Here is a 55,845-nt window from a genome sequence, read left to right as displayed (position 1 = left end):
GGAGCCCTTCTGCGTCAGCGCCTCGTCGAGGTGGTCGCGCAGCCCCATGCCGCCGTTCACGCCGTTGATCGCGGCGATCCGGTCGAGCCACACACCGGTGGGCTGGTTCGCGATGCGGGAGCCGCCGGGTTCGGCGGCGGCCTTCTCGGACCACTCCGGGTTCACGTAGACCTTGGCACCGTCGTAGGGGTTGTTCACCCGGTCGGACGGGCCACCGGGGTCCGGCGGGTCGGTCGGGTCCGGGTCGGTCGAACCGCCGTCGTCGACGTTGCAGGTCACGCCGTTGAGCTTGAAGGTGGCCGGGACGGCGTTGCTGCCGCTGTAGGTGCCCTGGAAGCCGAAGCTCGCCGAACCCCCGGTGGAGAGCGTGCCGTTGTAGGACTCGTTGGCCGCCGTGACGGCGGCGCCGCTCTGACTGACCTTCGCGTTCCAGCTGTTGGTGACCTTCTGGCTGCCGGCGTAGGTCCATCCGAGCGACCAACTGGAGGTGGCCGCACCGTTGTTGGTGACGGTCACGGCAGCGGTGAAGCCGCTGCCCCAGTCGTTCTGCACCTTGTAGTCGACGGTACAGGGGACGGCTGCCGCGCCGGCGCTCGCGGAGTGGGCGGCGAGAGCCGTGCCGGACGCCCCGGCGACCAGCGTCAGGGCAGCGAGCATCGCGGTTCTGCTACGGGTCATGAGTGCGCAATCCTTCTTTCGTGGGGGTGCGGGTGCTGTCGTCCGGGACCGCGCGCCGTCACGGGCGCGGCCCGCTGCCGGACGGCATGGGGGTGCCGCCGGGTTCGGGGAGGATCAGGAACGGTCCGCGGGCACGGTGGAACCGCCCGGGGCCGGTACGGGCCGGCGAGCCGGCCGGTGACGCGTGGGACGGGCCGCGGCTGCGGCTATAAGTCCTGAACGCGGAAGGTGGAGCGGGGGGTGGCGCATGAGCGACTCCTCGCAGTTCAGGCGCGCCGTGACTGGCGCGTCGACTGATGGAACCGCTCCCACTGGTTCAGCGAAGGTAGCGCCAAGTGACGGCAAAGAACAGAGGAGTGACCAACTTTCTCCCGCCGTCGACTGTCGAATCTTTTCGACTGTTCACACATCTTGACCGCTTCCAGTGCCCTCTTCACTATGGGAGCGCTCCCACTGGTTCAAGGCTTGTCGCTCCTCCCCCACTCCCGAGGCGCAAGGAGGAACCAGCACCATGTATCCCGGACACAGACCCGGACGCCGCACCGCGCGGCGCCTGTGGACGGCCGCGCTGGCGGCCCTCGCGTTACCCCTCACGCTGCTGGGCACCGGTTCGACTCCGGCCCAGGCGGCGGCACTTCAGTGCAGCGTGGACTACCGGACCAACGACTGGGGCTCGGGCTTCACCGCCGAGCTGACGCTCACCAACCGGGGCTCCGACGCCATCGACGGCTGGACCCTGACGTACGCCTACGCGGGCAACCAGAAGCTGACGAACGGATGGAACGGCACCTGGTCCCAGTCGGGCCGGACCGTCACCGTGAAGAACGCCCCGTACAACGCCCGGGTCGCGGCCGGTTCGGCCGTCACCGCCGGCGGCCAGTTCACCTACAGCGGCACCAACGCCGCGCCGACGAGCTTCGCGGTCAACGGCACCGCCTGCGCCGGCGCGCACCAGCCGCCGATCACCGTACTGACGAGCCCGGCGCCCGGCGCGGTCTACTCGCAGGGCGAGGCGGTCCCGCTGGCGGCCACGGCGGCCGCCGCCGACGGTGCCACGATCAGCAAGGTGGAGTTCTACGACGACACCCGGCTGCTGGGCACCGACACCAGCTCGCCGTACACGTACTCCGCCTCCGGCTTGACCGTGGGCAGTCATTCTCTGGTGGCGAAGGCCTACGACAGCACGGGGGCCTCCGGGGACTCGACGCCGGTCGGCATCACGGTCGCCTCGGGACCGACCGTGGTGGCCACACCGGCGCAACTGGGCGTCCAGCAGGGGACGTCGGGGACCTACGAGATCAAGCTGTCCAAGCAGCCGGCCGCGAACGTCGCCGTGACGACGGCCCGCGCGAGCGGCAACACCGGCCTGACCGTCACCGGCGGGGCGAGTCTCACCTTCACCCCGTCGAACTGGAACACCGCCCAGAAGGTGACCGTCGCGGCCGACGCCTCCGGCACCGGCTCGGCGGTCTTCGAGTCGACGGCACCCGGTCACGGCAAGGCCGCGGTCACCGTCACCCAGCTGGCCGCGGCGAAGGACTACGACGCCCGGTTCCTGGAGCTGTACGGGAAGATCACCGACCCGGCGAACGGCTACTTCTCGCCGGAGGGCATCCCGTACCACTCGGTCGAGACGCTGATCGTCGAGGCGCCCGACCACGGCCACGAGACGACCTCCGAGGCGTACAGCTACCTGCTGTGGCTCCAGGCCATGTACGGCAAGGTGACCGGCGACTGGGAGAGGTTCAACAACGCCTGGGAGATCATGGAGACGTACATGATCCCCACCCACGCCGACCAGCCGACCAACTCGTCCTACAACGCCTCGAAGCCGGCCACGTACGCCCCCGAGCTGGACACGCCCGAGGAGTACCCGGCGAAGCTGGACGGCACGGTCTCCGTCGGCCCGGACCCCATCGCCGGCGAGCTGCGGTCGACGTACGGCACGGACGACGTCTACGGCATGCACTGGCTCCAGGACGTGGACAACACCTACGGCTACGGCAACTCGCCCGGCAAGTGCGAGGCGGGCCCGTCGGACACCGGACCGTCGTACATCAACACCTTCCAGCGCGGTGCGCAGGAGTCGGTGTGGGAGACGGTGCCGCAGCCGACCTGCGACGCCTTCAAGTACGGCGGCCAAAACGGCTACCTGGACCTGTTCACGGGTGACGCCTCCTACGCCAAGCAGTGGAAGTTCACCAACGCCCCGGACGCCGACGCGCGGGCCGTGCAGGCCGCGTACTGGGCGGACAAGTGGGCCGAGGAGCAGGGCAAGGGCGACGAGATCGCCGGCACCCTCGACAAGGCCGCCAAGATGGGCGACTACCTGCGCTACGCCATGTTCGACAAGTACTTCAAGAAGGTCGGCAACTGCGTGGGGCCGGCGAGCTGCCCGGCGGGCACCGGCAAGGACTCCTCGCACTACCTGCTGTCCTGGTACTACGCCTGGGGCGGCGCGGTGGACACCTCGGCGGGCTGGGCCTGGCGCATCGGCTCCAGCCACACCCACGGCGGCTACCAGAACCCGCTGGCCGCGTACGCGCTGAGCACCTACGACGACCTGAAACCCAAGTCGGCCACGGGCGCCGCGGACTGGGCCAAGTCGCTCGACCGCCAGGTGGAGTTCTACCGCTGGCTCCAGTCCGACGAGGGGGCCATCGCGGGCGGCGCGACCAACAGCTGGGCGGGCCGCTACGCGACCCCGCCGGCCGGCACGCCGACGTTCTACGGCATGTACTACGACGAGAAGCCGGTGTACCACGACCCGCCGTCCAACCAGTGGTTCGGCTTCCAGGCGTGGTCCATGGAGCGGGTCGCCGAGTACTACCAGCAGAGCGGCGACGCGCGGGCCAAGGAGGTCCTGGACAAGTGGGTCGACTGGGCGCTGTCGGAGACGACGGTCAACCCGGACGGCAGCTTCCTGATGCCCTCGACGCTGAAGTGGTCGGGCAAGCCGGACACCTGGAACGCCTCCTCGCCGGGTGACAACGGCGACCTGCACGTCACCGTCGCGGACTACACCAACGACGTGGGCGTGGCCGCGGCCTACGCCAAGACCCTGACGTACTACGCCGACCGCTCGGGCGACACGGAGGCGGCCGCGACCGCCAAGGCGCTGCTCGACGGCATGTGGGAGAACAACCAGGACGCGCTCGGCATCGCCGTCCCGGAGACCCGCGCCGACTACAACCGCTTCGACGACCCGGTGCACGTCCCCAGCGGCTGGACCGGGACCATGCCGAACGGCGACAGGATCGACGCGTCGTCGACCTTCTCCTCGATCCGCTCCTTCTACCAGGAAGACCCGGCCTGGTCGAAGATCGAGAGCTATCTCGCGGGCGGTGCCGCGCCCACCTTCACGTACCACCGGTTCTGGGCCCAGGCGGACATAGCCCTCGCCATGGGTTCGTACGCGGAGCTGCTCGAGTAGTCCCCGCCGGGCGCTCCGCGGGGCGCGGGAGGTTCTCGGCTGCGGGCCGTGCGTGGCCGGTCGCGCAGTCCCCCCGCGCCCCGTCGGTGCGCTTGACAGCTCCGTGTGCCCGGTCCCGTCACCGGACGACGGGACCACACCGCCGGGCGGCCCTCGTCCACGCCGAGGCCGCCCGGCCCTCGCATGTGTTCTGCTCCTGACGGAAGGACGGTTCCCCACCGTGCGAAGAACCCGGATCCTCACCCTGCTGCTGGCCCTCGGGGCCGGCCTCCTCACCGGCGGTCCGCCCACCGCGCTGGCCGCCGAGGCGCCGCGGGCGGCCGTCGCCGCCGACACCTACACCTGGAAGAACGCCCGCATCGACGGCGGCGGCTTCGTCCCCGGCATCGTCTTCAGCCGCACGGAGAAGGACCTCGCCTACGCGCGTACGGACATCGGCGGCGCCTACCGCTGGCAGGAGGCGTCGAAGACGTGGACGCCGCTGCTCGACCACGTCGGCTGGGACGACTGGGGTCACACGGGCGTGGTCAGCGTCGCCTCCGACGCCGTCGACCCGGACCGGGTGTACGCGGCGGTGGGCACGTACACCAACGACTGGGACCCGGGCAACGGCGCCGTGCTGCGCTCCGCCGACCGCGGCGCGAGCTGGGAGAAGGCCGACCTGCCCTTCAAACTGGGCGGCAACATGCCGGGGCGCGGCATGGGCGAACGCCTGGCCGTCGACCCGCACGACAACGACGTGCTGTACCTGGGCGCGCCCAGCGGCAACGGCCTGTGGCGGTCGACGGACGCGGGGGTGACCTGGGCCGAGGTGACGGCCTTCCCGAACCCCGGCGACTACGCGCAGGACCCGTCCGACGCGAGCGGCTACGCCTCCGACAACCAGGGCATCGTCTGGGTGACCTTCGACGAGTCCACGGGCTCCGCCGGCACGCCGACGAAGACGGTCTACGTCGGGGTCGCCGACAAGGAGAACGCCGTCTACCGCTCGACGGACGCGGGCGCGACCTGGCAGCGCGTCGCCGGGCAGCCCACCGGGTACCTGGCCCACAAGGGCGTGCTGGACGCGGAGAACGGCCACCTCTACCTGGCGTACAGCGACACAGGCGGCCCGTACGACGGCGGCAAGGGCCGGCTGTACCGGTACGCGACGGCGACCGGCACCTGGACGGACATCAGTCCGGTCGCGGAGGCCGACACCTCCTACGGCTTCAGCGGACTGACCGTGGACCGGCAGAACCCGGGGACGGTGATGGCGACGGCGTACAGCTCCTGGTGGCCGGACACGCAGATCTTCCGCTCCCGGGACAGCGGCGCGACCTGGACGCAGGCCTGGAACTACACCTCGTACCCGGACCGGGAGAACCGGTACACGATGGACGTCTCCTCGTCCCCGTGGCTCACCTGGGGCGCGAACCCGACACCGCCCGAGCAGACGCCGAAGCTGGGCTGGATGACGGAGGCGCTGGAGATCGACCCGTTCGACCCGGACCGGATGATGTACGGGACGGGAGCGACGATCTACGGCACGGAGAACCTCACTCAGTGGGACTCGGGCGGCAGGTTCGCCATCGAACCGATGGTGCGCGGCCTGGAGGAGACGGCGGTCAACGACCTGGTCTCTCCCCCGTCCGGCGCCCCGCTGCTCAGCGCGCTGGGCGACGTCGGGGGCTTCCGGCACACGAGCCTGACCGAGGTGCCGCCGATGATGTTCACCTCCCCGAACTTCACCTCCTCCACGAGCCTGGACTTCGCGGAGGCGAAGCCCGACGTCGTCGTGCGGTCCGGCAACCTGGACTCCGGCCCGCACATCGCGTTCTCCACGGACAACGGCGCCACCTGGTTCGGCGGCACCGACCCGTCGGGGGTGAGCGGCGGCGGCACGGTCGCGGCGGGCGCGGACGGCGGGCGCTTCGTGTGGAGCCCGGCGGGCGCCGGGGTGCACCACACGACGGGCTTCGGCACCTCCTGGCAGGCGTCCAGCGGCATCCCGGCGGGCGCGGTCGTCGAGTCCGACCGGGTGGACCCGAAAACCTTCTACGGCTTCAAGTCCGGGAAGTTCTACGTCAGCAAGGACGGCGGAGCGACCTTCACCGCGTCGGCCGCGGCCGGCCTGCCCGCCGGTGACAGCGTCCGCTTCAAGGCCCTGCCGGGCCGCGCGGGCGACGTCTGGCTGGCCGGGGGCGCGCCGGACGGACCGTACGGCCTGTGGCACTCCACGGACGGCGGGGCGACCTTCGCCAAGCTGCCGGACGTCGAGGCGGCCGACACCGTCGGCTTCGGCAAGGCGGCACCCGGTGCCTCCTACCAGACCCTCTTCACCAGTGCGAAGATCGGCGGTGTCCGCGGCATCTTCCGCTCCACCGACCAGGGCGCCACCTGGACCCGGGTCAACGACGACGCCCACCAGTGGGGCTGGACCGGCGCCGCCATCACCGGCGACCCGCGGGTGTACGGGCGGGTGTACGTGGCGACCAACGGCCGGGGCGTCGTCTACGGCGACACGTCCGGGACCGATCCGGGGCCGGGCCCCGACCCGACGGGCGCCTGTGCGGTGACGTACAGGATCACCAACCAGTGGTCCGGCGGCTTCCAGGCGGACGTCCGGCTCACCAACACGGGCACCGGCCCGTGGAACGGCTGGTCCCTGAAGTGGCCCTTCGCGAACGGCCAGCAGGTGACCCAGATGTGGAACGCCGAGCACACCCGCTCGGGCACCACGGTGACGGCGAGGAACGTCGACTGGAACCGCAACGTGGCGCCCGGCGCCTCGGTGAGCTTCGGTTTCACGGGCAGCTGGTCGGGGACGAACGCGGTGCCGTCCGTCTTCGAGACGGCGGGCGGGACGTGCTCGGTCGTCACCTGACCGGTTCCGTGAAGATCGCCGCTGGGGCGGAGGCCGCCCCCGGTGGTGATTCCGCCGGGGCACCGGGGGCGGCGAGGGTCCCGAGGACGAGCCCTCGTCCCCCTTCCCCCGGCGCCCGGCCGGCGGATGCACCCGGGCAGCGGCGGCCCCGCCCGCATGACCGGACGGGGCCGCTTCGGCTCAGGGCGTGACCACGGTGGGCCTGGGAGCCGTCGGCATCCCGTTGCCGATGAAGAAGCTCGGGTGCGGGGGCTGGTTGTAGGCGGTGTTCTGCCAGGCCAGGGCCGTGCGGTACTGGGGGTCGTGCAGGAGGGTCGTGATCCTGCGGTCCGTGTCGTGCGGGGTGGAGTAGATGCGCAGGGCCGTGTTGTTGCTGGTCCGCCAGACGACCTCCTCGCGCCAGTCGCCGAGGATGTCGCCGGCCAGGACCGGGGTGGCCTTCGTGCCGTTGTTGGACGCGACGCCGGAACCGGTGAGGAGGCGGGTGTCGCCGGACGTGCCGTACTTGTCGACGCGGGTGCCGTCGAGGAGTTCGCGGACGGGATCACCGTCCCACCAGGACAGGAAGTTGGCGCTGGAGGGCTTGCGGCTGTGCACCACCGTGCCCTTCGGGTTGCGGATGCCGCTCTCGGCCGACGACCAGGACTCGGCGCCCGCGCTGCCGGACCAGATGTCGGCGGCCACGCCGCGGCCGTTGTCGCCGCTCGCGCCGGTGGACCAGAGGATCTGGCCGGTGCGCGCGTCCGCCATCCAGGAGGAGGGCTTCGAGCTGTCCTCGTCGACCTTGAACTCCTCCAGGCCCGCACGCGACGGATCGAGGTCGCCGACGTGCATGGCGTCGCCGTGGCCGTTCCTCGTGGTCCACAGACCGTTGCCGTTGTCGTCGACGGCCATGGCGCCGTACACGATCTCGTCCTTGCCGTCGCCGTCGACGTCGGCGACGGACAACTGGTGGTTGCCCTGGCCGTCGTAGCCCTTGCCGGCGTTGGTGGAGGAGTTGGTGTCGAAGGTCCAGCGGCGGGTGAAACGGCCGTCCCGCCAGTCCCAGGCGGCGATGACCGAGCGTGTGTAGTAGCCGCGCGCCATGATCAGGGAGGGGCGGGAACCGTCGAGGTAGGCCGTGCCGGCCAGGAAGCGGTCGACGCGGTTGCCGTAGGAGTCGCCCCAGGAGGAGACGGTGCCCCGGGCGGGGACGTGGTCGACGGTGCCCATGGCCCTGCCGGTCAGGCCGTCGAACATGGTCAGGTACTCGGGGCCGGACAGGATGTAGCCGGAGGAGTTGCGGTGGTCGGCGGAGGAACTGCCGATGACCGCGCCGGTGCCGTCCCTCGTGCCGTCGGCCGTCTTCATGGCGACCTCGGCCCTGCCGTCGCCGTCGTAGTCGTACACCTGGAACTGCGTGTAGTGGGCGCCGGAGCGGATGTTGCGGCCCAGGTCGACGCGCCACAGCCGGGTGCCGTCGAGCTTGACGCCGTCGACGATCGTGTTGCCGGTGTAGCCGGACTGGGAGTTGTCCTTGGCGTTGGTCGGCTGCCACTTGAGGACGAGGTCGAGCGCGCCGTCTCCGTCGAGGTCGCCCACGGAGGCGTCGTTGGCCTCGTAGGTGTAGGAGACGCCGTCGGGGGTGGTGCCGCCGGCGGGCGGGCTGATCGGCACGTCCTTGTAGCCGGCCCGGAACTGGACGGCGTGTACCGAGTCGCCCTGCTCCGTGCCGTTGACCACGGCGCGGACGGTGTAGTCGGCGTGCGAGGGCGCGCCGGCGTGGAAGAAGGTGGTGGTGGCGGTGACCGGCGCGGAGTTGACCTTCGTACCGGCCCGGTAGACGTTGAAGGCGACGTTGTCCGGGTCGGTGCCGAGCCAGCGCCAGCCGACCAGGTTCCCGTCACCGGTGTGGACGCTGACCACGCCCCGGTCGAGGGCCTCGACCTGCCGGGCCGTGGCGGCCTCGGCGGTGTCGGTGGGGAGAGTCGCCAGGCCGGCGCCGAGGAGCCCTGCGGCGGCGAGCCCGGCGGCCAGGGCCGACGGACGTCTGCGGATCTTGTGGGGGTGCCTCACGGGACGAACCTCCTGGAGGACGGATGAGTTCCGCCTCTCAGTCGCCACCCGGTGCGGCGGGGTTGCCGCCCCTCGCCTCCGGTTTCGCGAAGGCCCGCAGGGTGAAGACGGGGTCGGGCCGGGGCCGGTCCTGGTCGGGGAGGTCCGCGAGCCGGGCGGCGAAGTGCTCCGCGCGCGGGTCGCCCGGCGGCAGCGTGACGAACCAGCCGCGTCGCAGGTCGGCGATGGTGCGGCGGGGGCTGCGCCCCTGACCGTGGCCGACGAAGCGGGTGGAGCCCGCCGGTACCAGGCCGTGCGCGCGGGCGTGGGACTCGACCTGCCCGGCACAGTCGTGGGCGGTGCTCGGCGGGCGGGAGGCGAGCACCGCGTCGATGTCGCTGCCCACGTTGTGCGAGGCGCCCTTGTCGACCGTCGTCACGTACACCCCGCCGGGCCGCAGGACCCGGGCGCATTCGCCGACGACGGCCCGCACCTCGTCGGTACCGCCGACCAGGTGCAGCAGCCAGACGCTGCTGACGGCGTCGAACTCCCCGCTCCTGAAGGGCAGTCGGCGGCTGTCGGCCAGGACGACGGCGCCGGGCAGCCGGGCGGCGGCGTAGCGGGCCATGGTGGGGGCGAGGTCGGCGCCGGTCACCCGCATGCCGTCCCGTCCGGCGGCGAGGCGCCGGGTGACGATGCCGGTGCCGCAGGCGACGTCGAGCAGGCTGCGCGCCCGCGGCGGTACGAGCGTCAGGACGGCCTCGGCGGCGGCCGCGGCCCGGGGCTCGCCACCGCGGGAGGCGTCGTACCGTTCCGCTTCCTCGTCGTAGTCGAGCACGTCCGTCAGTGTGCCCCATGGCCGGCGGCCAGGTCCTCCACCCGGCGGGCGAGCTGTACGTCCTTCTCGGTGACGGCTCCGCCCGCGCTGTGGGTGTGCACGGCCAGGGAGACCGTGTCGTAGCCGAGGGTCAGGTCGGAGTGGTGGTCGAGCTCCTCCTGCACCTGGGCGACGTGGACGACCATCGCGGTCGCCGCGACGTGCGAGCCGAGCCGGTAGGAGCGGGTGAGCCGTCCGTCGTCGAGCGACCAGCCCGGCAGCTCTGCCAGCCGCTCCTCGATCTCCTGCTGCGACAGTGGTACGGCGGGTACGGCGGGCATGGGCTGCGCTCCTCACGTGGGGGTGGCGGCTACCGTTTCAGCCTGCCACAGCACGGCCGCCCGGGCCCCGGCGCGATGCGGCGTCGACTACCGTTCGGCGTATGACCGCACTCCCGTCCACCGCCGCGCCCACCGCCCAGGGCGTGGGCCCGATGCTGCGTTCCTGGCGGGAGCGGCGGCGGGTCAGCCAGCTCGAACTGGCGCTGCGCGCCGACTCCTCCGCCCGGCACATCAGCTTCGTGGAGACGGGCCGCTCGCGGCCGAGCGAGGAGATGGTGCTGCGCCTCGCGGAACACCTGGACGTCCCGGTACGGGAGCGCAACGCCCTGCTGCTGGCCGCCGGTTACGCCCCGCACTACCCGGAGACGCCCCTGGACGACCCGGCGCTGGACGCCCTGCGCGAGGGCATGGAACGGCTGATCCGGGGCTACGAGCCGTATCCGGCGCTGGTCGTCGACGCGACCTACCGGGTGCTGGCCGCCAACCGGGGCATCACGTTGCTGATGGAGGGCCTCCCGGAGCACCTGCTCGAACCGCCGCTCAACGCCATGCGGCTGACCCTGCACCCCGAGGGACTGGCACCGCGCATCCGCAACCTGCGCGAGTGGCGCGGGCACCTGCTGGAGCAGATGCGGCGGGAGATCGCCCTGCACCGCTCACCGCGGCTGCGGGAGCTGTACGAGGAGGTGTCGGCGTATCCGGTGCCGGACACCGCGCCGGGAACGGAACCGGCCGAACCGGTGCCGTACTTCGCGCTGCCGATGCAGATCGAGCACGAGGGCCGCACCCTGTCGTTCATCTCGTCCATCTCCACCTTCAACACCCCGATGGACGTGACGGTCGCCGAGCTGGCCATCGAGACGCTGCTCCCGGCCGACCCGGCGACGGTCAAGTACCTTCACACGTTGCTGGGCTGACGCTGCCTCAGCGCGAGATGCTGGAGCAGCCCGAAGCCGGCGACGGTGAGGGCCTGGAGCACCGTCCACACCGCACCCGCCGTGGTGGGCGTGAGCCAGAGGGCGAGGGCGGCGAGACTGAGCGCCGCCCAAGCGAGGTTGGCCTCCACGACGGCCCGCACCCCGAGGGCCGGCGGCGCGGGGCGGGCGGCCAGCAGGGCCACGCACCCGGCGTACACGGCCAGGAACGCGCCGAGACCGAGCAGCAGCCCGGAACCGGCACCGAGGAAGCGGCCCAGGGGCCCGGAGAGCGTGAGATAGGCGACGGCGTTCGCGCCGGTCACGGCCGCGTCCAGCGCCAGGAAGCGGCGCAGCACCAGCTGCGGCTCGTGGGTGCGGGCGAGTGCGGCGATCTGGTTCGTGGACATGGCGAGTCACCCTCCGTCGGGTCGGACAAGGCTGGGAAGCCGGGTCCCGGGCCGGAGTGCGCCGGCCCGGAACCCGGTGGAGCCAACGATCCCGTCCGGGCCGCGTCCGGTCGATTACCCGCCGGGTCATGGCGTCGGTCCACGGCCTCCCCTTGTGAGCCGGGCGGGGGTGCATGACAGACTGCGGTGTGACTTGGGCGCGTTGGGGAGGCGTGGCGTGAGTGAGCGGCGGGCCGCACCCACGGTGGGCCAGGTGGTCCTGGGCAGGCGGTTGCAGGAACTGCGGGAGACGGCGGGCCTGAAGCGCGAGGAGGCCGCCAAGGTGCTCCGGGTGGCACCGGCGACCGTTCGGCGCATGGAGACGGCCGAGGTGGCGCTGAAAATTCCGTACGTCCAGATACTGCTGACGGCGTTCGGAGTGCCCGCGGACGAGGTGTCGGCGTTCGTCGCCCTGGCCGAGGAGGCGAACCGGCCCGGCTGGTGGCAGCGCTACCACGACGTGCTGCCGGACTGGTTCAGCATGTACGTGAGTCTGGAGGGCGCCGCGCGGATCGTACGGTCCTACGAGCCGCACTTCGTGCCCGGGCTGCTGCAGACCGAGGAGTACGCACGCGCGGTCCTGGAGGCGGGCACGATCGGCACCTCGGGAGCGGACGCGGTCGAGCGGCACGTGTCCCTGCGCATGGAGCGGCAGCGGCTGCTGGAGCGCGCGGACCCGCCCCACCTGTGGGTGGTGATGGACGAGACGGTGCTGCGACGCCCGGTGAGCACCGACGGCCGGGTGATGCGCGAGCAGTTGGACAAGTTGCTGGACTTCTCCGTCCGGGACCGGGTGACGCTCCAGGTCGCCGAGTTCGAGGACGGCCCGCATCCCGGGACGTACGCGCCGTTCACGCTGTTCCGGTTCGCCGAGCCGGAGCTGCCCGACATGGTGTTCACCGAGTACCTGACGGGTGCCCTGTACCTGGACTCCCGCACGGAGGTCTCCGCGCACCTGGAGGTCCTGGACCACATGACGGCGCGCGCCGCCTCGACCCAGCGCACCGAGAAGATCCTGCGCGCGTACCGGGAGAACCACTGACCCCGCGCCACCGACCCGCTCGCCGTCCCAGACCCCCGAGGAGACGACCCCGCATGACCGGTTCCGACGCCGCCCCCGGCCCCCTCGACACCAGCCGCCCGCATCCGGCCCGGGTCTACGACTGGTGGCTGGGCGGCAAGGACAACTACCCGGTGGACGAGGAGCTGGCCCGCAAGATCCTCGCCGCGGACGACACCGCGGTCCGCGGGGCACGCGCCAACCGCCGGTTCATGCACCGGGCCGTCCGTACGCTGGCCGAGGCCGGCATCCGCCAGTTCCTTGACATCGGCACCGGCATCCCCACGGAGCCGAACCTGCACCAGGTGGCGCAGGCCGTGGCCCCCGAGGCGCGGGTGGTCTACGCCGACAACGACCCGATCGTCCTGCGGCACGCCGAGGCGCTGTTGCACGGGTCGGCGGAGGGTTCCACCGACTACGTCCACGCGGACGTCCGGGACCCGGACACGATCCTGCGGCTGGCGGGCCGGTCACTGGACCTGGGCCGGCCCGTCGCGCTGTCGCTGGTGGCCCTGACGCACTACCTCGGCGACACGGCCGACGGCGACGGCGTCCACGGCCTGCTGCGGCGGTACGTCGACGCCCTGGCACCCGGCAGTCACCTGGTCCTGTCCCAGGTCACGCCGGATCTGAACCCCGAGGCGGTGGGCCGGGCGGCCGCCCTGTTCACGCGCAGCGGCACGCCGTTCCATCCGCGTTCGCTGGCCGAGTTCTCGCGCTTCTTCGACGGGCTGGAGCTGCTGGGCCCGGGCGTCATCCCGGTCATCGGATGGCGGCCCGACCCCGAGGACGTGGCGGCCCAGGCGGAGGGTGTCGTGCCGGTGTACGCGGGGGTCGCCCGCAAGCCCTGACCGGTACCCCGGCCGGCCCGCCCTGACCCGTACGGGCCCCGCGAACAGGTGCGCTCCCGCACCCGCCCCTAGGTTCGGAACGTCAGGACCCGGGCGACCGAGGGAGCAGCGCACGTGACCGACACGCGGACACCGCCCACCGAGCCGGGCGCGGCCCTGCTGCGCGCGGGGCGGTTCTTCCGGCCCGGGACGGCAGCCCCCGACCTGCACAGCATCGGGCTGGTCGGCGGCCGGGAGTCGGACGCGTTCTACCGCGACCGCTGGAGCCACGACAAGGTCGTCACCTCCACGCACGGCGTGAACTGCACCGGCTCGTGCCGCTGGAACGTGTTCGTCAAGGACGGCATCATCACCTGGGAGACCCAGGCGACGGACTACCCGTCGGTCGGCCCGGACCGTCCGGAGTACGAGCCGCGCGGCTGCCCCCGGGGCGCGGCGTTCTCCTGGTACACGTACTCGCCGACCCGGGTGCGCTACCCGTACGTGCGCGGGGTGCTGCTGGAGATGTACCGGGAGGCGAAGGCGCGGCTGTCGGACCCGGTGCTGGCCTGGGCCGACATCCAGGGCGATCCGGAGCGGCGGCGGCGCTACCAGCGTGCGCGCGGCAAGGGGGGCCTGGTCCGGGCGCACTGGGACGAGGCCGTCGAGATGGTCGCCGCGGCCCACGTCCACACCATCCGCAGCCAGGGCCCGGACCGTATCGCGGGCTTCTCCCCCATCCCGGCCATGTCGATGGTGTCGCACGCGGCGGGGGCCCGTTTCCACTCCCTCATCGGCGCCCCGATGCTGTCGTTCTACGACTGGTACGCGGACCTTCCCGTCGCGTCCCCGCAGGTCTTCGGCGACCAGACGGACGTTCCGGAGTCGGGCGACTGGTGGGACGCGGCGTACCTGATCATGTGGGGCTCGAACGTGCCGGTGACGCGCACGCCGGACGCGCACTGGATGGCGGAGGCCCGCTACCGGGGCCAGAAGGTCGTCGTCGTGTCGCCCGACTACGCCGACAACACCAAGTTCGCCGACCAGTGGCTGCATCCGCACCCGGGCACGGACGCCGCGCTGGCCCTCGGCATGGGGCACGTGGTCCTCAAGGAGTTCTTCGTCGACCGCACCACGCCCTTCTTCGACGGCTACGTGCGCCGCTTCACCGATCTGCCGTTCCTGGTGACGCTGACCGAGCGGGACGGGGCGTACGTCCCGGCGAAGTTCCTGCGCGCGGCCGACCTGGGGCAGGAGGGCGAGGACGCCCGCTGGAAGACGGTGGTGCTGGACGAGGCGTCGGGGCGGGCGGTGGTCCCGAACGGCTCGCTGGGCTTCCGCTGGAACGAGGCGGACCGGGGGAGGTGGAACCTCGACCTGGGCGAGGTGCGCCCGCGGCTGAGTCTGCACGGCCACGAGATGGCCTCGGGCGTCGAGGTGCTGCTCCCCCGCTTCGACACCGAGGGCGGCCCGCACGCGCAGGGCCGCGGGGACGTACTGAGGCGGGGGGTGCCGGCGACGCGGCTGGGCGGGGCGACCGGACCGCTGGTGACGACCGTCTTCGACCTGCTGCTCGCCCAGTACGGTGTGGCGCGCCCCGGAGTGCCGGGCGACTGGGCGGCGTCGTACGAGGACGCGGCGGCGCCCGGCACCCCGGCCTGGCAGGAGACGCACACCTCGGTGCCCGCGGCGGCCTGTGTGCGTATCGCCCGGGAGTTCGCGCGGACCGCCGAGCGCTCGAAGGGGCGCTGCATGATCCTCATGGGGGCCGGGACCAACCACTGGTTCCACTCGGAGACGATCTACCGGGCCTTCCTGGCCCTGCTCCAGCTCACCGGCTGCCAGGGCCGCAACGGCGGCGGCTGGGCGCACTACGTGGGCCAGGAGAAGTGCCGGCCGTCGACCGGCTGGGCGACGCTGGCCGCGGCCTCGGACTGGTCGCGCCCGCCGCGCCAGATGATCGGCACCGCGTACTGGTACCTCAACACCGACCAGTGGCGCTACGACCGCTTCGGTGCCGACGTCCTGGCCTCGCCGCTGGGCGAGGGACGGCTGACGGGGATGACGGGCGCGGACTGCCTCGCGCTGTCGGCGCGCACCGGGTGGATGCCCTCGTACCCGACCTTCGACCGCAGCCCGCTGGAGCTGGGCGAGACCTTCGGCGACCCGGTGGCGAAGGCGGTGGCCGAACTGCGCGCGGGCACCCTGAAGTTCGCCTGCGAGGACCCGGACGCGCCGGAGAACTGGCCCCGCATCCTGACCCTGTGGCGGGCCAACCTGCTCGGTTCCTCGGCGAAGGGCGCCGAGTACTTCACCAAGCACCTGCTGGGCACCCACTCCTCGCTGCGCGCAGAGGAGGCCGCGCCCGGCGAGCGCCCCCGGGACGTGACGTGGCACGAGGAGGCGCCCGAGGGGAAGCTCGACCTGCTGCTCTCGCTGGACTTCCGGCACACCTCCTCCACCCTCCTGTCCGACGTGGTGCTGCCCGCCGCCACCTGGTACGAGAAGCACGACCTGTCCAGCACGGACATGCACCCCTACGTGCACGCCTTCTCCCCGGCCGTGGACCCGCCGTGGCAGACGCGGACCGACTTCGACACCTTCAAGGCGCTCGCGGAGAAGCTGAGCGAGCTGGCCGTCGGCCACCTCGGCGTGCGCAAGGACCTGGTGGCGGCCCCGCTCCAGCACGACACCCCGGGGGAGATCGCCCAGCCGGGCGGGGTCGTGCGGGACTGGCGGCGCGGGGAGTGCGCCCCCGAGCCCGGGAAGACCTTGCCGAACCTCGTCGTCGTGGAGCGGGACTACACGGCGATCGGCGCGAAGTTCGCGGCGCTGGGCCCGCTGGTGGAGGGCAAGGGCCTGCCGGCCAAGGGCATCACCCTGAAGCCGGACGAGGAGGTCGGCCGGCTGCGGGACCTCAACGGCGCGGTGCGCGGCGGCCCGGCCGACGGGCGTCCGGCGCTGGACACGGCGGTGAAGGCCGCCAACACCATCCTGGCCCTGTCCGGCACGACCAACGGGCGCCTGGCCGTCCAGGGCTTCCGCACGCTGGAGGCGAGGACCGGGCAGGAGATGGCCCACCTAGCCGCCGAGCACGAGGGCAAGCGGATCACGTACGCGGACACGCAGGCGGCGCCCGTGCCGGTGATCACGTCGCCGGAGTGGTCCGGCAGCGAGGCCGGCGGGCGCCGCTACACGGCGTTCACGCTCAACACCGAGCACCTCAAGCCCTGGCACACCCTCACCGGGCGGCAGCACTTCTTCCTGGACCACGACTGGATGCACGAGCTGGGCGAGGCGCTGCCGGTCTACCGTCCGCCGCTGGACATGAGCAGGCTCTTCGGCGAACCCCGGCTGGGCCCGGACGGGCACCGGGAGGTGACGGTCCGCTACCTGACCCCGCACAACAAGTGGTCCATCCACTCCGAGTACCAGGACAACCTGTTCATGCTGGCGCTGTCCCGCGGCGGCCAGACCATCTGGATGTCGACGCGGGACGCGGAGGCGATCGGGGTCGCCGACGACGACTGGATCGAGGCGGTCAACCGCAACGGCGTGGTCGTGGCCCGGGCGATCGTCTCGCACCGCATGCCGCCCGGCACGGTGTACATGCACCACGCCCAGGAACGCACGGTCAACGTCCCGCTGGCCGAGGCGACCGGCAGACGGGGCGGCATCCACAACTCGCTCACCCGGCTGATCCTCAAGCCGACCCATCTCATCGGCGGCTATGCCCAGTTGTCCTGGGCGTTCAACTACCTCGGCCCGACGGGCAACCAGCGCGACGAGGTGACCGTGATCCGCCGCCGCGGTCAGGAGGTCGAGTACTGATGCGCCCGATGGCCCAGGTCGCCATGGTCATGAACCTCGACAAGTGCATCGGCTGCCACACCTGCTCGGTCACCTGCAAGCAGGCGTGGACCAACCGCCGGGGCATGGAGTACGTCTGGTTCAACAACGTCGAGACCCGCCCCGGACAGGGCTACCCCCGCCGCTACGAGGACCAGGAGAGGTGGCGGGGCGGCTGGGAGCTGAACCGGCGGGGCGCGCTGAGGCTGAAGGCGGGCGGGCGGCTGAAGAAGCTCGCCGGGATCTTCTCCAATCCCAGGCTCCCGGAGATCAAGGACTACTACGAGCCCTGGACGTACGACTACAAGAACCTCACCGACGCCCCGCTCGGCTCCGACTACCCGGTCGCGCGGCCCGTCTCCCAGCTCGACGGCAAGCCGATGAAGATCGGCTGGTCCTCGAACTGGGACGACAACCTGGGCGGCGCGCCCGCCTACGGCGACCTGGACCCGATGGTGGAGCGCACCCGGCAGCAGGCCTCGGAGAAGGTGCGGTTCGCCTACGAAGAGACCTTCATGTTCTACCTGCCGCGCATCTGCGAGCACTGCCTCAACCCGTCGTGCGTGGCGTCCTGCCCGTCCGGGGCGATGTACAAGCGCTCGGAGGACGGCATCGTCCTGGTCGACCAGGACCGCTGCCGGGGCTGGCGGATGTGCGTGACCGGATGCCCGTACAAGAAGGTGTACTTCAACCACCGCACCGGCAAGGCCGAGAAGTGCACCTTCTGCTACCCGCGCATCGAGGTGGGCCAGCCGACGGTCTGCTCGGAGACCTGCGTGGGACGGCTCAGGTACCTGGGGGTCGTGCTCTACGACGCGGACAAGGTGACCGAGGCCGCCCAGACGCCGGACGAGAAGCAGTTGTACGAGGCCCAGTTGGGCGTCTTCCTGGACCCGCAGGACCCGGCGGTGCGGCGGGCGGCGGAGGAGGCGGGCATCCCCTTCGACTGGATCGAGGCGGCCCGGCGCTCCCCCGTGCACGCGCTGGTGAGCAGGTACCGGGTGGCGCTGCCGCTGCACCCGGAGTACCGCACCATGCCGATGGTCTGGTACATCCCGCCGCTGTCACCGGTGGTGGACGCGCTGACGGAGACCGGGCACGACGGCGAGGACGCGGACAACCTCTTCGGCGCGATCGACACCCTGCGCATCCCGCTGGAGTACCTGGCCGAGGTGTTCACGGCGGGCGACACCGGCCCGGTGCGGGCGTCGCTGGAGAAGCTGGCGGCGATGCGCGCCCACATGCGGGCGATCAACCTCGGCGAGACCCCCGACCCGGCCGTCGCCGGCGGCGTCGGCATGAGCGCCCAGGAGATCCAGGACATGTACCGGCTGCTGGCCATCGCCAAGTACGAGGAGCGGTACGTGATCCCGACGGCCGCCGTGGGGGACGCGCACCGGCTGGAGGCGTCCGCCCTGCCGGACACGTGCAGCCTGGACACCGACGGCGGCCCCGGCATGGGCGGCGACGGCCCGTTCGGCCAGGACTCGGGGCGCAGGCGGCTGCCGCTGGTGCCGGTGGAGAACTTCCACGTCCTGCGCCGGCGGCAGACCGCGGACGACGAGAGGGAGGTGTGATCCGATGCCCGGGTTCGAGGTGCTGTACCAGGCGGCGGCGCTCTGCCTGACCTATCCCGACGACGACTTCCGCGCCCGGCTGCCGCTGCTGCGCGAGGCGGCGCCCCCGCTGCGCGCCTTCACCGACCACGCGGCCGTGACCCCGCAGGGCGAACTCCAGGCGCACTACGTGGAGGTCTTCGACTTCAAGAACCGGCACAGTCTCTACCTGAGCTGGTGGACGGACGGCGACACCCGCAACCGCGGCATGTCCCTGGTCCGCTTCAAGGAGCTGTACCGCGCCCACGGACTGGAGTTCACCGGCGAGGAACTCCCGGACTTCCTCCCGGCGGTGCTGGAGTTCGTCTCCCGCACCGGGGACATCGGCATGCTCACCGAGCACCGCGACGCCCTGGACCAGCTCCGCTCCCGGCTCACCGCGTTCGGTACGCCCTACGCGTGCGTCCTGGACGCCGTGTGCGCCACTCTGCCGCCCGCCTCGACCGGAGCACGCCGATGAACGTCTTCCTGTGGGGCGTGCTGCCCTACGCCGCCTTCGCCCTGCTGATCGCGGGCCTGGTCTGGCGGCACCGCTACGACCGGTTCGGCTGGACGACCCGCTCCTCCCAGGTCTACGAGTCGAAGCTCCTCAACATCGCCTCGCCGGTGTTCCACTACGGCATCCTGTTCGTGCTGGTCGGCCATCTGATCGGGCTGTTCGTCCCGGCGTCGTGGACGGAGGCGGCCGGCGTCAGCGAGCACGCCTACCACCTGTTCTCGCTGTACGGCGGCACCCTGGCCGGGGTGCTGACGGTGGCCGGGATCGGCCTGCTGGTCTACCGGCGCCGCACCAAGGCCCCCGTCTTCCGCGCCACCACGGCCAACGACAAGTTCATGTACGTCTTCCTGCTCGGCGCCATCGTCCTCGGCATGATCGCCAAGCTCTCGGACACCTCGGGCGACGGCTACGACTACCGCGCCACCATCGCCCCCTGGTCCCGCAGCCTGTTCGTCCTGAACCCGAGGGTGGAGCTGATGGAGGGCGTGCCGGTGCTCTACCACGTGCACGCGGTGATCGGGATGGTGCTGATCGCCCTGGTGCCCTACACCCGCCTGGTGCACATGTTCAGCGCGCCCCTGCAGTACCTGACCCGCCCCTACGTGGTGTACCGGTCGCGCGACCCCAGGCAGCTGGGGCCGCGCCCGGACCGGCGGGGCTGGGAGCGCGCGGGCTCCTGACCGCTAGGCCAGCTTCGCCGTGAGGGTGATGGTGGTGCCGGTCAGGGCCTGGCTGACCGGGCAGTTCTTCTTGGCGTCCTCGGCGGCGGCGACGAACGCGTCGTTGTCGAGGCCCGGGACGGTGCCCTCCACGGTGAGGTGGATGCCCGTGATGCCCTCGCCGGGCTGGAAGGTGACGTCGGCGGAGGTGGTGAGCTTGGTGGGCGGGGTGCCGGCACCGGCCAGGCCGTGCGAGAGCGCCATGGAGAAGCAGCTGGAGTGGGCGGCGGCGATCAGCTCTTCCGGGCTGGTCTTCCCGTTGGCCTGCTCGGCGCGCGAGGGCCACGACACCTGCTGCTCGCCGATGCCGGACGAGTCGAAGGTGACGACACCGTTGCCCTCGAGCAGGTTGCCTTCCCAGACGGTGTGTGCGGAGCGCGTGGTTGCCACGGCGGAGTCCTCTCGAATTCTCTTGCTGTACGGGGGTGGTGGGAGCCCGTGCCCGGGTCCCCGCCCCCATCCGATCACACTCCGGCTCGGCTCACGAGGAACACCCGGGTGTCCGCGCTGCCTCCGTGCGCCGCCTGCGGGCCGCCATCACCGCGTGGACCAGCACGCCGGCGAAGAGGAAGAGCACCCCCTGGTAGACCGCCGCGTAGCCGGCGCCCGCGACCAGCCACAGCGAGAAGGCCGCCGCGACGGACGCGATCACGCCGTCCCGGACGAGGCGGGCCCGGTCGACCTTCTCGCCCTGTCCGGAGAGCAGGTGGAAGAGCTGGGCGGCGGTGGCCAGCAGGTAGGGCACGGTCGCCGTGAAGGTGGTGACCAGGACGAGGATCTCGAAGACCTTGGCCGAACCGGACGTGTAGTTGTACACGGTGAGCAGCGAGGCGAGGACGACGGTGACGCCGACGCCGAAGGTGGGGACGCCGCGCCGCCTGCGCGCGAACGCGGCCGGGAACAGGCCGTCCTTGGCCGCCGCGTACGGGGTCTGGGCGCTGAGCAGCGTCCAGCCGTTGAGGCAGCCCGTCATCGACACCAGGGCGGCGAGCGCCACGGCCCAGCCGCCCCAGGCACCGCCGAACATGGCGTTCACGGCGTCCGAGAAGGGGGCGGTGGAGGTCACCAGGCGCTCGTGGGAGACCGTGCCGAAGACCGCGAGGGTGCCCAGCAGGTAGACGAGGGCGGCGCCCGCGGTGCCGATGACGGTGGCCCGGCCCACCGTGCGGCGGGGGTTCTTGACCTCGCCCGCGCTCACGGCGGCGGACTCCACCCCGAGGTAGGAGAAGAGCAGGATCGCGGCGGCGGCGGAGACCGCTCCGATGCCGCTGCCGCCGCTCGCGTTGAACGGGCCGAGGTTGTCCGCGTCGAAGAAGAACAGTCCGCCGACCGCGACCAGCAGCAGCGGCGCGAACTTCAGCACGGTGGCCACCAGCTGGACGGCGCCCACGTAGCGGGTGCCGGCGAAGTTGGCCAGCGCCGGCAGCCACTGGACCACGAGCGCGGCCAGACAGGCGGTCCAGCGGTGGTCGTTCACCGGGACGAGCACGTCGAGGTAGCCCACGGCGGCGACGGCCAGCGCCGCGTTGGACACCCAGGTCGTGATCCAGTACGCCCAGGCGGCGAGGAAGCCGGCGAAGTCGCCGAAGGCCTCGCGGGCGTAGACGTAGGGGCCGCCGGTGCGCGGGTCGCGGGCGGCGAGGCGGCCGAAGACCAGGGCCAGCGCGATGGCGCCGACGGTCAGGACGCCGAAGGCGAGCAGGCTGATGGTGCCGAAGGGCGCGACGGAGGCCGGGAGCAGGAAGATGCCGCCGCCGATGATGTTGCCCATGACCAGGGCGGTGGCGACGGGGAGCCCGAAGCGGCGGGCGTGCCTGCCGTTGCCGGGAGCGGGGTCGGGGGCCGCGGGGTTCTCCCGCGGGTCCGGAGCCGGTGGGGGGACGGTCCCGGTGACGTGCATGGGGTGGGGCGCCTTCCTTGGAACTGGTGCCCGGGATCGCCGGGACGGCGCCCATGGTCGGGCACCGTCCGCCACACCTCCAAATCAGGCGCTTTTGTCCTGCGCGACCCCGCCCACCACGGGAAAAGGTGCGTTGTCGACGGCTCTGGACGGTGAATCGTCCACGGGCACCTGCGGTCCGTTCGACTCCCGCAGCCAGCGGCGCAGGATCCGGTGGACCTGTTCGGCGCCGACGATGTCCGCGCCTTCGGCGACCGGCGCGGACAGCACGGCCGGCGACAGCAGGAAGGCGCGCGACTGGGCGCCGCCGAGTCCGCCGTGGGAGCCGATCTGCTCCTCGAAGGCGAGGACCTCGCCGTCGGCCGGGTCGTGGAAGGAGTTGACCATGATGTCGGCCGTGTGGGGGAAGGAGTGCGTGCGGCGGACGGCGTCGGCGGCGCCGGGTCCGAAGGCGGCGAGCGGGCCGGGGTCCTCGTCGAGCCGGTCCAGGGGGATCTCCGCGCCGCGCGCGCCGAGCACCACCCCTCCGTGCCGCTCGCTGCGGACCAGCAGGAAGCCGACGCCGGGGTGGTTGGCGAGGGTGGGCAGCAGCGCCGGGTGGCGGGCGTCTATCTCCTCCCGGGTCATCCGGTGCGGCACGTCCGGGAAGGAGACCAGGCCCAGGTTCCCCGAGGCCAGCACGATCGGTTCCGAGCGGCGGCCGGTGGGGGTGTCGGCGGGGCGCTGCTGCTCGGCACCCTCCTCGACGGGCCGGTGCAGGGCGGCCCGTACGGTGTTGCGCGCCTCGGCGCCGCTGCGGGTGCGCTGGGCCCGGCGCGGCACGGGCAGTCCGCAGCCGGCCCGCACCAGGTCGCCGAGGGTGAGGCCGTAGCGGGTGCGGAAGGTCTCGCCGGGGCTCTGACCGTGGTCGGACAGGAGGACGACGCGGTACTTGCGGGGGGCGTGCTCGGTGACCGTCTCGATCAGGGCGAGGGACCGGTCGAGGCGCTGGAGGACCTTCGCGGCGTCCCGGCCGCGCGGCCCGGAGTGGTGCGCCACCTCGTCGTAGGCCACCAGGTCGGCGTAGACGGCGGTGCGTCCGGCGAGCATGTCCCCGATCACCGCGGCGACCACGACGTCCCGTTCGACGACGGTCGCGAAGGCGCGGACGAAGGGGTAGAGGCCGCCGCGCGAGACCCGGGGGCGGACCTTGTGCAGGCGGGCCCGGAGGGACTGGCCGATCTCCCGGCCCACCTCGGCGACGAAGGACAGCGCGGTGCGCACGGCGTTGGCCGGGTCGGCGAAGTAGGCGAAGTAGCCGGACCGGGAGCGTGTCTCCGGGCTGCGGCGCCGGGTCGCGATCGAGAGCACGAGCGCCTGTTCGTCGGCGCCGCCGCCGAACAGGTTGCCGCGGCTGGCGCCGTCGAAGGTGAGCAGCCCGCCGTCGCCGGTGCGCTCGATGGCCCGGCGCTGCAGTTCGGCGGCGCTGGTCGGGCGGTTGCAGACCATGACCTCGCCGCTGTCCTTCTCGTACCAGCGGAAGGCGGGGACGTCGTGGTTGCTGCCGTGCAGGATGCCGAGCTGGCTGGCGCCGGTCTGGCTGGACCAGTCGGTGTGCCACACGGCCAGCCGGTGGGTCGCCGACCTGCCGTCACGGCCCAGCCAGCGGGCGACGGTGGGCATGGCGCCGCTGTCCACGGCGTCCAGCAGGACGTCGTGGCCGACGCCGTCCAGTTGCAGGAAGACGGTGCCGGGGCCGGACGGGCAGGGCGGGCCGGATCTGCGGCGGCGGTCGGCGAGGCGGTACAGCCGGCGCCGGTAGGCGTCGTCGTCGCGCACGGTGAGGGCCCCGCCGGTGGCGGAGGCGACCGCGGACATGACGGCGGCCACCACGACCGCCGTCTCGGGGGCGACGCCGCCGCGCCCGGCCGGGTTCACGTCGATCGCGAGGAGCAGCAGCCCGCCGTTGAGGAAGAAGACCAGCAGCCCGAGGACGAACGCCGGCACCAGGAGCAGCATCCGGACCATCAGCGGCCACACCAGGGCGGACAGCAGGCCGAAGGCGCCGGCCCCGACCGCGGCGGTGACGGCGATGTCGGTGGCGCTGTCACCGTCGGGCGACTGGAGCCGGAAGTCGGGCAGGATGCCGGCGAGCGCGAGCATGGTGACGGTGGACACGGCCCACACCGCGACACTCCGCCCGATCTGACTGGCGACCCGGCGCCAACGCCCTGCACCCACGCTCCGTACACCTCACGTCCGGGCCCGTTCTCGGCGCGGGCCTGCCCCACCCTGTCACAACGGTCCGGAGCGCCCGTTTGTCCCCCCGGGTCCGGTTCACACCCCCCGACGGGGTCAGCGGCCGTCGTACCCGGCCGTCGGCATGGACAGCCTCCGGTGGACGCACGCCTTCATCCGGGCGTCGTAGGACGGTTCGGCGTGGCCGGCCGTCTCGACGCGGGCCCCGCGCCGCGCGCACTCCGCGGTGAACTCCTCCACGGACGACAGGGCGCTCTCCAGCACCCGCCGGCTGGGCGCGACGAACAGGTCGTGCCCGGGACGGACGCCGTCCCACAGTGCGTCGTGGTCCGGCCTCAGGCCGCGCACCAGCAGCTCCCTGGCGACGACGTAGCCGTGCTCCGCGGCCCAGCGGGCACACATGGCGTGCTGGCTGCGGGAATCGACCAGGAAGGGGTCGTCGTCCAACTGCTCCAGCGGCGTCAGACTCGCGATCGCCGTCACCCGCACCAGACCCATGGCGTCCCCCTCACCTCCCGTTTTCGCCGCCGACCCTACTCCTGGACGTAGGCTTCGGGGAGTCGCGCGAAGGAGGCAATGAGGTGCCGGTGGAGCTCACGTGGTGGGGTCATGCCACCTGCACGGTCGAGGACTCGGACATACGTGTACTCACCGACCCCCTGTTCGCCCGTCGGCTCGCGCACCTGCGCCGCCGCCGGGGCGCGGTGCCGCCGCCGGAGGCCTGGCGCGCGGACGTGGCGCTGGTGTCCCATCTGCACGCCGACCACCTGCACGTGCCCTCGCTGGCGCGGCTCGCCCCGGGCACGCGCCTGCTCGTGCCCCGGGGCGCACGCCGGTCGGTGCCGGCGCTGCGCCGGCTCACGCATCTGGAACCGACGGAGGTGGCGCCCGGCGACGAGGTCCCGGTCGGCGACCTGCGGATCCGGGTGGTGCCGGCCCGGCACGACGGGCGGCGGCTGCCGATCGGACGGCAGCGCTCCCCCGCTCTCGGCTACGTCGTCGAGGGCGAGGCCCGGACGTACTTCGCCGGGGACACCGGTCTGTTCGACGCCATGGAGAAGGAGGTCGGGCCGGTCGACGCGGCCCTGCTGCCGGTGGGCGGCTGGGGGCCGAACCTCGGTCCGGAGCACCTGGACCCGGGGCGGGCGGCCGAGGCACTGGCCCGGCTCGCGCCGCGCACGGCGGTGCCGGTGCACTACGGCACGTACTGGCCGATCGGGATGAACGCGGTGCGCCCCCACGAATTCCACACGCCGGGCGACGAGTTCGTGCGCCTGTCGGCGCTGCGTGCGCCGGGGGTGGCCGTGCACCGGCTGGGGCATGGCGAGAGCGTGCGGGTGGAGGTCGCGCGGTGAGCTGGCTGGACGCGGCGGTGAGCATACCGACCGAGCCGACGCAGCAGGCGTTCGGCTATCCGTCGCTGTTCCTGCTGGTGCTGATCGGCGCGCTGGTGCCGGTGGTGCCGACGGGCGCGCTGGTCAGTTCGGCGGCCGTGGTGGCGACCCACCAGACGCTGCCGTACTCGATGCTGATGGTGTTCGTCACGGCCTCGCTGGCCGCGTTCTGCGGGGACATGGCGCTGTACTGGCTGGGGCGGCGCGGGGTCGGTTCGAAGAACGGCTCGCGCTGGCTGGAGGCCATCCGCTCCCGGGCTCCCGAGGACCGGCTGGAGCAGGCGCAGGAGAAGCTCGCCGACCACGACGTGGCGGTGCTGGTGCTGTCCCGGCTGGTCCCGGCGGGGCGGATACCGGTGATGCTGGCCTGTCTGCTGGCCGAGTGGCCGTTGCGCCGGTTCGCCCACGGCAACCTGCCCGCCTGTCTGGCCTGGGCGGTGACGTACCAGCTGATCGGGATCCTGAGCGGCGCGCTGTTCGACCAGCCCTGGGAGGGGGTGGCCGCCGCGATCGCGCTGACCGTGCTGCTCAGCGTGGCGCCGAGCCTGTGGCGGCGGCTGCGGGGGCCGGCGAAGGCGTGAGCAGGGGACGGTGTTGCTCCCCCGCCCGTGGTCACTCCAGCACGCGGGAGCCGCCGACCGGCAGGTCCCACAGGTGCTCCCGGGGCAGGCCCGCGCGCTGCCAGGCGGCACGGACCCGGGTCAGCGGCTCCAGTACCGGCTCGGCGGACAGGACGAAGGTGCCCCAGTGCATGGGGGCCATCCGCCGGGCGCCGACGTCCTGCGCGGCCCGCACCGCCTCCTCCGGGTCGCAGTGCACGTCGCTGAGCCACCAGCGGGGGTCGTAGGCGCCGATGGGGAGCAGCGCGAGGTCGATCCCGGGGTAGCGGCGGCCGATGCGGGCGAACCAGTGGCCGTACCCGGTGTCACCGGCGAAGTACACGCGCCGGCCGTCGGGGCCGGTGAGGACCCAGCCGCCCCACAGCGTGCGGCAGGTGTCGGTGAGGCTGCGCTTGGACCAGTGGTGGGCCGGTACGAAGTCGAAGCGCACGCCGTCCAGTTCGGCCGCCTCCCACCAGTCCAGCTCGGTGACGCGGGTGAAGCGGCGGCGGTGGAACCAGCGGCCGAGCCCGGCCGGCACGAAGACCGGTGTGTCCCGGGGCAGTCGGCGCAGCGTCGGGGCGTCCAGGTGGTCGTAGTGGTTGTGGCTGATGACGACGGCGTCCACGCGGGGCAGGGCGCTCCAGGGAACGCCCACCGGAGTGACCCGGGCCGGGGTGCCGAGGATGCGGCGGGACCAGACCGGGTCGGTGAGCACGGTGAGCCCGCCGATGTTCACCACCCAGCTCGCGTGCCCCGCCCAGGTGACGGCGACGGTACCGGCGTCGACGCGGGGCGGCCGGCCGGGTGCGTACGGCAGCCGGGGGATGTCGGCGAGCCCATCGGGGCCGGGTCTCACCTTGCCCTCGCGGGCGAATCTCGCGAAGGCCTTCAGGTCGGGCAGGGGTGTGGTCAGCCGGTCGTGGAAGGTCCGCGGCCACACCCGGTGCTCGGCCAGTGGCCGCGGTTCCGCGAGCGGGGGGTCCGAGGGCGGCGAGGCGGGCGTGGCCGGCGGCGCGCCGGGGTCCTTGACCGACGTGGAGGTGCTCGTGGTCGACCGGGGCTGCTGCGTCATCGAGGAGGCTCCCATCGCTGAGCGTCGCGGAGATCGTCGAAGACCGACTTCAGACCGATCAGGGCGCGTTGCACGTGTGGCAGTTCCAACGGGTCGGGGACGGTGGGGCGTTCTGTGCGCTGCTCATCAGTACCACCGTCGGCCAGAGGACCGGTGGAGAGCCGGACGCGCAGGGCCTGGAGGTCGTCGCCGAAGCGGTGCCCGCCCGGCGCGGGCATGCCGAGGCGGGCGGTGAGGAAGTCCTCCAGTTCCTGGGCGTCGCCGACGCCCCGGGCGGCGAGGGCGTCGCGCAGCGGGCCGAGGTCGGCGTACAGGTGGCGGCCGGCCTGCGGGGGCCGTGCGGTGGCGCCCGCGGCGACGACCGCGGTGTGCACGGCGGCGGCCAGGCGCGCGTGCAGGCGCACCGCGGCCGACCGGCGGGCGGTGACCGGCTCGGGTTCGGCGAGGGCGTACCCGGCGACGGCGGCGACGGGCGCGGCGACGCGGGCGCCGAGCGCGGTGAGCACGTCCAGCACGCGGGCGTGCAGGCCGTCTCCGGCGGCGGACGCGGGGAAGCGGGCGACCGCGGCCGGCCAGCCCGGCGGCAGCAGCGCGCCGGCCAGGTCGGTGACGACGGTGACCCGTTCGGGCAGCATCTCGGCGGGGCTGAGCAGCACGGTGGCGTGCGGGTCGTGCAGGGTGTCGCGCCAGGTCTCGTCGCTGACCAGGTGCAGCCCCTCGGCGGCGGCGGCCTCGACGGTCTCGTGCAGCAGTTCGGGCGGCGCGACGGTGCCGGTGGGGTCGTCGGCGACGGACAGCACGAGCAGACGCGGGACACCGCCTTCGGCGCGGACCCGCCGTACGGTCTCCAGCAGGGCGTAGGGATCGGGGACGCCGCCCGACTCGGCCGGGGTCGGGACGTGGAAGACGGGTCGGCCCAGGAGCCGTGCGTACGGCGCCCACCAGGCCGCGCAGGGGCGGGGCACCAGGACGTCGCCGCCGAGCACGGCGGTCAGCGCGAGCAGCAGCGCGTTGGCCCCCGGGGCGGCGGCCACGTGGCCGGGGTCGGTGGGCAGGCCGCGCCGGTCCCAGTAGCCGCTCGCGGCGGACAGGAGGGCGGGGGCCCCGCCGGCCGGTTCCTCGCCGCCCCGGCCGGCCGCGGCGGCGAGCACGGCGGACAGCTCGGGCAGCACCGGCAGGCCGTCGCCGGGGAGGTGCGGACCGTAGCGGACGGGGCCGTGTCCTTCCGGTACGCGGCGCGCGGGGGCGTGGCTCCGGGGGTCCTGCCGTGCGGGGGCGCGGCCCTCTCCGCCGTCCCGCCCCCGGGGGTCCGTGCGCCGCATGCGTGCCTCCGCGCAGTCCGTCGTGCCGTGTCCTGTCGCCGCCCGGCCGGGTGCCCTTCTTCCCAGGTCTTGATCGGTCCTCGTCGGTCGTTGCTGAACGTACCCATCGGGACGCGGTGCCATGACCGTGGTTCCGGTGGCGTCGGTCCCCGGCGGACCGGGGCGAGGCGGGTCGGTGCGGCCCGGTGCGGCCCGGTCAGTGCCGTTCCAGGTCCCCGCGCAGCCGGAGCCGCAGCCGGTGCGCGGCCGCGGCGCCCGCGCCCGCGATCAGGACGCCGCCGGCGGCCAGGGCGGGCACCGAGTCGGTGAAGGTGCCGCCCGTGCCGGCCCTTACCCCGTGCTCGGCCGACGGACCGGCGCAGGGCTCCTGCGACGCGGGAGCCCGGCCGTGCGGCACGGCGGGCTCGGGACAGGGCTGCTCGGGGGCGCCCTCCTTCCCCGGCTCCGGCACGGTCATCGTCGCGCTCCAGGGGTCGCCGCCCTCGCCGCCGGACCCCTCCGGGCAGGCGCCGTCGACGGTCCACGCGTCCTCGGTGTCCTCGGTGTCCTCGGTGTCCTCAGGGGCGTCCGGAATGAGCGGGGCGTCGGGGGCGTCCGGGACTCCCCCGGTGTCCTCGGCGCCTTCGGTGCCCTCGGCGGCCTCGGCGGCCAGGGCGTCTTCGGTGACCTCGGTGTCCTCGGTGTCCTTCACGGCGGTTATGCGCGCGGTGCCGCGGTAGGCGGCCCCGGACGTCGTCCCCGCGGTGCCCTCTACCTTGCGCAGGGCGACGGTGCCCTCGTCGAAGGCCGGTGAGGTGGCGTCCAGGGTCGCGGGTGCGGGCCCGCCGGTGGGAGCGCAGGAGACGGAGACGGTGACGGTGCCACCCGGGACGGCTCGGGCCGGACTGACCTCGGCGACCGGTCCGCCGGAGGCCGCGGAGGGCAGGGAGCGAGCGCCGGGTGCGTCGGGCGGGGACGGCGCGGCGGGGGCGGAAGGTGCGGCGGGGTCGCCGGGTGCGGGGGGCGCGTCAGGAGGCGCGGGCACGCCGGGTGCGGTGGGCGGGGTGGGAGCACCGGGTTCGGCGGGCGGAAGGGGCGCACCGGGTTCGGCCGAGACGGGCCCGGTGAAGACGCCGAGGGCGGCACCGGCCAGGACGGCGGCGGACAGGGCGCGGGCGGTGCGGCGCATGGGGGCGGGCTCCTTCGAGCGACGGCTGCGGGGGCACGGCGCTCGCGCCCCTGCGGCCATCACAGCCCGCCCGGCACCACCGCGCGCGCCGCCGTGCGCCGTTCGCGGGAACGAGGGGCCCGAGCGGGTGAACGCCGTGTTTCGCGCCCCCGGCCGCCGCTCAGGTTTCCGCGCCCGGTCCCCGCGGCCCGCCGACGGACTCCGGCCCACCGGCCCGTTCGGCCACCCCGCTCCCGTCGGCTCAGGCCGTCCGGTCGTGCAGGACCTGCTCCCGTACCCGGTTGCAGCAGCGGCTGATCAGCCGGGAGACGTGCATCTGGGAGATGCCGAGTTCCTCGGCGATGCGGCTCTGGGTCATGTCGTCGAAGAAGCGCATGTAGAGGATGGCGCGTTCCCGCTCGGGCAGGGCGGCCAGGCGTTTCCTGACGGCCTCGCGGTCGACGACCGTGTCCAGGGCCGGGTCGGGGCCACCCAGCGCGTCGCCCAGCGAGTAGCCGTCCTCGCTGCCGGGCAGCTCCGCGTCCAGCGACAGGGCGGTGAAGCTCTCCAGGGCCTCCAGCCCCACCCGGACGTCCTCCTCGCTCAGGTCGGCGTGCTCGGCGATCTCGGTGACGGTGGGCCGGCGGCCCGAGACGGTCCGGGAGAGGTCCTGGCCGGCGAAGCGCACGCGGTTGCGCAGGTCCTGGACCCGGCGCGGCACGTGCAGGGTCCACATGTGGTCGCGGAAGTGGCGCTTGATCTCACCGGTGATCGTCGGCACGGCGTAGCTCTCGAAGGCGTTGCCGCGCTCGGGGTCGTACCGGTCGACGGCCTTGACCAGGCCGAGGGACGCGACCTGGCGCAGGTCCTCGTAGCTCTCGCCGCGGCTGCGGAAGCGTCCCGCGAGCCGTTCGGCCATGGGCAGCCAGGCCTCGACGATCCGCTCGCGGACCGTGTCGCGTTCCGGGCCCTCGGGGAGGGCGGCGAGCCGGCGGAAGGCGTCGGCGGTGTCGGGGGCGTCGTCGTGCGGGTGCTTCACGCTGGCGTGGATGGGCATGTGCGTCGCAACTCCCTCGGAGCGCGGGGTCCCGTCGTCGCGCCGGGCGGGTGGCCGGTCGAAGCGGCCGGTGCGCGGGGCACCGAGGGCTCGTCGACACCTCCGCGCCCGGTCGGACGGCACCGGCCCGACGGCGTGACCCTGGGGTCGGGCGGTCACCGCGGGAGAGCGTCCTGCACCCGGACGGCCGTCCGGGGCGGCGGGGCGCCGCTCCCACGGACGTGCCTCCTGTCCGAAGCACTGACCCTGCGCCTGCCCCCCGGTCCCCCTGCCAAACCACCCGGTGTTTTCCGGCGTCCTTCGGGGACACCCGGACGGGTGCCGTCGTCCGTCCCCCACCGGTCCGGGAGGTCCGCTACATGAGCACCAAGGTGTCCGACCACGTCCTGCAGCGCCTGCGCGAGTGGGGTGTCGAGCAGGTCTTCGGCTACCCGGGCGACGGGATCAACGGGCTGCTGGCCGCCTGGGGCCGCGCCGAGAACCAGCCGCGGTTCGTGCAGTCCCGGCACGAGGAGATGTCCGCGTTCCAGGCGGTCGGCTACGCCAAGTTCAGCGGCCGGCTGGGGGTGTGCGCCGCGACCTCGGGACCGGGTGCGATCCATCTGCTCAACGGGCTGTACGACGCCAAGCTCGACCACGTCCCGGTGCTGGCGATCGTCGGGCAGACCCACCGGACCGCGATGGGCGGCTCCTACCAGCAGGAGGTGGACCTGCACACGCTGTTCAAGGACGTCGCCTCGGAGTTCGTGGAGACGGTGACGGTCCCGGAGCAGCTGCCGAACGTGCTGGACCGGGCGATCCGCACGGCGTACGCGCGCCGCTGTCCGACGGCCGTCATCATCCCCGGCGACGTGCAGGAGCTGGACTACTCGCCGCCCACGCACGAGTTCAAGATGGTGCCCTCCAGCCTGGACCGCGGCTCCTGGACGGCGGTCCCCGACGACGAGTCGGTGCGGCGGGCGGCGGAGGTGCTCAACGCCGGTGACAAGGTGGCGATCCTCGTCGGCCAGGGCGCGGCCGGGGCGCGGGAGCAGGTGGAGCGGCTCGCCGAGAGTCTGGGCGCCGGGGTGGCCAAGGCGCTGCTCGGCAAGGACGTCCTCAGCGACGAACTGCCCTACGTCACCGGGTCGATCGGCCTGCTCGGCACGCGCCCCTCGTACGAGCTGATGCGGGACTGCGACACCCTGCTGACCATCGGGTCCTCCTTCCCGTACTCGCAGTTCCTGCCGGAGTACGGGAAGGCGCGGGGTGTGCAGATCGACATCGACCCGCACATGATCGGGATGCGCTACCCGAACGAGGTGAACCTGGTCGGCGACGCGAAGGCCACGCTGGAGCGGTTGATCCCGCTGATCGAGGGCGGTCGGGGCCGCGAGTGGTACGACACGGTGTGCGACAACGTGACACGGTGGCGCGACGTCATGCGGCGCCGGGCGGGTCTGGAGGCGGACCCGGTCAACCCGGAGTACGTGGCCGCCGCCCTCGACCCGCTGCTGCCCGACGACGCGATCGTCACCTGCGACTCGGGCTCCACGGCGAACTGGTACGCCCGGCACCTGACGATGCGGCCCGGCATGCGCGGTTCGCTCTCCGGCACGCTGGCCACCATGGGCTGCGGGGTGCCGTACGCGATCGGCGCGAAGTTCGCCCACCCGGACCGGCCGGTGATCGCCCTGGTCGGGGACGGGGCGATGCAGATGAACGGGCTGGCGGAGCTGATCACGGCGGCGAAGTACCGCGACCTGTGGCCGGACCCGCGGCTGGTCGTGGCAGTCTGGAACAACCGGGACCTCAACCAGGTCACCTGGGAGATGCGGGCCATGGGAGGCGCGCCGTCCTTCCTGCCCTCGCAGGCGCTGCCGGACGTGCGCTACGCCGACTTCGCCCGCTCGCTGGGGCTGACCGGCATCCGCGTGGAGAAGCCGGAGGACGTGGAGGCGGCCTGGCGGGCGGGGCTGGCGGCGGACGGGCCGGCGGTGCTGGAGTTCCTCACCGACCCGGCCGTGCCCCCGGTGCCGCCGCACGCCACCTGGGAGCAGATGGAGTCGACGGCCGCCGCGATCCTCAAGGGCGACGCGGACCGGGGGTCGATGGTCAAGCAGGGGTTCAAGGCGAAGGTGCAGGAGTTCCTGCCGAGCGCGGGGCGGGAGTGACCGGGCAGGGGGCGGTCACCGCTCGCGCGGCCGGCTGAAGCGGAGCATGTTGCCGGCCGGGTCGCGGAAGGCGCAGTCGCGGACGCCGTAGGGCTGGTCCACGGGCTCCTGGAGCACCTCGGCGCCCGCGGCCCGGATGCGTTCGAAGGTCGCGTCGACGTCGTCGGTGGTGAAGATGACGCCGCGCAGCATGCCCTTGGCGAGCAGTTCGGCCACGGCCTCCCTGTCGGCGGCCGAGGCGTTGGGGTCGGCGAGCGGGGGTTCGAGGACGATGTCCACGTCGGGCTGGGCCGGCGAGCCGACGGTCACCCAGCGCATCCCCTCGAACCCGACGTCGTTGCGCACCTCCAGTCCGAGCACGTCCCGGTAGAAGGCGAGCGCCTTGTCGTGGTCGTCGACGGCGATGAAGCACTGCGAGAGGTTGATGTCCATGCGCTTCACGCTACGGGCGGCCCGGCGGGCCTCGCTTCTCCGTTCCTGACCGGTCGCGAGTAGATCTTGGCCACGCAGGCGGGGACGGCGGCGCCGTCGGAGTGGTCGCGGGCCCGGTAGGCGCTCGGGCTCTCGCCGACCAGTTCGGTGAACCGGGAGCTGAAGGACCCGAGCGAGGTACAGCCGACCTCGAAGCAGACCTCGGTCACGCTCAGGTCGCCGCGTCGCAGCAGCGCCTTGGCCCGCTCGATGCGGCGGGTCATCAGGTAGCTGTAGGGCGTCTCGCCGTAGGCGGCGCGGAAGCTGCGGGAGAAGTGGCCCGCCGACATGAGGGCCACGCGCGCCAGGGCCGGCACGTCGAGCGGCTTCGCGTACTCGCGATCCATCAGGTCACGGGCCCGGCGCAGCCTGGCCAGGTCCTCCAGCGTCGTCACCCCACCACGATCCCACAGCGCCGGACCCCACGGGCCCGGCGCTGTGGGTCGGGTCGGGACGTCAGGCGCCGACGTAGGCCGCGAGGTGCTCGCCGGTGAGGGTGGAGCGGTCGGCGACGAGGTCGGCGGGGGTGCCCTCGAAGACGATCCGGCCGCCGTCGTGGCCGGCGCCGGGGCCGAGGTCGATGATCCAGTCGGCGTGGGCCATGACCGCCTGGTGGTGCTCGATGACGATGACGGACTTGCCCGAGTCGACGAGCCGGTCGAGCAGCCCGAGGAGTTGTTCGACGTCGGCGAGGTGCAGTCCGGTGGTGGGTTCGTCCAGGACGTAGACACCGCCCTTGTCGCCCATGTGCGTGGCGAGCTTCAGCCGCTGCCGCTCGCCGCCGGAGAGTGTGGTGAGCGGCTGGCCGAGGGTGAGGTAGCCGAGCCCGACGTCGGCGAGCCGCTCCAGGATCCTGTGCGCGGCCGGGGTGCGGGCCTCGCCGGCGCCGAAGAACTCCTCGGCCTGGTCCACCGACATCGCCAGCACCTCGCTGATGTCCCGGCCGCCGAACCGGTACTCCAGCACCGCGGGCTGGAACCGCTTGCCCTCGCAGTCCTCACAGGGTGTGGAGACGCCGGCCATCATCGCCAGGTCGGTGTAGATGACGCCGGCGCCGTTGCAGGTGGGGCAGGCGCCCTCGGAGTTGGCGCTGAACAGGGCCGGCTTGACGCCGTTGGCCTTGGCGAAGGCCTTGCGGATCGGTTCGAGCGATCCGGTGTACGTCGCCGGGTTGCTGCGCCGCGAGCCCTTGATGGGGCTCTGGTCGACCGACACGACGTCCGCGCCGGCCGGGACCGAGCCGTGGATCAGGGAGCTCTTGCCGGAGCCCGCCACACCGGTGACCACGCAGAGCACGCCGAGCGGGACGTCGACGTCGACGCCCTGGAGGTTGTGCCGGGTGGCGTCGCGGATCTCCAGGGCGCCGGTGGGCTCGCGGACGGTCTCCTTGAGGGAGGACCGGTCGTCGAGGTGGCGGCCGGTGACGGTGCCGGCGGCCCGCAGCTCCTCGACGGTGCCCTCGAAGCAGACGGTGCCGCCCGCGGTGCCGGCGCCGGGGCCGAGGTCGACGACGTGGTCGGCGATCGCGATGGCCTCCGGCTTGTGCTCGACGACGAGGACCGTGTTGCCCTTGTCCCGCAGCCGCAGGAGCAGGTCGTTCATCCGCTGGATGTCGTGCGGGTGCAGGCCGATGGTGGGCTCGTCGAAGACGTACGTGGTGTCGGTGAGCGAGGACCCCAGGTGGCGGATCATCTTGACGCGCTGGGCCTCTCCGCCCGACAGCGTGCCGGCCGGCCGCTCCAGCGAGAGGTAGCCGAGGCCGATCTCCACGAAGGAGTCGAGGGTGTCGCGCAGCGCGGTGAGCAGCGGCGCCACCGACGGCTCGTCGAGTCCGCGGACCCATGCGGCGAGGTCCCGGATCTCCATCGCACAGGCGTCGGCGATGGAGATCTTCCCGATCCGCGACGACCGGGCGCCCTCGCTGAGCCGGGTGCCGTCGCACTCGGGGCAGGTCGTGAAGGTGACGGCCCGCTCGACGAACGCCCGGACGTGCGGCTGCATCGCCTCCTTGTCCTTGGACAGGAACGACTTCTGGATCTTCGGGATCAGGCCCTCGTAGGTGAGGTTGACGCCGTTGACCTTGACCTTGACCGGCTCGCCGTGGAGGAAGTCCCGTAGTTCCTGCTCGGAGTACTCGCGGATCGGCTTGTCGGGGTCGACGAAGCCGGACTGGGCGTAGACCTGGACGGTCCACTGGCTCTCGGACTTCCAGCCGGGGATGGTGAAGGCGCCCTCGGCCAGCGACTTGGAGTCGTCGTAGAGCTGGCTGAGGTCGATGTCGGAGACTGTGCCGCGCCCCTCGCAGTGCGTGCACATGCCGCCGGTGCGCTCGTAGGTGGCCTTGGTCGCCTTCTTGTTGCCCCGTTCGACGGTGATCGCGCCGCTCGCCCGGACGGAGGCGGTGTTGAAGGAGTAGGCGCTGGGCGGGCCGATGTGCGGATCGCCGAGCCGGCTGAAGAGGATGCGCAGCATCGCGTTGACGTCGGTGGCGGTGCCGACCGTGGAACGGGGGTCGGCGCCCATCCGCTGCTGGTCCACGATGATCGCGGTCGTGAGGCCGTCGAGGACGTCGACCTCGGGCCGGGCCAGGGTCGGCATGAAACCCTGTACGAAGGCGCTGTAGGTCTCGTTGATCAGCCGCTGCGACTCGGCGGCGATCGTGTTGAACACCAGGGAGCTCTTGCCCGAGCCGGAGACGCCCGTGAAGACCGTCAGCCGCCGTTTGGGGATCTCGATGCTGACGTCCTTGAGGTTGTTCTCTCGGGCGCCGTGCACGCGGATCAGGTCGTGGCTGTCCGCGACATGCGGTGCGGCCTGCCGCGTGTCCGTTCTTCTGGCGCTGCTCATCGGGTCTCCTCCGTCGGCGGGTCGGCAGTGACACGCTAGACGGGGCGCGGTGGCTCCCGCTTCTCGATTACTGATCGGCCGGCCCGGCCGCGGCCGGCTCGGTGTCCTGGGGCGGCGGGGCGGTGCCCGGGAGCAGCAGTTCCTCGTAACGGCCCAGGCCCGGGACCACGCCGAGCATGAGGACCGGGACGAAGACAGCGAGCAGCACCGCCATGGTCCGTCCTTCCCGAGAGGGGGTGGGCGTGGGGGGTGGTGCGCGGGCCGGGTTCCCCGCCCCACCGGGCGAACCCGGGGTGCGCGAGCAGGCACGCACCGTGTCGGCGGGAGGTGGGGCCGCATCGGACCCGACCCGTCCGGACGAATCCGTGTCGGCCCGCGGTGTCCGGGTACGCGGTCGGCACCCCGAAGGATCTGGAGGGAGACATGCAGCGAGGCAGCGACCGGATGAGCGTCCACCGCGACGACGAGATGAAGCACGAACTCCAGGGTCTGCTCAGGTCCGGGCACTCCACCCGCACCGAGGAGTGGAACGACCCGGAACCGGCTGCCGAGGACGACCCGGACGTCATGTACGGGCCGGTGACACCGGGCCGCGGACCGACGTACCTGGAGGCCCTGCGGCTCGAACTGGCCCGGAACCTGACCCGGGGCACCTTCCCCGCGGGCCCTCGGGAACTGGGCCGGGCCCTGCGCCGAGGCCATGCGCCGGACGCCCTCGTCGAGGGTCTGGAACGGTTGCCGCACAAGGCGCGCTACGACAACGTGCAGGAACTGGCGATGGCCCTGACCGACGACGGCGGGTCCGGGTCCACCGGCACCCGGGGCGCCTAGCGCCGAAAGGGGCGGGCCTCGCATGGCCGAGTACGTGAAGGACGTCATGACCCCGGGTGTGGCCGCCGTCCGCCCGGACTCCTCCCTCGTCGAGGCGGCGCAGCTCGTGCGCACGCAGAACATCGGTCATGTGGCGGTCGTGGAGGACGGGCTGCCGGTGGGCACGGTCACCCTCGGCGATCTCGCCGAGGCCCGGGCTCCCGCCTCGGCCCTGGCCGACATCAGCCGGGCGGCACCGGACGAGCGGTCCGGCGGCTGAGACGGCGCAGGACGACCGCGGGGCCCCGACGGGACACCCATGGACACACGGCCGGACCACACACACGGCCGAACGACACAGGTGCTGCGGGCGGCGACACCGGCCGGAGCACCCGGAAAGGAATCCCAACCTCATGCGTATCGCATTTCTGACCGCGCCCGAGGGCGTGGAACAGGTCGAGCTGACCGAGCCGTGGCAGGCGGCGAAGGACGCGGGTCACGAGCCCGTGCTCGTCTCCACGCAGTCCGGTGAGGTCCAGGGCTTCGACCACCTCGACAAGGCGGACACGTTCCCGGTGGACGAGGTGGTGGGCGACACGTCCGCCGACTCCTTCGGCGGGCTGGTCCTGCCCGGCGGGGTGGCCAATCCGGACTTCCTGCGGATGGACGAGAAGGCGGTGGCGTTCGTCGGGGACTTCTTCCGGCAGGGCCGGCCGGTGGCCGCCATCTGCCACGCGCCGTGGACGCTCGTCGAGGCGGACGTCGTACGCGGCCGGGTGCTGACCTCCTGGCCGAGTCTGCGGACCGACCTCACCAACGCGGGCGCCACCTGGGTCGACGAACAGGTGAAGGTCTGCGACCACGGCGACAACGTGCTGATCACCAGCCGCAAGCCGGACGACCTCAAGGCGTTCTGCGAGACGTTCCTCGCGGAGTTCGCCAAGGCCGGCGGCTGACGGGCGGCGGACGGACGGACCGGGTCCGCCCGGGCCGCGGGGAGGCCACCGGGCCGGCGCTCAGACGCCGGGCGTGGTGGCCTCCCCGCAGCCGCGTTCGCGGGCGCCCTCGCGGGTGCGGCCCGCGGCCACCGGGCGCCGGGGGTTGCGGCGCAGCCACTCGCCCTCCAGCTGGGCCATGCGGTCGTTGTGGGCCCGCAGCGCGTCGTTCGACCCGTGCAGCAGGGTGTCGTGGCGTGTGCGGTGGATGGTCTCCAGTTCCTTCATGAGCTGCTGGTCGTTCAGACGGCCCGGGTCCACACCGGTCGCGGTGGCCTCACGCGTGTCGTGTTCGTTCATGCGGTCCGGGTACCCGCCCCCGAGCACTACCACCCCCGAGCGGCACCCGGGAGGGCAGCCCCATGGATCTCTCGTTTCTGCACCCCCTCTATGAGCATCAGGGGCATCAGGGGCGCTGGGCGTCCGTGTACGTCGACCTGTCCCGGCACGCGGAGGACACCGCCCACGAGCGGGAGCTGACGGCCGCCGCGGTGGCCCGGGAGCTGTCGGCCCAGGGCGCGGACGAGGCGACCTGCGAGGCGGTGCGGGAGGCCGTGGACGGCCTGCGCCACGCCACCGATCCGCACGGGCGGGCCCTGTTCGCGTGCGGCGGCCGGGTGGTCCTGGATCCGCCGCTGGCCCGGCCCCCGTACGGCGGGACCACCGCCGACTGGGCGCCGCTGCCGCACGTGGCGCCGCTGCTGGACCTGGCCGGCGAGGACCCGGTGTGCGTGGTGGCGTACATCGACCGCAAGGGTGCCGACTTCGAGCTGCGCAGTGCGCTGGGCAGCTCGGACGCGGGCGGCGTGACCGGCCGGAAGTGGCCGGTGCACCGCACGAGCAGCGCCGACTGGTCCGAGCGCCACTTCCAGCTGCGGGTGGAGAACACCTGGGAGCACAACGCGGCGGAGATCGCGGACGCGCTCGCCGTCTGCCAGGAGGAGACGGGCGCCGACCTGATGATCCTGGTGGGCGACGACCGGGAGCGGCGGTCCGTGCACCAGCGGATGCCCGAGCGGCTGCGGGACCGGATCGCCGAGGCCGCCCGCGGCGCCGGGAGCAGGCTGCTGGACGACGAGGTGGAGGGGCTGCGCGTCGACCACGTCCGCTCGCGCGCGCGGGAGGACCTGGAGCGGTTCCTGGCCGCCCGCACACCGGACGGCGAGGGTCGGGCCGGTGCGGCGGAGGGCGTGCCCGCACTGGTGGAGGCGGCCCGTGAGCACCGCATCGACGAACTGCTGATCATCCCCGACGGCCCGGACACCCACCGCGAGGTGTGGGTGGGCGAGGACGCCGACCAGCTCGCGGTGCGCCGTACGGAGCTGAAGACGCTCGGCGAGCAGACCTCCTGGTCGGCCCGCGCGGACGACGCCCTGCTGCGCTCGGCGGTGATGACCGGTGCCCCGGCGATCTCGGTGACACCGGCCCTCCCGTCCGAGGCGGCGGACAAGGCCCCGGTGGGTGGTCTCGGGGCGCTGCTGCGCTGGAGGTGACCGCCCGGGCGGGTGTCAGCGGGCCCGCTCCACGCGCCGTTCGTCCCAGACCGGCTCCGCCGTCTCGCGGACCCGGCCGTCGCTGCCGAAGACCAGGTACCGGTCGAAGGAGCGGGCGAACCAGCGGTCGTGGGTGACGGCGAGGACCGTGCCCTCGAAGCCCTCCAGGCCTTCCTGGAGGGCTTCGGCCGATTCCAGGTCGAGGTTGTCGGTCGGCTCGTCGAGCAGGAGGGCGGTGACGCCCTGGAGTTCCAGCAGCAGGATCTGGAAGCGGGCCTGCTGGCCGCCGGAGAGCCGGTCGAAGGGCTGCTCGGCCTGCTGGGTCAGCTCGTAGCGGCGCAGCCGGGACATGGCCGCGCCCCGGTCCTGGGAGTGCTCGGTCCACAGGATGTCCAGCAGGGGGCGGCCGAGCAGTTCCGGGTGGGCGTGGGTCTGCGCGAAGTGACCGGGCACCACGCGCGCGCCGAGCTTCCAGTTCCCGGTGTGCGCCACCTCGGCGCCGGCGAGCAGCCGCAGGAAGTGCGACTTGCCCGAGCCGTTGGAACCGAGGACGGCGACCCGTTCGCCGTAGAAGACCTCCAGGTCGAAGGGTTTCATCAGGCCGGTGAGTTCCAGCTGCTCGCAGGTGACGGCGCGTACGCCGGTGCGGCCGCCCTTCAGGCGCATCCTGATGTCCTGCTCGCGCGGCGGCTCGGGCGGCGGGCCGGCCTCCTCGAACTTGCGCAGCCGGGTCTGGGCGGCGGCGTAGCGGGAGGCCATCTCGTGGCTCACCGCGGCCGCCTGACGGAGGTTCAGGACCAGCTTCTTGAGCTGTGCGTGCTTCTCGTCCCAGCGGCGGCGCAGTTCCTCGAAGCGGGCGAAGCGCTCGCGCCGGGCCTCGTGGAAGGTGGCGAAGCCCCCGCCGTGCACCCAGGCGTCGGCGCCCGCGGGGCCCGGTTCGAGGGAGATGATCTTCTCGGCGGCGCGGGCGAGCAGCTCCCGGTCGTGGGAGACGAACAGCACCGTCTTGCGGGTCTCGGCGAGCCGCTCCTCCAGCCAGCGCTTGCCGGGCACGTCGAGGTAGTTGTCCGGCTCGTCGAGGAGCAGTACCTCGTCATTGCCGCGCAGCAGGGCCTCCAGCACCAGCCGCTTCTGCTCACCGCCGGAGAGCGTGCTCACCTGCCGCCACTGGGCGCGCTCGTAGGGCACGCCCAGGGCGGCGGTGGTGCAGATGTCCCAGAGGGTCTCCGCCTCGTACCCCTGCGCCTCGGCCCAGTCGGCGAGCGCCTGCGCGTAGCGCATCTGGGCGGCCTCGTCGTCGACCGTCATGATGCCGTGCTCGGCGGCGTCGACGGCGCGCGCAGCCTCGCGGATCCGAGGCGGCGCCACCGACACCAGCAGGTCGCGCACGGTCGTCTCGTCCCGGACGGAGCCCACGAACTGCCGCATCACCCCGAGCCCGCCGCCGACCGTGACGGTCCCGCCGTGCGGCTTCAGCTCGCCCGCCAGCATGCGCAGCAGGGTGGTCTTGCCCGCTCCGTTGGGTCCGACGAGGGCCACGACGGCCCCCTCCCCCACCCGGAACGACGCGTCGCCGAGCAGCGCCCTCCCGTCGGGGAGGTAGTACTCCAGGTGTGCGGCTTCGAGATGGCCCATGGGACCGGATTCTGCGGCTCGCACCGCTCCCGGGGCAAACCCATTTGGCCCGCCGCGGACGCGGGCCCGGCCACGTGGGGCGCGCCACCCGTAGGAAACGCCGCCCGCAGGGTAGGCGGGAGGCATGAGTCCCGACGTAGACCTCACCGCCCTCACGCCCGGCCCGCACCCGGTCCGCAACGGTTTCCTGCGCCTGGACCAGCGTGCGTTCGAGGCCGTGGCCGCCCGTACCTGGCCGGGTGCCGATCCCCTGCTGCCACGGCTGAGCCGCAGCGCCAACCACGGTGTGCTGTGGTTCGCGGCGGCGGCCGCCCTGGCCGCGTCCCGCACGCCGAGGGCCCGTCGCGCCGCCGCCCGGGGCCTCGCCTCGCTGAGCCTGGCCTCGCTGACGATCAACACCCTCGGCAAGCGCTCGGTCCGCCGGGCCCGGCCCGCCCTCGACCCGGTGCCGCTGGTCCGGCAGCTGAAGCGGCAGCCGATCACGACGTCCTTCCCGTCCGGGCACGCCGCGTCGGCCGCCGCGTTCGCGACCGGGGTCGCGCTGGAGTCCCCCGCGTGGGGGGCCGCGGTGGCCCCGGTGGCGGCGGCGGTCGTCCTCTCCCGCGTCTACACCGGCGTCCACTTCCCGAGCGACGTCGTGGCCGGCGCGGCCCTCGGGGTGGGGGCCGCGTTCGCCGTGCGGGGCATGGTGCCCACCCGGGCGCAGCTGACGCCGCCGGCCCGGCCGCGCGCCGAGGTGCCGGCGCTGTCCGGGGGCGAGGGGCTGGTGATGGTGGCCAACATCGGCTCGGGCACCTCGGACCGGGTGCGGGCGCTGTGCGACGCGCTGCCCGAGGCCGAGGTCGTCGAGTGCGAGCCGCAGGACGTGCGGGAGGAGCTGGAGAAGGCGGCGGGCCGGGCCCGGGTGCTGGGTGTGTGCGGCGGCGACGGCACGGTGAACGCGGGGGCCGAGACCGCGCTGCGCCACGGGCTGCCGCTGGCGGTGCTGCCCGGGGGCACGCTGAACCACTTCGCCTACGACCTCGGCGTCGAGGACGTCAAGGACCTCTGCCGGGCGCTGGAGCGGGGCGAGGGCGTGCGGGTGGACGTGGGCCGTTTCGCCTCCGGCGGGCAGCGCGGCGTCTTCCTGAACACCTTCAGCCTCGGCGTCTACCCGGAACTGGTGCGGGAGCGGGAGCGCTGGTCGTCCCGGATCGGTGGCTGGCCGGCCGGTGTGCTCGCGGCCGTACGGGTGCTGCGGGCCGACCGGCACCCCCTGGAGGCCGAGGTGCGGGGCCGCAGGCGTCCGCTGTGGATGCTGTTCGCGGGCAACGGCACGTACCACCGCCGGGGCATCGCCTCGGGCCGCCGGCTCGACCTGGCGGACGGGCAGTTGGACGTGCGAGTCGTGCACGGTGGCCGCCGGCCGGCGCTGCGGCTGCTGTCCGCTGCCCTGGCGGGACCGCTGACCCGCTCCCCCGCGCACGCCGCGGTGCAGGTGGGCCGGCTGCGCCTGTCCGGCGTCGCGCCCGGCACGCTGATGGCGTTCGACGGTGAGCTGACGGAGACGGAGGGCGACCTGACGCTGGAGAAGCTGCCCGAGGCGCTCACGGTGTACCGGCCGCTGCCCGGCCCCGGCCTCCTGTCCTGATCCTCTCCCGGTTTGCTGACGAATCATCAGTCCACATGACGGTACACGTATCTCACCATCCGGCCGAGGGGCGTACGGTGTCCGCACCGTCGGGAGAGCCGGGAGACCACCATGCCGAAGCCTCGGGAGACCGCCGTCTACACGCACGGACACCACGAGTCCGTGCTCCGTTCGCACACCTGGCGCACCGCCGCCAACTCCGCCGCCCACCTGCTCGGCTCGCTCGAACCCCACATGCGGATCCTGGACGTCGGCTGCGGCCCGGGCACCATCACCGCGGACCTCGCCGCCCTGGTCCCGGACGGGCACGTCACCGGCGTGGACCGGGCGCCGGAGATCGTGGAGAGGGCCCGCGCGACGGCCGCCGGGCGCGGGGCGGCCAACACCGACTTCGCGGTGGCCGACGTGCACGCGCTGGACCACCCGGACGACACCTTCTGCGTGGCCCACGCCCACCAGGTGCTCCAGCACGTGGGCGACCCGGTGCGGGCGCTGCGGGAGATGAGGCGGGTCGTGCGGCCGGGCGGGATCGTCGCCGTCCGCGACTCGGACTACGGGGCCATGACGTGGTACCCGGCCTCGCCGGGCATGGACGACTGGCTGGCCCTGTACCGCCGGGTGGCCCGCGCCAACGGCGGTGAGCCGGACGCCGGACGCCGGCTGAAGGCCTGGGCCCTCGAAGCGGGCTTCACCGACATCACCGCGACCTCCTCCACCTGGACCTTCTCCACCCCCGCCGAACGGGAGTGGTGGAGCGGCCTGTGGGCGGAGCGCACCCTGGAGTCGGCGTACGCCGGGCGCGCCGTCGAGGGCGGCCATGCGACGACGGAACGGCTGCGCGCCGTCTCGGCGGCCTGGCGGGAATGGGGAGAGCGGCCGGAAGGCTGGTTCGCCGTGCTGCACGGAGAGATCCTGTGCCGTGTCTGAGCACCTCCGACGCCGGTACGGTCCGGCACCGGCGCGTCCCGCGCCCGACCTCCGCGTCCCGCGCCGACGCGCGGGCCCGGGATTCCCGGGTCCGCGCGTCGGCGGGGCGGCCGCTCGGCCGGATCACTCCCGGGGCAGCAGCGGTCCCAGCGGCCCCAGGTCCAGGTTCAGGTCCTCGGGCCGCAGGCCGTAGCGGTCGCGCAGTTCGGTCATGCGGTCGTCCAGGAGCATCAGGGTGAGCCCGATCCGCTCCTCCTGCTCCTCGCTGAGGTCGCCCTCGTCGACCCGGCGCAGCGCCTGGCGCTCCATGAGCTGACGCAGCAGCTCGACCACGGTCAGCACCAGCTTGATCAGGTCGCGCTCGACCGTGTCGGGTTCCAGGTCGAGGCGCTTGCGGGGCTCGGGATGGTCACTCATGTCAGTCCCCGAACGGTGAGGGGACGTTGCGGTTGACCGAGCTGATCAGCGCGTTGAGGTCGATGCGGACCAGGTCGACGTCGGCGATGCGCAGGGTGACGTCACCGGTGATGACCACGCCGCCGGCGAGCAGCCGGTCGAGCAGGTCCACCAGGGCTATCTCACGGCGTTCGACGACGGTCACGACTCCTCCCCCGGGCTCTCCTCGCCGGCGAAGGAGTAGGCGGCCCACGGCCCCGTGAGTTCCACGCGCAGGCCGGGGACGTCGTCCTTCGTCCGGTCCACCGTCTCCACGAACTCCTCGGAGACGTCGCGCCGCACCAGATAGGCGGCGTTGAGGACGTTGCGTCCGGCGGCACCGGAGAGGCTCGGGTTCTGCGGGGCGTGCAGCCTCGCGTCGTCGGCCCGGCCGGAGAGCGTCTCGTGCAGCCGCGTCGCGAAGCCCTCGGCCCTGGTCCACAGGTCCTCGCTCGCGCGCGTCTGCATGCGCCGCTGCCGGAGGTAGTCCCGGCCCGAGGCGGGCTTCGGGGCGGCTTGTGCCGGTCCCGAGGCCCGCTCCTGATCCGGCTCGACGTAGACCTTGACGCCCCATTCCACGCGCCCTTCGAGCCGGTCCAGCCGGTTCGAGAAGGTCTCCGCCCGCTCCTCCATCATCACGCGCACGCCGCTGTCGTCCCGGAAGACGGTCGCCAGCCGGAGCGGCAGCGGGGTGGTGACGGCGGTGAGCGCGTCGATGACCTGCTGATGGGCACGGGCGGTCCCGGAGAGCCAGTCCAGATCCTCCAGGTGGGCGCGGAGCGCCTCCTCGGAGAAGTCGGCCTCGGGGACGTGGCTCACGACGGCGACGAGGTCGCCGTGGGGCAGCAGGCGGGGCGGATCGCCCGCCACCCCCGTCAGCTGGCTCTGCAGGGCCGCGCCGAAGGGGCGGCAGACGGCGTACACGTACCGCAGTCCGGTCACGGTGCCTCCCTCGGTACGCGGCCCGGGTCCAGCTCGCGCAGGCGTTCGCGCAGTTCGGCGTTCTCCCGGGTGAGTTCGTCGCGCCGGGCGCGCGAGGAGAGGGCGGGGTCGCTCTCCCACCAGTCGATGCCCATTTCCTTGGCCTTGTCCACGGACGCGACGATGAGCCGCAGCTTGATCGTGAGCAGCTCTATGTCGAGCAGGTTGATCCGGATGTCGCCGGCTATGACGACTCCCTTGTCGAGCACCCTCTCCAGGATGTCGGCGAGATTGGCGCTCTGTCCCTGGCCATAGGGGTCGGGCAGTCGGCTGGGTGTGGTCATCGACGACTCCCGCTGTCGGCGTCCTCGTGCTCCTCACGGGACGCGTACTCGTCCTCCCCGGCTTCCTTCTCCTCCTCGTACTCGCCCTCGGGCTCCTCGTACTCGCCCTCCGGTTCCTCGTACTCCTCGTACTCCTCCTCGGGCTCGCCCTCGGACTCCTCCTCCGGCTCCTGCTCGTACTCGGCGTCCGCCTCGCCCTCCTCCTCGGCGTGCGGCTCCTCCTCCTCGCCCTCGTACTCCTCCTCGGGCTCGTCGTCCTCCCGGTCGTCCTCGTGCGCCTCCCCCTCCGGCTCCTCCTGCCCCTCCTGCTCCTCGGCGAGGGCGTCCTCGTGGGTGCGGACGACCTCGCCGTCGCGGATCTCCCCGCGCCAGCCGTCGTCCGCCTCGCCCTTGAGGGTGATGTGGCGGACGTAGTTCTTCAGGTCGAGGCGGGCCCGGCGGCCCTGGGCGCGCCAGATGTTGCCGGTCTTCTCGAACAGGCCCTTGGGGTAGTACTCGATGACCAGGATGACGCGGGTGAGGTTGTCGGCGAGCTGGTGGAAGCTGACGACGCCCTTGGTGGTTCCCTTGGCGCCCTCGGACGTCCAGGAGATCCGGTCGTCCGGCACCTGTTCGGTGGTCTTCGCCTTCCAGCTGCGGTTGGACCAGAAGACCTTCAGCTGCCAGTCGGACGAGGTGTCGTCGGCGCGGTTGGCGCTCTTGACCCCCTTGGCGAAGGTGCTGAAGTCCTGGTACTGGGTCCACTGGTCGTAGGCCGTGCGCAGGGGGACGCCGACATCGACGTACTCGATGATGACGGTCGGCTTCTGACCTCCGCCGCCCTTCTTGCGCCCTCTGCCGCCGGCGAGGTTCTTGAAGGCGCCGACCACGTTGTCCTTCACCTTGCCGGCGCCGACCTCGAACGCGGCCCGCATCGGGCCCTTGCCCTCGGCGAGCTTGCGGCCGCCGTCGAGGGCGAGCTTGGCGAATCCGGGGCTGTTGCCCTCGGCTATGTCGTTCAGCTTGCCGGTGGTCTCGCCGAGCTTGGTGCCGACGCCGGTCAGCAGCCGCGTGACCTGGGCGGCGAGGTACTCCTGCACCTCCGCCTTGAGCCGGTCGGCCGCCTCGCTCTGGGCCACGTCGGCGAGCGGGTTCTTCTTCGCCGCCTTGCCCGCGGTGGAAGCCGCGGAACCGAGGGTGTCGGTCATCGCTCACCACCGCCCTTCGTCTGCCGGGGGCCGGCGCCGCGGGCGGCGTTCCTGGCTCCGGCGGTCTTCTTGCCGACCGCCTTTTTGGCGGGCTGGGCCCGCTTCGCGGCGGCCTTCTTCGCGGGGGCCTTGGCGGCGGTCTTCTTCGCCGGCGCCTTCTTGGCCGCCTTGCGTGCCCCGTCGGGAGCCGCCTTCGCGGCCCGCTCGCCGCGCGGCTCCCGGCGTTCCCGGCCCCGCCCCTCCGGCTCGGGCTCGTCCTCGTGCTCGTCCTCGTGGGTGTCCTCGGGGGACTCGTCCTCACGGTCGTCGTCGTGCTCGTCGCGCTCGTCGTCGTACTCCTCGTACTCCGAGTCCTCCGAGTCCTCGGAGTCGCGGGAGCCGACGCCCGGTGCCTTGGACGCCACGCCGGAGAGCTGGTCGCGCACCTGGGCGGTGCGCCCGTGCAGGCGGTCGGCGAGCGCGTCGATCTGCCGCTCGACCATGGCGCCCGAGGCGGCCTTGCCCACACCCCGCAGGTCGGTGCGCAGCTGGTCCCCGATCTCCTTGAACTGCGGGTTGTTCTGCAGCTGCGTGGAGACCAGCTCCGCGATGCCCTTCGGGGTCAGGTTCATCTTCTTGCCCGCCACCATGGTGCCCACGGCGACCGCGAGTTTCAGCTTCTTCGTACGTCCCAGCAGATAGCCGGCCCCTACCGCGAGGCCGAGTCCCACTCGATTCATGGCGCCGTCCCGTTGCCCAATCCCGCGCTCGTGCGCGTAGCGATCTCCAGCCGGTCCAGAAGTCCGTCCTCCTGACGGTCGAACTCCTCCTCGGTGATCTCGCCGGCCTCCAGCTGCTCTTCCAGCCGGGCAAGTTCGGCGCGGACCGTGGCGGGGTCGTAGTAGATCCGCTCGGCCTCGTTCAGCACCTGTCTGATGGCCCAGGCGCCGCCGCGCGCCGGGGCGAGCGGCAGCAACAGGACCTCCGAGATGAGTCCCACGTCCTCACTCCGTTCCGACATCCATCCCGCCGGCCGCGGTGCCCGCGGGCTCGGCCGGGCCGGGCTCGACGAAGCTGTACGGCGGCAGGGGGCCGTTCACGCGCACCTCCAGGTGCGGCATGTCCTTGCGGGCCCGCTCCACGGCGGCGAGGAACTCCTCGGCCGCGTCCTGCTTCACCAGGTAGGAGACGTTGGCCAGCCACCCGGTGGACTCGGGACCCACGCTCACGGCGTCGGCGACCGGTTCCAGGGCGCGCTCCACCGCGACCGCGTCCTCGGCCTCCTTGCGCTGGACCGCCGCGGCGACCATCTCGCCGAGCTGGATCTTGGTCTCGTAGCTGCCGCCGCCCGACTGCCGGTTGGACTCGACCAGCGCCCGGATCTCCGGGTTGTCGGCCATCACGTGGTGCAGCACGGCCTCTTCGACGTGGTTGGCCTTGACGTTGTACTCGACCCGGCCGTCCAGCGCCGCGAGGCGCTCCGTGTAGTGGTCCGCCCGCTCGGCGAGCACGCCCGTGACCGAGGCGTCGTCCGGGGCGACGCTGCCGAAGCGCATGGGCAGCACGCAGCCGCCCGCGCCCGCCTCGCTGAGCACGTTCTGGTGGGCGAGCAGTTCCCTGCGCTTGGGGCGCAGGCCCTCGGGCGCGTCACTGACGACGGCCGCCAGCTCGCCCGCCTTCAGGATCCGCACCTCGCGCGGCGGCTCACCGACGCCGGCGATGCCCTCGGGGAGCGAGGGGTGCGAACCGGCGGTGATGCCGTAGACGTACGTGCTCACTCCTGCTCCTCCTTACGGCGCGAGGGCGCGGACTTGCGGGCGCGCGGGCGCGAGGTGGTCTCACGCTCGGAGTCGCTGTCGTCGCGGGCCTGCTTGAACGCGTCCGATATGGTCTCGGCGGCGCCGGACAGCGCCCCCTTGGACTTGCCCTTGGCGCCGGACTCGGTGATCGATCCGACCAGGTCGGGCAGGCCCGGGTCCTTGCGCGGCCCGGCCTCCAGGTCGAGCCGGTTGCACGCCTCGGCGAAGCGCAGGTAGGTGTCGACGCTGGCGACGACGACACGGACGTCGATCTTCAGGATCTCGATGCCGACCAGGGAGACGCGCACGAAGGCGTCGATGACGAGTCCCCGGTCCAGAACAAGCTCGAGCACGTCGTAAAGGCCGCTGCTGCCGCCTCCACCGCCGGTCTGTTGTGCCGGTACGACAGTCATGCCAGCAATCCCTCCATCTCGTCTGTGGGTGTGTGTCCGGTCGGACGGCCTAGCGGCCGCCGCGCGTGTCCGCCCGGCCGCGCTCGTAGCGCCGGACGCGCCGGTAACCGGTGAGCTGCCCGTCGGGGTCCAGCTCGACCTGGTAGCTCGCCATCAGGCTCATCGTGTCGGGGACGCGCTCGAGTTCGAGGACCTCGACCTCCAGCGCCCATCCCTCCTCCGTCTGCTCGAAGGACGACACCGACTCGGCGGTCATGCCGGTCAACTCGGCGAGCTGGGCACGCGCCTCGCGCAGGATCTCCATCGGCCGAGGCCTACGGGACTCCTGCTTCTCTTGAGATTTCTGTGAGTTGCGTGAGTTGTCTGACTTCTGTGTCTTCTGTGAGTCCTGTGATTCTTGTGAACTCTGTTGCGAGTCTTGTGATTCGGATGTGTTGTTCGTGTTCGCCATGGCCACCTCCCCTCCCGTGTGGCCGCAAGTGTGTTCGCCAAACCTCCATGGGCGCATGCATGTGCCACGCGCCGACGCAACCGGGCGGTCCGCGCGCCCGGGCCGGTCAGCCGCGCAGGGCGTTCAGCCGCCGTCGGGCGGGACCGAGCGCCCGGGCGCGGCTCATGATCCCCGCCCAGGGCTGGGTGCGGGCCTGGTCGACGGCGTCCGCGATGGTCCAGCGGCGGGCGTGCAGCTCGGGGTCGTCGAGCTGGTCCCAGGAGATGGGCGTGGCGACGGGCGCGCCGGGCCGGGCGCGGACGGTGAGCGGGGCGACCGCGGTCTGCGCGTAGGCGTTGCGCTGGATGTCCAGGTAGAGCCGGTCGCCGCGGTCCTTCTTGCGGGCGGCGGTGGTGAGCCGGTCGGGGTGGGCCGCGGCCAGTACCTCGGCGACGTCCCGCGCGAACTCCCGTACGTCGTCGAAGTCCTGGCGGCCGTCGAGCGGCACGACCGCGTGCAGTCCCCGGGAACCGGTGGTCATGAGGGCCGAGGGCAGCTTCAGTTCGTCGAGGAGTTCGCCCAGCAGCCGGGCGGCCTCCCGGACCGCCGGGAAGTCGTCGCCTGCCGGGTCGAGGTCGAAGACCAGCCGGTCCGGCCGGTCGACCTGTCCGCGCCGGGAGAGCCAGCGGTGCAGGGTGAGGGCGGCCTGGTCGGCCAGGTAGAGGAGGGTGGCGGTGTCGTCGCACACGGTGTGGCGGACGGTGCCGCCCTCCTTGCCGACCTCGACGCGTTCGATCCAGTCCGGATAGTGCTCCGGGGTGTTCTTCTGCATGAACCGCGGTCCGTCGACGCCGTCCGGGTACCGCTCCAGCATCAGCGGCCGGCCCCGCAGGTGGGGCAGGAGGAACGGGGCGGCGGCCCGGTAGTAGTCGACGAGGTCGCCCTTGGTGTACTCCTGTGCCCGTCCGCCGTCCCCGTCGTCGCCCGCGGGGAACAGCACCTTGTCGGGCCGGTGGACCTCCACCGTGTGCCGCCCGGCCCGGACGGTCCGTACGGCGCCACCGCTCACGGGACGATCGCCTGCTCGACGAGCACCCGTACGGCGGCCGCGACGGACTCCGCGTCGATCCCGGCGGCGTGCAGTTCCTCGGCCGGGCTCGCGGAGCCGGGCATCGCCTTGACCGCCAGCCGGACCAGGCGCGGCACGGGCCGCCCGTCGCAGAACGCGTCGAGGACCGCGTCCCCGAGGCCGCCCTCCTGGCGGTGGTCCTCCACGGTCAGCAGACAGCCGGTGTCCTCGGCGGCCCGGCGCAGCGTGTCCCGGTCGACGGGCTTGACGGAGTACAGGTCGATCACGCGGACCCGGATGCCGTCCTGCTCCAGGGCGTCGGCCGCGGCGAGCGCCTCGTGCACGGTGACGCCGGCCGCCACGACGGTGAGCCGGTCGCGGTCGGAGGAGCGCAAGACCTTGCTGCCGCCGACCGGGAACTCCTCGTCGGGGCCGTAGATCACCTTGCTCCCCCCGCGCGAGGTGCGCAGGTAGCGGATGCCCTCCAGCCCGGCCATCCCGGCGACCAGGCGGGCGGTCTGGTTGGCGTCACACGGGTACAGCACGGTCGAGCCGTGGACGGCCCGCATCATCGCCAGGTCCTCCAGGCCCATCTGGCTGGGCCCGTCCTCGCCGATGGCGACGCCCGCGTGGGAGCCGACCAGATTGATGCCGGAGCCGCTGATCGAGGCCATGCGCACGAAGTCGTGGGCGCGGGTCAGGAACGCGGCGAAGGAGGTGGCGAACGGCACCCAGCCGCGGGCCGCCATGCCCACCGCGGTCGCGACCATCTGCTGTTCGGCGATGTAGCACTCGAAGTAGCGCTCGGGGTGCTCCTTGGCGAAGTACTCGGCGCGGGTGGAGTCGCCGACCTCGCCGTCGAGGGCGACGACGTCGCCGCGGGCGGTGCCGAGCGCGGCGAGCGCCTCTCCGAAGGCGTTGCGGGTGGCGACCTCGTCGCCCAGGTCGTAGCGGGGCAGTTCGATCTCCCCGGTGCCCACCGAGTGCAGCGCCCGGGCGGCGGGCGGTTCCTGCACCCGGACCGTGAGGTCGCGCGGGCCGCCGAGTTCGGCGACGGCCTCGTCGGCCTCGGGCAGCGGCTTGCCGTGCTTGCCCTCGCGGTCCTCCACGGCCTGGACGCCCTTGCCCTTGAGGGTGCGGGCGATGATCGCGGTGGGCTGGCCCCTGGTGGACAGTGCCTCGCCGTAGGCGCGGTCGATCGCGTCGACGTCGTGGCCGTCGATCTCGATCGTGTGCCAGTCGAAGGCCCGGAAGCGGCGTGCGTACGCGTCGAGGTCGTGGCCGTGCCGGGTCGGTCCGCGCTGGCCGAGGCGGTTGACGTCGACGATCACGACGAGGTTGTCGAGGCGCTCGTACCCGGCGTGCTCCGCGGCCTCCCAGACGGAGCCCTCGGCCAGCTCGCTGTCGCCGCACAGCACCCACACGCGGTAGTCGGCGCGGTCCAGCCGCTTGCCCGAGAGCGCGATACCGACGCCCACGGGCAGCCCCTGGCCGAGCGACCCCGTGGCCGTCTCGACCCACGGCAGCCGCTGCGGCGTGGGGTGCCCCTCCAGGCGGCTGCCCAGCTTGCGGAAGGTGAGCAGTTCCTCGTCGTCGATGGCGCCGGCCGCCTTGTAGGCGGAGTAGAGGAGGGGCGAGGCGTGCCCCTTGGAGAGGACGAAGCGGTCGTTGCCGGGATGGGCGGGACGCGCGAAGTCGTAGCGGAGATGGTGGGCGAGGAGTACGGCCACCAGGTCCGCGGCGGACATCGACGACGTCGGATGGCCGGAGCCCGCGGCAGCGGACGCCCGTACGCTGTCGACGCGCAACTGCTGTCCGAGGTCGACGAGTTCACCGGTGTTCATGAGTCTCCTTCCACGGCACGGCCGTCGGTTCGCCTGACGGGGCCGGGGGCGATGTCGGGTCCGGCGGGCGGCTGGTCCGCCGGGGGTTCGGGTCCGGGGTCGGGGGGCATGTCGGCGGACCGCACCGGGCCGGGCGCGGCGCCGGCGGGCCGTGGTCCGCCGGGCTCGCCGGAGGCCCGGGCGGTGCCGGGCCTCCGGCCCTTCCGCGGCGGCCCACCGGGCGACCGGCTCCCGCCCGCCTTGCCACCCGGCCGCTGCGCACGGGTCTCACCGCCGGGCTGGTTCCTGGCCGGTTCACCTCCGGGCTGACTCCTGGCCGCCTCACCACCCGACCGGCTCCCGGCCGCCTCACCACCGGCCTGATCGCTCGCGGCCGCGCCCGCCCGCCCGTCCGCTCCGCCGGACTCGGTGCTCCGTGGTTCCGTCCGTCCCGGTACCCGTGCCACCTCCGGCGAGGCCGATTCCAGGGGCACGGACCAGGAGCGCACGAGGCCCAGCTGGACGGCCTGGCGGGGCAGCACCGCGTCCAGCAGCCAGTCCGCGGCGACCCGGACGCGGTTGCCCGGCATCGCCGCGAGGTGGTAGCCGCGGGTGACCGCGCCCGCCGCCGGGCCGGACAGGGGGACACCCAGCGGATTGGCGGCCGCCTTGGCGCCGCCCAGGTCCACCACGAACCCCAGGTCCCGGTGGCGGTAGGCGCGCCGCTCACCGATGCCGAGCGACGCGGCGACGTTCTGGGCGCAGACCTTGCCGTGCCGCCAGGCGTGCTGCGCGGTCATCGGCGTGTACTGACCCGGCCGGTCGAGGTCGGGCACCGCGGCCACGTCGCCGCAGGCGAACAGCTCGGGACGCCCCGGCACCTGGAGGTGGGGGTCCACGAGCAGCCGGCCGCGCTCCATGGGCAGCCCGAGCGACTCCACCAGGGGGTCGGGCCGCACGCCCACGCACCACACGAGGGTGCGGGTGTCGACGCTCGTGCCGTCGGTCAGCAGGACCCCGTCGTGCGTGGCCTCCTTCACGGAGAGGCCCATCCGCACGTCCACGCCCCGCTGCCGCAGCACCCGCTCGGCGGTCCGGGACAGCCGCTCGTCCATCTCGGGCAGCACCCGCGGCGCCACGTCCAGCAGCATCCAGCGGGGCCGCATGCCGGTGCGCATGGGACGCCTGCGCACCTGCGCGTCGGTGTACATCTGGCCGTGCGCGGCGACCTCGGTGCCGGTGTAGCCGGCGCCGACCACGACGAAGGTGCACCGCGCGGCGCACTCCCGGCGGTCCTCGGCCGCGGCGGCCAGCTCCACCTGCCGGGTCACGTGGTCGCGCAGGTACAGCGCCTCCGGCAGCCCGCGGAAGCCGTGGGCGTGCTCGGCGACGCCGGGGATGGGCAGCAGTTTGTTGACGCTGCCCGCGGCGAGCACGAGCCGGTCGAAGGACAGCGTCCCCTCGCCGCCCTCGGGGCCGGTGTAGCGCACGGTGTGCGCGTCGAGGTCGATGTCCTCGGCCTCCCCGAGCACCAGCCGTACGCGCGGCAGCGAGCCCGACAGGGAGACGGTGACCCGGCGCGGTTCCAGGACCCCGGCGGCGACCTGCGGCAGCAGCGGCAGGTAGAGGAAGTAGTCGGTCGGGTTGAGCAGGATGATGTCGGCCTGGTGCCGGGTGAGCCGGGACAGGGTGCGGGCCGTCCGGTACCCGGCGAAGCCGGCGCCGACGATCACGATGCGGGGTCGGCTCACGGTTCGCCTCCGGGCTGTCGCGTACCTCGTGAGCCTTCCGCGTCCCCTAGGCCGTGGCACCCAAACGTCGCCGGGGGCGGCCGCGGCGCCCGGTTTCCCCCCGTGCGCCCGGGTACCCGGCCCGGGACCCACCCGACGCATGTCCCGGAGGCGGCCCCCATGCCCGAGTACGGCTATTTCCTCTCCTGCGAGCAGTACGGTCCCGCGGAACTGATCGAACAGGCCCGCATGGCCGAGCAGGCCGGTTTCCAGGCACTGTGGATCTCGGACCACTACCACCCGTGGAACGGCGAGCAGGGGCAGAGCCCCTTCGTGTGGTCGGTGATCGGCGCGCTGTCGGAGGCGGTGTCGCTGCCCGTCGAGACGGCGGTCACCTGCCCGACCGTGCGCATGCACCCGGCGGTCGTGGCGCAGGCCGCGGCAACGAGCGCCGTGATGTCCGGGGGCCGCTTCCGGCTCGGTGTGGGCACCGGCGAGGCGCTCAACGAGCACATCCTCGGAGACGCCTGGCCCGCCGCACACGTGCGGCTGGAGATGCTGGAGGAGGCCATCCTGATCATGCGCCGGTTGTTCACCGGCGAGGAGGTCAACCACCACGGCACGCACTACACGGTGGAGAACGCCCGGCTGTACACCGTCCCGGACGAGCCCGTCCCGATCGACATCTCCGGCTTCGGCCCGGCGGCGACCAAGCTGGCGGCCCGGGTGGGCGACGGGTACATCACGATGATGCCGGACGCGTCGATGGTGGAGCAGTACCGCAAGGGCGGGGGCGGCGGGAAGCTCGTCAGCGGCGGCACCAAGGTCTGCTACGACACCGACCGGGACGCGGCGGTGCGGACCGTGCACCGGCTGTGGGCCAACGAGTTGCTGCCGGGCGAGCTGGGCCAGGTGCTGCCCTCGCCCGCCCACTTCGAGCAGGCGCAGACCCTGGTCACCGAGGACATGGTCCGGGACAACCGGGTCTGCGGCGACGACGTGGACGAGCACGTCGCGGAGCTGAGGGGGTTCGCCGACGCCGGCTTCGACCGCGTCTACGTCAACCAGATCGGCCCCGACCTGCGCGGCTTCTTCGACTTCTACCGTACGAAGGTGCTGCCGCGGCTCCAGCAGGACACCTGACGGCACGGCACACGACGGCGCCCCCCGGGCTGTCGCCCGGGGGGCGCCGTGCTGTCCGGCCGCGGCCGGTCAGCGTCGGCCGTGCGGGGCGTCGGGGTCGCTGCCGTCCTGGCGCGGTACGGCGGGCGCGACGGGCGGCTTCGGCGGGTACGGCATGCCCGGCCCGCCCGGCGCGTCACCGGCGACCGGACCGTGCCCCGGGGCCCGGGACGTGTGCGGCCGGGCCGCGCTCCGCAGCAGGTAGGCCGCGACGCCCAGCAGCGCGGCCGTGATCAGCGCGGCGGCCCAGCCCGGCAGGCCGATGGCGAGGACCAGGCCCACGGCGAGGGCGAGGGCGGCCCCCGCGTACAGGGCGGCCGCACCGGAGGCGGCGTACAGCGTGGCCTTGCGGCGCTGCTTGCGCGTCTGTTCGCGCAGTTCGTCGCGCACGGTCTCGCGTGCCACCTGCGCCAGTTCGTCGACCAGGTGCTTGTCCAGGTGTTCCAAGTGATCCATGCGGTCCATACGGTGCGGGTACCCGCGAGGGCGGCTTCCATGGGCCGGACCCCGGGCACGACCCCGGCGTCCCCAACTAGGCTCGTCCGCATGGACATTCTGGGAGCCACCCTGCGCATCTACGTCGACGACCTGGAGAAGGCGATCCCCTTCTACGAGGGTCTGGCCGGCGGCCCGGCCCTTCGTTTCGAACGCGGCGGCGTCCAAGTCGCCGCGGTCGGCTGCTTCCTGCTGATGAGCGGACCCGAGTCCCAGCTCGAGGTGTTGCGCAAGGTGGCC

Annotated in this window: 53 protein-coding genes (2 of these 53 cut by a window edge); 20 read left to right on the top strand and 33 right to left on the bottom strand. The window is 73.0% G+C overall.

Going from position 1 to position 55,845, the window contains the following annotated elements:
- Nucleotides 1-678: the start of a glycoside hydrolase family 6 protein gene (locus ACGF5T_RS19475; protein ID WP_356612365.1), read on the bottom strand. Its footprint begins 1,050 nt before the window's first position; 678 of the gene's 1,728 nt are visible here — the first part of the coding sequence; the start codon lies at nt 676-678; its stop codon lies beyond the left edge, outside the window.
- Between the two features lie 511 nt (nt 679-1,189).
- Between ACGF5T_RS19475 and ACGF5T_RS19470 the strand changes: the two genes are divergently transcribed.
- Nucleotides 1,190-4,111, top strand: a complete 2,922-nt coding sequence (locus ACGF5T_RS19470; RefSeq protein WP_366766304.1) for a glycoside hydrolase family 48 protein — start codon at nt 1,190-1,192, stop codon at nt 4,109-4,111.
- Between the two features lie 220 nt (nt 4,112-4,331).
- Entirely contained in the window at nt 4,332-6,977 is a 2,646-nt protein-coding gene (locus tag ACGF5T_RS19465; protein WP_366766305.1) for a cellulose binding domain-containing protein, read from the top strand.
- 180 nt (nt 6,978-7,157) lie between these two features.
- On the opposite strand, the gene ACGF5T_RS19460 is transcribed toward ACGF5T_RS19465, so the two are convergent.
- From ACGF5T_RS19460 to ACGF5T_RS19450, 3 genes are read right to left on the bottom strand one after another with little or no spacing between them, the layout of a single operon-like run.
- Entirely contained in the window at nt 7,158-9,032 is a 1,875-nt protein-coding gene (locus ACGF5T_RS19460; RefSeq protein WP_361009910.1) for a rhamnogalacturonan lyase, read from the bottom strand.
- Between the two features lie 37 nt (nt 9,033-9,069).
- Nucleotides 9,070-9,849 carry a class I SAM-dependent methyltransferase gene (locus ACGF5T_RS19455; protein ID WP_361009907.1) on the bottom strand — a complete coding sequence of 260 codons (780 nt, stop codon included), beginning with the start codon at nt 9,847-9,849 and terminating at the stop codon, nt 9,070-9,072.
- 5 nt (nt 9,850-9,854) lie between these two features.
- Nucleotides 9,855-10,169: a 4a-hydroxytetrahydrobiopterin dehydratase gene (locus ACGF5T_RS19450; protein WP_356612373.1), complete on the bottom strand. Its 315-nt coding sequence runs from the start codon at nt 10,167-10,169 to the stop codon at nt 9,855-9,857.
- Nucleotides 10,170-10,270: 101 nt separating this feature from the next.
- On the opposite strand from ACGF5T_RS19450, the gene ACGF5T_RS19445 reads away from it, so the two are divergent.
- A complete protein-coding gene (locus ACGF5T_RS19445; protein ID WP_366766306.1) occupies nt 10,271-11,086 on the top strand; it encodes a helix-turn-helix transcriptional regulator in 816 nt (271 codons plus the stop codon).
- Here the strand turns inward: ACGF5T_RS19445 and ACGF5T_RS19440 are convergent.
- Nucleotides 11,068-11,493, bottom strand: a complete 426-nt coding sequence (locus tag ACGF5T_RS19440) for a hypothetical protein (protein ID WP_366766307.1) — start codon at nt 11,491-11,493, stop codon at nt 11,068-11,070. The genes ACGF5T_RS19445 and ACGF5T_RS19440 overlap by 19 nt on opposite strands.
- 217 nt (nt 11,494-11,710) lie before the next feature.
- Here ACGF5T_RS19440 and ACGF5T_RS19435 point away from each other — a divergent pair, with 217 nt between their 5' ends.
- The 6 genes from ACGF5T_RS19435 (at nt 11,711) to narI (ending at nt 20,066) form a co-directional block, all read left to right on the top strand.
- Nucleotides 11,711-12,574 carry a helix-turn-helix transcriptional regulator gene (locus tag ACGF5T_RS19435; RefSeq protein ID WP_356612378.1) on the top strand — a complete coding sequence of 288 codons (864 nt, stop codon included), beginning with the start codon at nt 11,711-11,713 and terminating at the stop codon, nt 12,572-12,574.
- 53 nt (nt 12,575-12,627) lie between these two features.
- A complete protein-coding gene (locus tag ACGF5T_RS19430) occupies nt 12,628-13,443 on the top strand; it encodes an SAM-dependent methyltransferase (protein ID WP_366766308.1) in 816 nt (271 codons plus the stop codon).
- A 114-nt stretch (nt 13,444-13,557) separates the two neighbouring features.
- Nucleotides 13,558-17,253, top strand: coding sequence for a nitrate reductase subunit alpha (locus ACGF5T_RS19425; RefSeq protein ID WP_366766309.1), 3,696 nt, complete (start codon nt 13,558-13,560; stop codon nt 17,251-17,253).
- A complete protein-coding gene (gene narH, locus ACGF5T_RS19420) occupies nt 17,253-18,848 on the top strand; it encodes a nitrate reductase subunit beta (protein WP_366766310.1) in 1,596 nt (531 codons plus the stop codon). The genes ACGF5T_RS19425 and narH overlap by 1 nt, the downstream gene beginning before the upstream one ends.
- 4 nt (nt 18,849-18,852) lie before the next feature.
- Complete coding sequence (gene narJ / locus ACGF5T_RS19415; RefSeq protein WP_356612384.1) at nt 18,853-19,347, top strand: nitrate reductase molybdenum cofactor assembly chaperone; 495 nt, start codon at nt 18,853-18,855, stop codon at nt 19,345-19,347.
- Nucleotides 19,344-20,066 (top strand): respiratory nitrate reductase subunit gamma, encoded by a 723-nt coding sequence (gene narI, locus ACGF5T_RS19410; protein WP_366766311.1) that lies wholly within the window; start codon nt 19,344-19,346, stop codon nt 20,064-20,066. The genes narJ and narI overlap by 4 nt, the downstream gene beginning before the upstream one ends.
- 3 nt (nt 20,067-20,069) lie before the next feature.
- Here narI and ACGF5T_RS19405 read toward each other — a convergent pair whose 3' ends face one another.
- From ACGF5T_RS19405 to ACGF5T_RS19390, 4 genes are all read right to left on the bottom strand, one after another.
- On the bottom strand, nt 20,070-20,495 hold the full coding sequence (locus tag ACGF5T_RS19405; protein WP_356612386.1) for an OsmC family protein: 426 nt from the start codon (nt 20,493-20,495) through the stop codon (nt 20,070-20,072).
- A gap of 91 nt (nt 20,496-20,586) precedes the next feature.
- On the bottom strand, nt 20,587-22,005 hold the full coding sequence (locus tag ACGF5T_RS19400) for an amino acid permease (RefSeq protein WP_361009886.1): 1,419 nt from the start codon (nt 22,003-22,005) through the stop codon (nt 20,587-20,589).
- Nucleotides 22,006-22,089: 84 nt separating this feature from the next.
- A complete protein-coding gene (locus ACGF5T_RS19395; RefSeq protein WP_366766312.1) occupies nt 22,090-24,225 on the bottom strand; it encodes a phage holin family protein in 2,136 nt (711 codons plus the stop codon).
- A gap of 114 nt (nt 24,226-24,339) precedes the next feature.
- Nucleotides 24,340-24,741: a hypothetical protein gene (locus ACGF5T_RS19390; RefSeq protein WP_063483585.1), complete on the bottom strand. Its 402-nt coding sequence runs from the start codon at nt 24,739-24,741 to the stop codon at nt 24,340-24,342.
- Nucleotides 24,742-24,824: 83 nt separating this feature from the next.
- Between ACGF5T_RS19390 and ACGF5T_RS19385 the strand changes: the two genes are divergently transcribed.
- On the top strand, nt 24,825-25,598 hold the full coding sequence (locus tag ACGF5T_RS19385) for an MBL fold metallo-hydrolase (protein ID WP_356612392.1): 774 nt from the start codon (nt 24,825-24,827) through the stop codon (nt 25,596-25,598).
- On the top strand, nt 25,595-26,218 hold the full coding sequence (locus ACGF5T_RS19380; RefSeq protein WP_356612394.1) for a VTT domain-containing protein: 624 nt from the start codon (nt 25,595-25,597) through the stop codon (nt 26,216-26,218). The genes ACGF5T_RS19385 and ACGF5T_RS19380 overlap by 4 nt, the downstream gene beginning before the upstream one ends.
- 31 nt (nt 26,219-26,249) lie before the next feature.
- Here the strand turns inward: ACGF5T_RS19380 and ACGF5T_RS19375 are convergent, their stop codons facing one another.
- The 4 genes from ACGF5T_RS19375 to ACGF5T_RS19360 form a co-directional block, all read right to left on the bottom strand.
- Entirely contained in the window at nt 26,250-27,311 is a 1,062-nt protein-coding gene (locus tag ACGF5T_RS19375; protein WP_361009878.1) for an MBL fold metallo-hydrolase, read from the bottom strand.
- A complete protein-coding gene (locus ACGF5T_RS19370; protein WP_366766313.1) occupies nt 27,308-28,633 on the bottom strand; it encodes an aminotransferase class I/II-fold pyridoxal phosphate-dependent enzyme in 1,326 nt (441 codons plus the stop codon). The genes ACGF5T_RS19375 and ACGF5T_RS19370 overlap by 4 nt, the downstream gene beginning before the upstream one ends.
- 196 nt (nt 28,634-28,829) lie before the next feature.
- On the bottom strand, nt 28,830-29,801 hold the full coding sequence (locus ACGF5T_RS19365; RefSeq protein WP_366766314.1) for a hypothetical protein: 972 nt from the start codon (nt 29,799-29,801) through the stop codon (nt 28,830-28,832).
- Between the two features lie 241 nt (nt 29,802-30,042).
- The gene (locus tag ACGF5T_RS19360; protein WP_361009869.1) at nt 30,043-30,837 is read right to left on the bottom strand and encodes an RNA polymerase sigma factor SigF; all 795 of its coding nucleotides are present in this window, start codon (nt 30,835-30,837) and stop codon (nt 30,043-30,045) included.
- 359 nt (nt 30,838-31,196) lie between these two features.
- Here ACGF5T_RS19360 and ACGF5T_RS19355 point away from each other — a divergent pair, with 359 nt between their 5' ends.
- Nucleotides 31,197-32,990: a thiamine pyrophosphate-requiring protein gene (locus tag ACGF5T_RS19355; protein ID WP_356612401.1), complete on the top strand. Its 1,794-nt coding sequence runs from the start codon at nt 31,197-31,199 to the stop codon at nt 32,988-32,990.
- A gap of 15 nt (nt 32,991-33,005) precedes the next feature.
- Here the strand turns inward: ACGF5T_RS19355 and ACGF5T_RS19350 are convergent, their stop codons facing one another.
- From ACGF5T_RS19350 to ACGF5T_RS19335, 4 genes are all read right to left on the bottom strand, one after another.
- Nucleotides 33,006-33,422, bottom strand: coding sequence for a VOC family protein (locus ACGF5T_RS19350; RefSeq protein WP_356612402.1), 417 nt, complete (start codon nt 33,420-33,422; stop codon nt 33,006-33,008).
- A 5-nt stretch (nt 33,423-33,427) separates the two neighbouring features.
- Nucleotides 33,428-33,856: a helix-turn-helix transcriptional regulator gene (locus ACGF5T_RS19345; RefSeq protein WP_356612404.1), complete on the bottom strand. Its 429-nt coding sequence runs from the start codon at nt 33,854-33,856 to the stop codon at nt 33,428-33,430.
- Between the two features lie 61 nt (nt 33,857-33,917).
- Entirely contained in the window at nt 33,918-36,308 is a 2,391-nt protein-coding gene (locus ACGF5T_RS19340) for an excinuclease ABC subunit UvrA (RefSeq protein WP_366766315.1), read from the bottom strand.
- Between the two features lie 67 nt (nt 36,309-36,375).
- Nucleotides 36,376-36,522 carry a hypothetical protein gene (locus ACGF5T_RS19335; RefSeq protein WP_366766316.1) on the bottom strand — a complete coding sequence of 49 codons (147 nt, stop codon included), beginning with the start codon at nt 36,520-36,522 and terminating at the stop codon, nt 36,376-36,378.
- A gap of 209 nt (nt 36,523-36,731) precedes the next feature.
- Here ACGF5T_RS19335 and ACGF5T_RS19330 point away from each other — a divergent pair, with 209 nt between their 5' ends.
- From ACGF5T_RS19330 to ACGF5T_RS19320, 3 genes are all read left to right on the top strand, one after another.
- The gene (locus ACGF5T_RS19330) at nt 36,732-37,139 is read left to right on the top strand and encodes a DUF2795 domain-containing protein (RefSeq protein ID WP_356612410.1); all 408 of its coding nucleotides are present in this window, start codon (nt 36,732-36,734) and stop codon (nt 37,137-37,139) included.
- Between the two features lie 22 nt (nt 37,140-37,161).
- Complete coding sequence (locus ACGF5T_RS19325; RefSeq protein WP_361009862.1) at nt 37,162-37,398, top strand: CBS domain-containing protein; 237 nt, start codon at nt 37,162-37,164, stop codon at nt 37,396-37,398.
- 133 nt (nt 37,399-37,531) lie between these two features.
- The gene (locus ACGF5T_RS19320; protein WP_356612413.1) at nt 37,532-38,074 is read left to right on the top strand and encodes a type 1 glutamine amidotransferase domain-containing protein; all 543 of its coding nucleotides are present in this window, start codon (nt 37,532-37,534) and stop codon (nt 38,072-38,074) included.
- Nucleotides 38,075-38,134: 60 nt separating this feature from the next.
- Here the strand turns inward: ACGF5T_RS19320 and ACGF5T_RS19315 are convergent, their stop codons facing one another.
- A complete protein-coding gene (locus ACGF5T_RS19315; RefSeq protein WP_356612414.1) occupies nt 38,135-38,413 on the bottom strand; it encodes a DUF6158 family protein in 279 nt (92 codons plus the stop codon).
- 62 nt (nt 38,414-38,475) lie between these two features.
- Between ACGF5T_RS19315 and ACGF5T_RS19310 the strand changes: the two genes are divergently transcribed.
- On the top strand, nt 38,476-39,606 hold the full coding sequence (locus ACGF5T_RS19310; RefSeq protein ID WP_366766317.1) for a Vms1/Ankzf1 family peptidyl-tRNA hydrolase: 1,131 nt from the start codon (nt 38,476-38,478) through the stop codon (nt 39,604-39,606).
- Between the two features lie 15 nt (nt 39,607-39,621).
- Here the strand turns inward: ACGF5T_RS19310 and ACGF5T_RS19305 are convergent, their stop codons facing one another.
- Nucleotides 39,622-41,241, bottom strand: a complete 1,620-nt coding sequence (locus ACGF5T_RS19305; RefSeq protein WP_356612418.1) for an ATP-binding cassette domain-containing protein — start codon at nt 41,239-41,241, stop codon at nt 39,622-39,624.
- Between the two features lie 124 nt (nt 41,242-41,365).
- Between ACGF5T_RS19305 and ACGF5T_RS19300 the strand changes: the two genes are divergently transcribed.
- Nucleotides 41,366-42,871, top strand: a complete 1,506-nt coding sequence (locus ACGF5T_RS19300) for a phosphatase PAP2 family protein (RefSeq protein WP_356612420.1) — start codon at nt 41,366-41,368, stop codon at nt 42,869-42,871.
- A 111-nt stretch (nt 42,872-42,982) separates the two neighbouring features.
- Complete coding sequence (locus ACGF5T_RS19295) at nt 42,983-43,798, top strand: methyltransferase domain-containing protein (protein WP_361009857.1); 816 nt, start codon at nt 42,983-42,985, stop codon at nt 43,796-43,798.
- A 123-nt stretch (nt 43,799-43,921) separates the two neighbouring features.
- On the opposite strand, the gene ACGF5T_RS19290 is transcribed toward ACGF5T_RS19295, so the two are convergent.
- The 13 genes from ACGF5T_RS19290 to ACGF5T_RS19230 form a co-directional block, all read right to left on the bottom strand.
- Nucleotides 43,922-44,215 (bottom strand): gas vesicle protein K, encoded by a 294-nt coding sequence (locus ACGF5T_RS19290; RefSeq protein ID WP_356606958.1) that lies wholly within the window; start codon nt 44,213-44,215, stop codon nt 43,922-43,924.
- Nucleotide 44,216: 1 nt separating this feature from the next.
- Nucleotides 44,217-44,399 (bottom strand): gas vesicle protein, encoded by a 183-nt coding sequence (locus ACGF5T_RS19285; RefSeq protein ID WP_003972471.1) that lies wholly within the window; start codon nt 44,397-44,399, stop codon nt 44,217-44,219.
- Nucleotides 44,396-45,175, bottom strand: coding sequence for a GvpL/GvpF family gas vesicle protein (locus tag ACGF5T_RS19280; protein WP_366766318.1), 780 nt, complete (start codon nt 45,173-45,175; stop codon nt 44,396-44,398). The genes ACGF5T_RS19285 and ACGF5T_RS19280 overlap by 4 nt, the downstream gene beginning before the upstream one ends.
- Nucleotides 45,172-45,498, bottom strand: a complete 327-nt coding sequence (locus ACGF5T_RS19275) for a gas vesicle protein (RefSeq protein WP_053139604.1) — start codon at nt 45,496-45,498, stop codon at nt 45,172-45,174. Before ACGF5T_RS19275 ends, ACGF5T_RS19280 begins: the two co-directional genes overlap by 4 nt.
- Nucleotides 45,495-46,685: an SRPBCC family protein gene (locus tag ACGF5T_RS19270; protein WP_366766319.1), complete on the bottom strand. Its 1,191-nt coding sequence runs from the start codon at nt 46,683-46,685 to the stop codon at nt 45,495-45,497. Before ACGF5T_RS19270 ends, ACGF5T_RS19275 begins: the two co-directional genes overlap by 4 nt.
- Nucleotides 46,682-47,404: a DNA primase gene (locus ACGF5T_RS19265; RefSeq protein WP_356606965.1), complete on the bottom strand. Its 723-nt coding sequence runs from the start codon at nt 47,402-47,404 to the stop codon at nt 46,682-46,684. The genes ACGF5T_RS19270 and ACGF5T_RS19265 overlap by 4 nt, the downstream gene beginning before the upstream one ends.
- Nucleotides 47,401-47,664: a gas vesicle protein GvpG gene (locus tag ACGF5T_RS19260; protein WP_356606967.1), complete on the bottom strand. Its 264-nt coding sequence runs from the start codon at nt 47,662-47,664 to the stop codon at nt 47,401-47,403. The genes ACGF5T_RS19265 and ACGF5T_RS19260 overlap by 4 nt, the downstream gene beginning before the upstream one ends.
- Nucleotides 47,665-47,668: 4 nt before the next feature.
- Nucleotides 47,669-48,442: a GvpL/GvpF family gas vesicle protein gene (locus ACGF5T_RS19255; RefSeq protein WP_366766320.1), complete on the bottom strand. Its 774-nt coding sequence runs from the start codon at nt 48,440-48,442 to the stop codon at nt 47,669-47,671.
- Nucleotides 48,439-48,876, bottom strand: a complete 438-nt coding sequence (locus ACGF5T_RS19250; RefSeq protein ID WP_356606971.1) for a gas vesicle structural protein GvpA — start codon at nt 48,874-48,876, stop codon at nt 48,439-48,441. The genes ACGF5T_RS19255 and ACGF5T_RS19250 overlap by 4 nt, the downstream gene beginning before the upstream one ends.
- 49 nt (nt 48,877-48,925) lie before the next feature.
- Entirely contained in the window at nt 48,926-49,327 is a 402-nt protein-coding gene (locus tag ACGF5T_RS19245; protein ID WP_356606973.1) for a gas vesicle protein, read from the bottom strand.
- Nucleotides 49,328-49,433: 106 nt separating this feature from the next.
- Complete coding sequence (gene ligD, locus ACGF5T_RS19240) at nt 49,434-50,375, bottom strand: non-homologous end-joining DNA ligase (RefSeq protein WP_366766321.1); 942 nt, start codon at nt 50,373-50,375, stop codon at nt 49,434-49,436.
- Nucleotides 50,372-52,219, bottom strand: coding sequence for a transketolase (locus ACGF5T_RS19235; RefSeq protein WP_366766322.1), 1,848 nt, complete (start codon nt 52,217-52,219; stop codon nt 50,372-50,374). Before ACGF5T_RS19235 ends, ligD begins: the two co-directional genes overlap by 4 nt.
- A complete protein-coding gene (locus ACGF5T_RS19230) occupies nt 52,216-53,949 on the bottom strand; it encodes an FAD-dependent oxidoreductase (RefSeq protein ID WP_366766323.1) in 1,734 nt (577 codons plus the stop codon). Before ACGF5T_RS19230 ends, ACGF5T_RS19235 begins: the two co-directional genes overlap by 4 nt.
- A gap of 159 nt (nt 53,950-54,108) precedes the next feature.
- Here ACGF5T_RS19230 and ACGF5T_RS19225 point away from each other — a divergent pair, with 159 nt between their 5' ends.
- Nucleotides 54,109-55,071 (top strand): LLM class F420-dependent oxidoreductase, encoded by a 963-nt coding sequence (locus tag ACGF5T_RS19225; protein WP_356606981.1) that lies wholly within the window; start codon nt 54,109-54,111, stop codon nt 55,069-55,071.
- Nucleotides 55,072-55,140: 69 nt separating this feature from the next.
- On the opposite strand, the gene ACGF5T_RS19220 is transcribed toward ACGF5T_RS19225, so the two are convergent.
- Nucleotides 55,141-55,575 carry a phage holin family protein gene (locus ACGF5T_RS19220; RefSeq protein WP_366766324.1) on the bottom strand — a complete coding sequence of 145 codons (435 nt, stop codon included), beginning with the start codon at nt 55,573-55,575 and terminating at the stop codon, nt 55,141-55,143.
- Nucleotides 55,576-55,656: 81 nt separating this feature from the next.
- Between ACGF5T_RS19220 and ACGF5T_RS19215 the strand changes: the two genes are divergently transcribed.
- Nucleotides 55,657-55,845, top strand: the 5' portion of a protein-coding gene (locus tag ACGF5T_RS19215) for a VOC family protein (RefSeq protein ID WP_053139583.1). The gene runs 159 nt beyond the window's last position; only the first 189 of its 348 coding nucleotides appear in the window; its start codon is at nt 55,657-55,659; the stop codon falls past the right edge of the window.

The organism is Streptomyces sp. NPDC047853, from assembly GCF_043204535.1.
Taxonomy (GTDB): domain Bacteria; phylum Actinomycetota; class Actinomycetes; order Streptomycetales; family Streptomycetaceae; genus Streptomyces.
The sequence above is the reverse complement of the archived record's forward strand: the minus strand, read 5'-3'. Positions and strand labels throughout refer to the sequence as shown.

Bases quoted from the DNA above. Each gene is read 5' to 3' on its own strand.
- ACGF5T_RS19470 (WP_366766304.1), top strand. From the start codon at position 1,190: ATGTATCCCGGACACAGACCCGGACGCCGCACCGCGCGGCGCCTGTGG.
- ACGF5T_RS19450 (WP_356612373.1), bottom strand. From the start codon at position 10,169: ATGCCCGCCGTACCCGCCGTACCACTGTCGCAGCAGGAGATCGAGGAG.
- ACGF5T_RS19445 (WP_366766306.1), top strand. From the start codon at position 10,271: ATGACCGCACTCCCGTCCACCGCCGCGCCCACCGCCCAGGGCGTGGGC.
- ACGF5T_RS19440 (WP_366766307.1), bottom strand. From the start codon at position 11,493: ATGTCCACGAACCAGATCGCCGCACTCGCCCGCACCCACGAGCCGCAG.
- ACGF5T_RS19430 (WP_366766308.1), top strand. From the start codon at position 12,628: ATGACCGGTTCCGACGCCGCCCCCGGCCCCCTCGACACCAGCCGCCCG.
- narH (WP_366766310.1), top strand. From the start codon at position 17,253: ATGCGCCCGATGGCCCAGGTCGCCATGGTCATGAACCTCGACAAGTGC.
- narJ (WP_356612384.1), top strand. From the start codon at position 18,853: ATGCCCGGGTTCGAGGTGCTGTACCAGGCGGCGGCGCTCTGCCTGACC.
- narI (WP_366766311.1), top strand. From the start codon at position 19,344: ATGAACGTCTTCCTGTGGGGCGTGCTGCCCTACGCCGCCTTCGCCCTG.
- ACGF5T_RS19400 (WP_361009886.1), bottom strand. From the start codon at position 22,005: ATGCACGTCACCGGGACCGTCCCCCCACCGGCTCCGGACCCGCGGGAG.
- ACGF5T_RS19390 (WP_063483585.1), bottom strand. From the start codon at position 24,741: ATGGGTCTGGTGCGGGTGACGGCGATCGCGAGTCTGACGCCGCTGGAG.
- ACGF5T_RS19375 (WP_361009878.1), bottom strand. From the start codon at position 27,311: ATGACGCAGCAGCCCCGGTCGACCACGAGCACCTCCACGTCGGTCAAG.
- ACGF5T_RS19370 (WP_366766313.1), bottom strand. From the start codon at position 28,633: ATGCGGCGCACGGACCCCCGGGGGCGGGACGGCGGAGAGGGCCGCGCC.
- ACGF5T_RS19365 (WP_366766314.1), bottom strand. From the start codon at position 29,801: ATGCGCCGCACCGCCCGCGCCCTGTCCGCCGCCGTCCTGGCCGGTGCC.
- ACGF5T_RS19360 (WP_361009869.1), bottom strand. From the start codon at position 30,837: ATGCCCATCCACGCCAGCGTGAAGCACCCGCACGACGACGCCCCCGAC.
- ACGF5T_RS19355 (WP_356612401.1), top strand. From the start codon at position 31,197: ATGAGCACCAAGGTGTCCGACCACGTCCTGCAGCGCCTGCGCGAGTGG.
- ACGF5T_RS19350 (WP_356612402.1), bottom strand. From the start codon at position 33,422: ATGGACATCAACCTCTCGCAGTGCTTCATCGCCGTCGACGACCACGAC.
- ACGF5T_RS19340 (WP_366766315.1), bottom strand. From the start codon at position 36,308: ATGAGCAGCGCCAGAAGAACGGACACGCGGCAGGCCGCACCGCATGTC.
- ACGF5T_RS19335 (WP_366766316.1), bottom strand. From the start codon at position 36,522: ATGGCGGTGCTGCTCGCTGTCTTCGTCCCGGTCCTCATGCTCGGCGTG.
- ACGF5T_RS19330 (WP_356612410.1), top strand. From the start codon at position 36,732: ATGCAGCGAGGCAGCGACCGGATGAGCGTCCACCGCGACGACGAGATG.
- ACGF5T_RS19325 (WP_361009862.1), top strand. From the start codon at position 37,162: ATGGCCGAGTACGTGAAGGACGTCATGACCCCGGGTGTGGCCGCCGTC.
- ACGF5T_RS19320 (WP_356612413.1), top strand. From the start codon at position 37,532: ATGCGTATCGCATTTCTGACCGCGCCCGAGGGCGTGGAACAGGTCGAG.
- ACGF5T_RS19315 (WP_356612414.1), bottom strand. From the start codon at position 38,413: ATGAACGAACACGACACGCGTGAGGCCACCGCGACCGGTGTGGACCCG.
- ACGF5T_RS19310 (WP_366766317.1), top strand. From the start codon at position 38,476: ATGGATCTCTCGTTTCTGCACCCCCTCTATGAGCATCAGGGGCATCAG.
- ACGF5T_RS19305 (WP_356612418.1), bottom strand. From the start codon at position 41,241: ATGGGCCATCTCGAAGCCGCACACCTGGAGTACTACCTCCCCGACGGG.
- ACGF5T_RS19300 (WP_356612420.1), top strand. From the start codon at position 41,366: ATGAGTCCCGACGTAGACCTCACCGCCCTCACGCCCGGCCCGCACCCG.
- ACGF5T_RS19295 (WP_361009857.1), top strand. From the start codon at position 42,983: ATGCCGAAGCCTCGGGAGACCGCCGTCTACACGCACGGACACCACGAG.
- ACGF5T_RS19290 (WP_356606958.1), bottom strand. From the start codon at position 44,215: ATGAGTGACCATCCCGAGCCCCGCAAGCGCCTCGACCTGGAACCCGAC.
- ACGF5T_RS19275 (WP_053139604.1), bottom strand. From the start codon at position 45,498: ATGACCACACCCAGCCGACTGCCCGACCCCTATGGCCAGGGACAGAGC.
- ACGF5T_RS19270 (WP_366766319.1), bottom strand. From the start codon at position 46,685: ATGACCGACACCCTCGGTTCCGCGGCTTCCACCGCGGGCAAGGCGGCG.
- ACGF5T_RS19265 (WP_356606965.1), bottom strand. From the start codon at position 47,404: ATGAATCGAGTGGGACTCGGCCTCGCGGTAGGGGCCGGCTATCTGCTG.
- ACGF5T_RS19250 (WP_356606971.1), bottom strand. From the start codon at position 48,876: ATGACTGTCGTACCGGCACAACAGACCGGCGGTGGAGGCGGCAGCAGC.
- ACGF5T_RS19245 (WP_356606973.1), bottom strand. From the start codon at position 49,327: ATGGCGAACACGAACAACACATCCGAATCACAAGACTCGCAACAGAGT.
- ACGF5T_RS19235 (WP_366766322.1), bottom strand. From the start codon at position 52,219: ATGAACACCGGTGAACTCGTCGACCTCGGACAGCAGTTGCGCGTCGAC.
- ACGF5T_RS19225 (WP_356606981.1), top strand. From the start codon at position 54,109: ATGCCCGAGTACGGCTATTTCCTCTCCTGCGAGCAGTACGGTCCCGCG.
- ACGF5T_RS19220 (WP_366766324.1), bottom strand. From the start codon at position 55,575: ATGGACCGCATGGATCACTTGGAACACCTGGACAAGCACCTGGTCGAC.